The following is a 57,104-nucleotide window of genomic DNA, read 5'->3' as shown; positions in this document are numbered from 1 at the left end:
TCAGGCGCAGGAACACGTCGTCCAGGCTCGGCCGGCGCAGCCCGATGTCCTCCACCGCGATCCCTGCGTCCTGGAGGCTCCGGGCCACCTCGGTGAGTGCGGCCACCCGATCGGCGACCTGGGCGTGCACCCGGCGTGCGGTGGCGTCGGTGACGACGAGCCCGCCGCCGGCCACCCGGTCGACGGTCCGCGCCACCGCGTCCAGATCTCCCGCGTCGGCGGCCACCACCTCGATCCGGTCGCCGCCGACCCGGTTCTTCAGCGCGTCCGGGGTGTCGTCGGCGATGGCCCGCCCCCGGTCGATGACGGTGATGTGCGAGGCGAGCCGGTCCGCCTCGTCCAGGTACTGCGTGGTCAGCAGCACGGTCGTACCGCCGGCCACCAGCGCCCGGACCGCGTCCCAGACCTCACCCCGGCCTCGCGGGTCCAGCCCGGTCGTCGGCTCGTCCAGGAAGAGCACGTCGGGCTGGAGGATCATCGAGGAGGCCAGATCGAGACGTCGGCGCATGCCGCCGCTGTACTCCTTGGCGCCCTTGTCGGCGGCCTCGGTCAGGTCGAACCGGTCCAGCAGTTCTCCGGCGCGCCGCCGGGCCCGGCGGTTGCCGAGGTGGAAGAGCCGCCCGAACATCTCCAGGTTCTGGCGGCCGGTGAGGCCTTCGTCGACGGCCGCGTACTGGCCGGTGAGCCCGATCCGGCTCCGTACGCGGCGGGGTTCGCGCGCCACGTCGAGCCCGGCGACCTCCGCCCGGCCCGCGTCGTACCGCAGGAGCGTGGCGAGGATCCGCACGGCGGTGGTCTTGCCCGCCCCGTTCGGGCCGAGCAGGCCGTGGACGGTGCCGGGGCGTACGGCGAGGTCGAACCCGTCGAGCGCCCGCTTCTCCGTCCCGCCCTTCCCCCGCCCCGGGTACCGCTTCACGACGCCTTCGGCGAGCACCGCGTACCCGGACGCGGACCCCGACCCGGTTTTAGGCATGAGCATGCTGCAACCTCCTGTTCCTCGGACCGACCGGAAGCTAACTGAGTACACCGTACCCTTGTTTGGGTACAGCGTACTCCGATACGGGTACGGCGTACCCAAATCTGCGCCGGAGCACTACGCTGGCCTCATGGCGAAAGACGGATCGACAGCGGCGACGGACGGCACGGCCACCGGGAGCGGCGACCTCGCGCGCAGCCTGGAACTTCTGTGGGGCACCGGGGACCGCCCCAGCCGCGGCCCCAAACCGGGGCTCTCGCTGGACCGGATCGTCACCGCCGCCATCGCCGTCGCGGACGCGGAAGGGCTGGCCGCCGTCTCCATGCGCCGGCTCTCCACCGAGCTCGGCACGGGCACGATGTCGCTCTACCGGTACGTTCCCGGCAAGGCCGAACTGCTGGACCTGATGCTCGACCGGGTGCTGGGCGAGCCCCTGCCCGCGGACACGGAGCATCCTGTCGACGCGCCACCCACCGACACGCAGCATCCTCTCGACGCGCCCCCCGCCGACACAGAGCTTCCCGTCGACGCGCCCCCCGCCGACTGGCGGGCGTCCATCGACGCCATGGCCCGCACCTACCTGGACAACCTGCGCGCCCACCCCTGGCTGCTGAAGATCAACCAGGCGCGAACCGTGCTCGGCCCCAGCGCCCTGCGCGGCCTCGAACTCTCCCTCACCGCCCTGCGGTCCATGGGCCTGCGCGACCCCGAGCTGATCGGCGTGATCATCACGGTCAACAGCTTCGTGGAGGGTCTCGCCCGCACCCAGGCCGACGCGGCGGAGGCGGTACGGCAGACCGGACTGAGCGACGAGGAGTTCTGGGACAACCAGCGTCCCTACCTGGAGCGGGCCATGCTCAGCGGCGCGTACCCGATGATGGCGAACATGGCGGAGGACACGTTCAGCGCCGAGTTCGACCACTTCGAATTCGGGCTGCGACGGCTGATCGCCGGCTTCGAGGCCCTGGTCGCGGAACGGACGCCGGACGGGCCCACGGACCAGGCCACGGACCAGGCCACGGATCAGGTCACGCACCAGGCCACGGACCAGGCCACGGACCAGGTCACGGGGCGGACAGCGGCCCGGAAGTGACAGCGCTCCCGGCCCGTGCCCCAATGGATATATGGACGCCAGCCGGGAGCTCGCTCCTTTCGTCAAGCAGTACGCCGTCCTGCTGAGCACCCACCGGCAGGACGGGACCTCCGTCGGCACACCGGTCAACATCGCCGTCGAGGGCGACCACGCGTTCATCCGCACGTTCTCGTCCGCCTGGAAGGTGGAGCGGATGCGCAACCATCCCCAAGTGGAGATCGCCCCCTGCACGGTCCGGGGCAGACCCACCGGACCGCAGATCAGGGCACACGCACGGCTGCTGCGGCCGGGCACGAAGGAGAACACGCACGCGGCGCGGATGCTGTCGCGGAAGTACCCGGTCGTGCAGGGCGTGCTCGTCCCGCTCGCGCACCGGCTGAAGCGGGACCGGACCCTGCACTACGAGGTGTGGCCGGTGACGGACGACGACATCTGAGCCCGAGCGAGCGCGAGCCCTCCCGACGGCGGTCGAGGCGGGCGAACCCTCCGACGGCGGCTGCGGCAGGCGAGCCCTCCAACGGCGGCTGCGGCGCGCGAACCCTCCGACGGCGGCTGCGGCGCGCGAGCCCTCCGGTGGCGGACGGGCCCTGTCCTGCCCCCCGTGCGCCTATCCGCGCCGCCGCCGCTTCAGCGCCAACCAGAGGGCCGCGGCCCCGACGAGGACGGCGGCCCCGAGCGCAGCGTTGCCGCCGCCCTCATCCGCGTCGCCGGCGCTCCCCGGGTCGCCGCCCTTCGAGGGGGCCCCTGAACCCTCGCCGGACCCGGCCCCTTCGCCGGACCCGCTCCCCGGCCCGCCCTCCGTCTCCACGCGGACGACCTCGCTCCGGGCCCCCTCCGAGCCGAACATCAGGGCCGAGCCGTCCGCCGTGTACGTCACCGACTCGGCCTGCCGCTGGAAGGGGGCGGCGACCGACCGGTCCTCACCGAGGCGGCCGTTCTCGAAGGCGTACACGCGGGCGCTGAAGTAGGAGCGCAGCACCAGCCGGGTCCCGTCCGGCGAGAAGGCCCCGTCCGTGACCCACGGCACCTCGCCGACCCGCCGGAACACGTTCGGAGAGTCGGCGGTGAGCTTCGCGGGGCCCTCGTAGAGGCCGCCGCCGTCCTCGTTCTTGGAGGCGATGTAGACGCGGCCGGTCTTCGGGTGGACCATCAGCGCCTCGGCGTTGCGGGCCCCGTCGGCGTACGTCACGTCGTACTGCACGGCCGTGACCGTGGCGTCGCGCAGGGTCTTCGGCTCGGGGAAGCGGTAGACCCAGACGTGGTCCCAGGTGCCGTCGAGGTTGTCGCCGATGTCACCGACGTAGAGGTCGCCGTCCGGCCCGATCGAGATGCCCTCGACGTCCCTCGGCTCCCCCACGCCCCGCATCGTGATGGTCGCGAGGGTCTTCCCGGTGCGGGAGTCGACGGCGTAGACGTAGGGGCCGTCGTCGCTGTCGTTGTGCGTCCAGTAGACGCCGGGGTGCGCGCGGCTGGCGGCGAGGCCGCTGGACTCGGTGATACGGGGGTCCTCGATCGTGAAGTCACGGTCGGGCCGTCCGTCGTCGGCCACGGCCGGACCGGCCCCGGCGAACAGGGGGAGGGCGACGGCGAGAGCGGCGGCGAGGGTGGCGGCGGCGCGGCCCGCCGGGCCGGTCGGATACGAGCGCATGGCTCAAGTGTCCATCGTCACGTCGCAGGCCGGAGCCGTGATCGGCCATGATGACGCCATGCGTTTTCTCCCGGTCGGCGATTCCATGACCATCGGCGCCACCGGCGACTTCACCTGGCGCTACCGCCTGTGGCAGCACTTCGAGGCGTTCCCCGGCCTCCGGTACGAGATCGTCGGCCCGCGCACGACGCTGTTCGACATCGAGGCGAACGCCCCCGTCTCCCACGCGTACGCCGACCCGTCCTTCCCGCCCCCCGCCCGCCGGCACCTGTCCGGCTGGGGCGAGGGCTGGCTGCACATGGCCCCGGTGATCGCGGACGCGGTACGGGCGGCGGACGCGGATGTCCTGCTGGTCTCGCTCGGCCTGATAGACCTCGGGTTCTACACGGACGCCGAGCAGACGGCGGCCAACGCCCGCGCGTTCATCGCGGCGGCCCGCACGGCCAACCCACGCCTGCGCATGGTGCTGCTCCCGGTGATACCGAACATCCGGGCCGTGACGGACGCCCCCTTCGCCGCCTCCTGCGCCCGCTTCAACGAGCTCCTCGCCAAGGCCGTGGCCGACCTCGACGAACCGTCCTCACCACTCCTGCTGGCCTCGCGCCCCACGGCGTACGACATCCGCGCGGACACCTACGACGGCACCCACCCCGGCCCGACGGGCGAGCACAAACTCGCCGCCGCCTTCGCCGACGCGATGCACCAGGCATGGGAACTGGGCGGCCCGTACGCGGGCCGGCCGGTTCCGGCGCTGCCCTTGCCGGCCTGATCAGCCCTCGCCCGACGCGCCGCTGACGTTCCCGTCGGCCGAGGGAGCCTCGGCCACCACCCGGGCTCGCGCACCCCGGTGCGTACCGCCGGGGCCCCGGGCTCCGACCGCCCCCCGGCTCACCCCGCCGGCTCACCCGCCGACCGCGATCCCAGCATCGACAGCGCCAGCTGGGTCAGCTCCCCCGAGACCTCCCCGGGGCGGGCCCGGCGGCTGCGGCGGGTGTGGTGGGCCATCAGCTCGTGGACCGTGCCGACCATCACCATCACGTCGACCCGGTGGTCCCGGTCCTCCGCCTCGCCGCGCTCCACCGCCCGTTCGGCCTCCCCGGTCAGGAACTCCGTCCACAGGGCCCGCCAGAGCTTGCAGTGCTCGTCCACCACGGCGCTCACACCCAGCACCTCGACGAACGTCACCCGGGCCTCGCGCGGGTCCCTGGTGACGGCCTCCACGTACGCGTCGAAGAGCAGTTGGACCCGCTCCGCGATCGAGCGATTCTCGATGCCATCGATCTGGAGAGCCTTCTCCGCCGCCCGCAGCCCGGTCGTCGTGACCCGGTTGTGGAGGGCGATGAGCAGTCCCTCCCGCGAGCCGTACTCCTGACGCAGCACCTCGACCGGCACACCGGCCGCCGCGCACACATCGTGCTCGGCGGTGGCCCGGTATCCGTTGACGCCGTACAACTCCCTGGCTGCTTCCAGAAGTTGTTCGCGCGCCTGCGTGCGCGCGGCATCCCCGGGCCCGGTCCGTTGAACCGTCCAGCTCTCCGCCACCGGTCCTCCTTGAGCGCAAGGTGCGGGAGAGGGGCCTGCGCGCCTCTGCACGAACCGCCGCCCCATTGTGCTCGCCCCACCGCCGCCGGACGGCCACGCCACACCCATACGGGGGAATACCCGCACGCGGAAACGCTTCTTCTTTACGCGCCCCGCGTGCGCCCCGGCTGCACCCCGAACTCATCCGGCACTCACCCGCCTTCGTCCGGCACTCACCCCGCGACAGCCCGGCAGAGCCCGCCAGAGGGTCGACGGGGCGCCGCGAGCCCCGCCTTGAACGCGTTCAAACAGCTCTGACACCATGGTCGTAGCTGCTGCCCCGCTGGGGGCGTGCCGCGTGCATCGCTGTGCGCAAGGGGGGACTGGACAGTGGAGAAGAAGCGTCCGTACGGCCTGTCGCTGCTGCTCTCGACGGTGATCCTGCTGCTGGAGGCGGTGCTCGCGCTCGTCGTGTCCGTCCTCCACGGCCTGACGCGGCAGTCGTGGGCCATGACCCCGACCGGCGGCTCGCCGCTGTCCGTGGTGCTGCTGCCCTTCCTCGCGCTGTTCGCGGCCACGGCCGCCGCCGCGCTGTCGGTGGCCTTCGTCCTCCCCACCGCATCGCTGAGCGACGTGCTGGGGCGCCGGTTCGGCGGGCGGGAGACGTGGTGGGTTCCGGCGGTGGCGGCCGCAGTCTCCCTCGTCCTCCTGGGCGTGACCACCGCCGTGACCGGCTCCATGGAGCCCGCCGGCTTCGCCGGGGGGTGGCTGCTGACCACGGTCGCGCTCACCGTTCCGGCGCTGGTCTGCCGCTCGCGCCGGAAGCGGGTCTTCGGCCCGGTGTTCCTGTGGGGGCTGACCAGTGTGGTCCTCACCGGTGTGCTCGGCGGCGTCGCGTTCGGCACGGGCGTCCTGACGATGTACCGCCCGCCGTCCGTCGCCCGCGCCGAACTGGTGGGGACCTGGTCCGACGGAAGGGGCGGGCGACTGACCCTCACAGCCGACGGCCGGGCCACGGTCTCCGGCCTCGACGGCGCCTCCGGCGCCTCCGGTGAACGCGGCGACACCTGCGTGGGGGACGGCACCTGGGGATACGGCACGGGAACGAGCCGCCACTCCCGGGGAGTCGGCGTGGACGTGGCCACCTGCGGCCGGACTCTCTGGGACGTCGGCGGCACAGGGGGCCGGCCCACCCTCCACCGGGTCGTCGTGCGGTCGGCCGATCCGGACGTAGTGGACCGTTACGAGCTGAGCAGGACGACGTCGCCGTGAAGGACAAGCGTCTCTTCGGGCCCGCCGGGCCCCCCGGCTCGTGACGGCTCGTGACGGATGAGGACGAAAGCCGACGGAGCCGGAAGCGGCCCCGCCGGCCACGGCCCCCGGCTCAGCCCTTGACCGTGAACTCTCCCCGCAGCAGGTCCTCGTCGCGGGACGACGGGCCCACCAACAGCTCGAAGCGGCCCGGCTCCACGACGCGGAGGCCCTCCGCGTCCACCAGGGTGCAGTCGGCCGCCGGGAGTTCGAAGAGGACCTCCCGCGATTCCCCGGGGGCCAGCGCCACCTGACGGTAGGTTTTCAGCTCCTTCTCCGCCCAGGTCACCGAGGTCACCGTGTCGCTCACGTACACCTGCACGGTCTCCAGCGCGGGCCGCGTCCCCGTGTTGGTCACCGTGATCCGGGCCCGTACGGTCTCCGACACGTCGACCACCGACGTCAGCACCTCCAGCTCCGCGTACTCGACCGTCGTGTAGCTCAGCCCCTCGCCGAACGCGAACGCCGGGCGCTGGGTGAGGTCCGCGTAGCGCGAGCCGTGCTGGCCGCGCACCTGGTTGTAGTACGTCGGCTGCTGGCCCGCGTGCCGGGCAAAGGACAGCGGCAGCCGGCCGGTCGGCTCGATCAGGCCGAGCAGCAGCTCCGCGACCGCCCGGCCGCCGAGCATCCCCGGATTGGCCGCGTACACGATCGCCGCCGCGCCGAGCGCGGACGGCGGCAGCACCAGCGGCTTCGAGCTGATCACCACGACCACCAGCGGCTTGCCCGTCGCCGCCAGGGCGTCGAGCAACGCCACCTGGTCGCCGACGAGTTCGAGCGTGGCGGTGGACTTGCCCTCGCCGATCAGCTCGATCCGGTCGCCCACGACGGCCACCACATGGTCGGCGGCCTCGGCGGCGGCGACGGCCTCCGCGATCAGCCGGGCGTCGGGGGCCGCCGGGACGACCACCTCCGGGCGGGGCTGGCCGTCCGGGAAGAACGCGCCCTCCGGGTCGGGGCCCACGTCGAGGATCCGGGCCCCGGGTGCGTACGCGACCGTCCAGTCGGCGGGCACGTGGTCGCGGAAGCCGTCGAGGACGGTACGGATCATGGCGCGCGGCTGGCCGTCCGGCAGCCAGTCGGCCTGTCCCGAGGAGCCCGCCCAGTCGCCCAACTGGGTCTGCGCGTCGTCGGCGTTGGGGCCGATGACCGCCACCGTACGGGGACGGGGGCTGCCGGAGGCGAGGGGCCTGCCCCGGCCCGACTCGTCCGCCGTCAGACCGCCTGCGAACGGCAGCGTGCCGTCATTGGTCAGCAGCACCAGCGAGCGGCGGGCCGCCTCCAGGTTCAGCTCGGCGTGCGCCCCGCTGCCGATGACCTCGGCCTGCCGGGCCGCGTCGGGGTGGCGCGGGTCCTCGAAGAGGCCCAGCTCGAACTTGAGCGTCAGGATGCGCCGTACGGCGGCGTCGATGTCCGCCTCCGCCAACTCGCCCTGCGCTACGGCCTCCTGGGCCCCGGCGAAGAAGTTCGACGTCGTCATCACCATGTCGTTGCCGGCGCGGACCGCCGCCGCCGACGCCTGCGCGTAGTCGGCGTAGATCTTCTGCTCCCACACCATGCGGCCGACGTTGTCCCAGTCGGTGACCAGGGTCCCGGTGTAGCCCCACTCGCCGCGCAGCACCTCGTTGAGCAGCCAGTTGTTCACGGTGATCGGCACGCCGTCCATCGACTGGTAGCCGAGCATGAACGTGCGGCAGCCCTCCTTGGCGACCCGCTCGAACGGCGGCAGGAACCAGGAGCGCAGCTTGCGCCGCGAGATGTCGGCCTCGCTGGCGTCCCGGCCGCCCTGGGTCTCCGAGTACCCGGCGAAGTGTTTGGCGCAGGCCAGGATCGCGGTCGGGTCGGCCAGGCCGTCGCCCTGGTAGCCGCGCACCATCGCGGAGGCCAGCTCGCCGATCAGGAACGGGTCCTCGCCGAACGTCTCGCTCACCCGGCCCCACCGCAGGTCCCGGGTGATGCAGAGCACCGGCGAGAACGTCCAGTGCACCCCGGTCGCCGCGACCTCGATCGCCGTCGCCCGGGCGATCCGCTCCACCAGCTCCGGGTCCCAGGTGGCGGCCATGCCGAGCTGCGTCGGGTAGATCGTGGCCCCCTCCCAGAAGGAGTGCCCGTGGATGCAGTCCTCGGCGACGAGCAGCGGGATGCGCAGCCGGGTCTTCCCGGTGAGCACGGCGGCCTCGCTCACCCGCTCCGGCGAGGCGTGCAGGATCGAACCCGCGTGCAGGTCCTCGACGAGGTGCCGCACGCCCTCCTTGGCGTTGAGCTGGAGCATCTGGCCGACCTTCTCGGGCAGCGTCATGCGCCCCAGGAGGTCGGCGACCCGCTCCGCGACGGGGAGCGCGGGGTCGAGGTACGGCGGCTTGAGGCCCACAGGAGTTCCTTTCACGAAAGCACTCCGCCGTACCGTACGCTCAATCCCGACCGCTTGGTAAGTATTGAGGGAACCGGGATTCGCTCCTGTGAGAATCTGGGCCGGAGCGAAGCGAAGCCGAGCGGAGCGGCAGTGCGAGAGAAGCCGAGCGGCAGTGCGAGAGAGGTGTCCGATTCCGATGACGGTAGGTACGGGTTCAGGGAGTTCCACAGGCCCAGCGGGCCTGGCCGGTTCGGCGGGTGATCGCGCGTGACCTCCGGGACGCCGCGCGGCTACGCCAAGGGCCGGGCCAAGCGGACCGAGATCCTCGACCAGGCGATGGCCCTGTTCGGCGAGGCCGGCTACCGGGGCGCGTCGCTCCGGGTGATCGCCACCCGCTGCGGCATCTCCCACCCGGGTCTCCTCCACCACTTCCCGACGAAGGAGGCCCTGCTCCTCGCCGTGCTCCAGCATCGCGACGACGTCGACGACGCGTGGCTGGCGCTGGGTGTGACCCGGGGCGTCGACCATCTGCGCCGGCTGACCGACCTCGCGGAGCTGAACGCGAAGCGGCGCGGGATCGTCGAGCTGTTCTCGGTGGTCGCGGCGGAGGCCACCTCCCCCGACCACCCGGCGCACGCGTACTTCGAGGCCCGCTACCGCACCTCGCTCGCCAATACCGAACTGGCCTACCGCCAGGCCCGGGAGGCGGGCGAACTCCGGGAGGACGTCGACCCGTCGGCCGCCGCGCAGCAGCTCATCGCGCTGATGGACGGCCTCCAGATCCAGTGGCTGATCAGCGACTGCGCGACGGACATGGCGGGCGTGCTGCGGGCCCACGTCCAGACGCAGGTGACCGTACGGCTCTGACGGACCTGGACCTGCCGATCCTCCCGGCCGGGCAGCAGGCCCCGCCGAAGCCCCGCCCCACGGCCGGGCAGCAGGCCCCGCCCGACGGCCGGACACCCCGCCCCGATCTTCGAGCGCTCCACGGACGCCTCGGTCGAGGACGTACGGGCGGTGCTGGCCCGCACGGTCGGCCCCGGCAACGAGGCCGGCGTCCGGGTCTCGCGCCCCTCGGACGCGCCGGCCGCCCGCGCCGCCGCCGACAAGGGGCTGACGGCCCTGATGCTCGGGCTCGGCGCGGTGGCCGGCGATCCGCGCCTCGCGCCTGCACCCGACGGTGGCGCTGAACGCGACGTGAGGCGGCCGCCCTGGCGGGGCGCCGAGCGCGACCTGAGGCGGCCCACCCGGGCGGGAGCGCTGAACGCGACGTGAGGCGGCCCGCCCCGGGCGGCGGAGGCGGTCAGGGGCTGACCCGCTCGATGCCCCGGCGCTCGGCGATCTTCGCCATGGTCAGGCAGTACAGCGGGGCGAAGACGAGTTCGAGGACCAGGGCCTGCCAGGGTGCGTCGGCGGCGGTGCTGGTGTCGTCGAGCTCCCCGAAGCCCGCCGCCAGGCCGAAGGCCAGCACGTTGTTCGCGACGTGCAGGACGATCACCGCTTCGAGTCCGCCGGTGCGGATCACCAGCCAGCCCCACCACAGTGCCGAGTAGAGCAGCAGGAGGAAGCCGGAGAGCTCGCCGAACCCGTGGGCCAGGGCGAACAGGAGGGACGCCAGCACGATCGCGGGCCAGGGTGAACGCACGACCCGGCCCATCGCCTGGACCAGCCAGCCCCGGAATACGTACTCCTCGGCGGCGGCCTGGAACGGGACGAGCGCCAGCACCACGGCCAGGCTCAGCAGAAAGTAGGGCCAGCCCGGGAAGCCCGTACCGGACTCCGTGAGCGGTTCCGCGTCCCAGGTCCAGGCGATCAGCAGCCCGATCTGCACGGCCATCAGCGGGAAGCCCACGGCCGCGCAGCGTCCGAGCCAGCCCCAGCGCAGGCGCCCGACGACGGAGGACACGGTCCCGGCCGGCCGCCGGCCGAGACCGCGGGCCACCCACAGGACGATGGGTATGCCGACCGCGATGCCGACGAGCGAGACGGCCAGTTCGGCGACCGGGTCCTCGAAGAAGAGTTCGCTGTCCGCCGAGGCGGGCCCCGCGTCCAGCATGTCCGCGATGATCGCGCCGACCACACCGACCGCCACCGTGCCCAGCACGACCAGCAGGAGGGCGACCAGCAGCTCGCCCAGCCAGCCGAACCGTCCGCCGTGCCCGTTGCGCCCCTGCTCGTCATAGCGGGAACCCGAGGGCGCACGCACCGGCCCGGTCGGCGGGCGGCTCCACTCCGGGGGCCGGTCCCAGCCCTGCCACGCGGGGCCGGTCGGGCGGGGCGGCTCGGCGGAGGACGGCGGCGGGGCCCAGGGAGACGGAGGATGCGGGGGCGGTGGCGTGTCAGAAGGGGGGTTCACACGAGCGATCTTCGGTCGCCGCACCGGGACGGGTCAACGCGGTACGTGGACGCAACACGCTGGCCGCGGCCTGTGCAGGCTTACTGACTGGTTGCAGTGACAGCAAGGCATCAGGACAAGGCGAGAGGAACGACGTCGCCAACCGGCGAGTGTCTCCAGAGGTCCGCGCTCGCCAGGTAGCTGACGCCTGGGAGGGTTCCGAAGCGGCAAAGGCCTGGGGCGAGGGCTACTACCCCATGGGCGGCACAGTCGAAGCACCTGAGGAAGGGTTTCACAGCGAAGCCGACGCGCGATCCTTCGAGAATGCCAGCTTCCACACTCCGCGATGATCTCTCCGGCACGTCACAGAAATACGGAAAGGTGACATGGCAGAACGGAGACCATCTCGACCTGTCGCTGATCGGGGCCGATGAGGCGTACAGGGATCTGAGCCACGGCGGGTCCAGGGATTCGGGTTCAAGCCTCGTCATCACCGGCGCGCGTCTGGGCGAGATGGTGCACGCGGCAAGCCGGGGCCCGGCGACCGCCCCGGCCTGGCAGTTCACCGTGGAGGGCTACGAGACCCCGCTCAAGCAAGTGGTCGTCACGGCCCCCGAGTTGCCTGCATCCCCGATCAAGCCTGCCGGCCAGATGTCGGTGAGTGTGTTGGCTCCTCTGAGAGGGATCGCGGAAGTCGGCCGATCCGGGGCTTCGTTGACCGTACTCGCCAACCACGGGTCATGTGATGACGGACCTGTCGTGCGGGCTCTTGAGACGGAGAAGAGCGTGGTCCTGTCCGCTTCCGTGACCGGGGTCGAGGACGGTCCCTGTTCGAGCGAGATGAATGTGGCGTCCGTGAGCGTGAACCTCGACCGACCGGTCGACGGGCGCATCGTCCTCGACGCCTTCACGGGTCGGCCAGTGCGATACGAGACCCTCAACGGCCCCTCGGGATCTCCGTAGTTGCTGTGGCAGACTGCGTCAACTGAATGGTCCACACCGCGTGTATCAGGAGTCCGGCATGACGGCAGCGACGCCCCACCCCCCGATCGACACCAGCAAGCCCCACTCTGCCCGGGTCTACGACGCGCTGCTCGGCGGAAAGGACAACTACCCGGTGGACCAGCAGGTGGCCGAACTCCTGCCCGTCGAGGCGAAGGTCGGCGCCCGACAGCAGCGCTCCTTCATGAACCGCGCGACGGCCTGGCTGGCGGGCGAGGGCGTGACGCAGTTCCTGGACATCGGGACGGGCATCCCCACCGCGCCGAACCTGCACCAGACGGCCCAGGAGATCCGCCCCTCCGCCCGGGTCGTCTACTGCGACAACGACCCCATCGTCCTGCGCCACGCGGAAGCGCTGCTGGTCAGCCGCCCGGAGGGCATGACGGACTACGTCCACGCCGACGTCCGCGAGCCTGCGATCATCCTCGACGCCGCACGCGCGACCCTGGACTTCGACCGCCCGATAGCCCTGTCCCTGCTCGGCCTGCTCCACTTCCTCCCGGACGCCGAGGACCCGATCGGCATCGTCCGTACGTTCACGAACGCCATGGCACCCGGCAGTTACGTCGTGCTGTCCCACGGGGCGTCCGACGTGAACGAGGAGGTCGGACAGCAGAGCGAGGACGAGTACAAGAAGGGCGGCATCCAACTGGCCCTGCGGAGCCGCGAGGAGTTCTCGCGGTTCTTCGAGGGTCTGGAGATCGTCGCCCCCGGCCTGGTGCAGGCCCCGGAGTGGTTCAACGGCACGCCCGCGCCCACCCAGGAGTTCAGCGGCATCTACGTGGCCGTGGCCAGGGTCCCGTAACCGGGAGGCCTGTCAACGCCCCTCACCCGCCCGGGCCTCGGCGGCGACGAGCTCCCGCCAGGGCGGCCGGGGAGGCTCGGGGTCTGCCTCGGCACGGGCCAACGCCGCCGCCCAGTAGGCGCGTTGCTGCTCGCGGTAGCAGGGCCCGCACGTGGTGACCCACGACGCGTGCGGCCGGAACATGTGCTCCTCGCCGGGCCCGTCGCAGGCGAGCAGGGGCGGTGGCAGGGGCAGTGGTGACGCCGGGGGCGAGGGCTCCGCCGTCGCCCCCGGGTGCGGGGGCAGCTTCTCCGCGAGCCGGTGCGCCAGGAACCCGAAGGCCGAACGCACCCCGCCCTCCGGCAGCGCACTGCTCAGCGCCAGCCGCAGGTCCCCGGCGCTGACGCCCCGCCGCAGCCACTCGGCGGCGAGCGGGCCGAGCTTGCGGGCCTCGCGCACGCCGAGCGAGAGCTCACGCGTCTGGTGCCGCAGCGAGAGCAACACGCGCTCAGCGAGGAGAACTTCAGCCGGGTCCGGGGCTGGGGCTGGGCCCGGGGCTGGGTCCGGGTCCTGGCTCTGGTCCGGGCCCTGGCCCTGGTCCGGGCCCTGGTCCGGGTCGGGGCCCTGGTCCGGGTCGGGGCCTTGCCCTTGCCCCCGCTCCTGCTCCTGCTCCTGCTCCTGCTCCTGCGACTCACCTTCGGCCGCAACGACCGCTTCGGTGGGTGGGCGGGAAGAGTTTTCGCCCTGTTCTTCGTCTGCGGGTAATTGACCACCGGCCGTCCGACCGGTCGGCTCACCGACCGTCGGAGAGTGCGTACTCGGAGCGGGCCACACGTCCGGGGCGGCGGAAGCGCCCACGTTCTCGTACCCGTCGGCGGGAACACCGGCGCGGAGACGGGCGGCCTGATCAACCGTCAGCGGCTGGTTGCTGAACACCTGTACGGTGCGCCAGCGCCCACCGGCGAGGCTCTCCCGCTTCTCATGCACGTACCCGTGCGTCACGAGGTCGGACTTGGCCTTCTGGTAGGCACGACCGGTCATACGGAGAGCGCGGGCGTGCTCGCCCAGAGCCTTGTCGCGGTCCTCTTCGGGCAGCCCCTGGACGTAGAGGACCAGGACCTTCGCGTCGCTGCCGATACGCGGATGACGCACCAGACAGTTGGGGGCCTTCGTATAGCCCCGAGGGGGCGGGATAACATGCGAAAGCATCGCGGGTGGACTCCTGATCCACTAGTGGTGAAGGCCCTCGGGTAAGTGCTGATACACCCCCGGGGGCCGCCCTATGCGCCGCGAAAACCGAGCGCACAGAGCGTGATGACACGATTACGGTACCGCAGAGAGTGACCCACTCCGCACCCTCCGCCTTCATCACGTGCCAGAGATGTACATCTGCTACTTTTCTCGCATGAGCGAGCCCGTGACCGAGTCCATGGCAGAGGTACGCAAGCATCTCGCGGACGTCATCGACCGCGCCCGCCGTGATGAGACGCCAACGATCATCACCCGCCGAGGCAAGAGTGAAGCGGTCATCGTGGACATCGACGAATACCGACGCCTGCGCGAGACCGCCGAGCGGTACGAGGACGAATGGCTCAACCGACTCGCGGACGAGGCCGAGACCGAGACCGAGGGAACCGACGAATCGGTATCCCTGGAAGAGATGGCCGCACTCCTACGGTCGGCCAACTGACCCATGGGCCACGTCACACGATTCACAGCCCACGCACAACGTGACCTCCTCAAGATTCCCCTGCCGGAAGCCCGACGTATCCTCGCCCGCCTGGCCGACCTCCAGAAGGCCCTGGATACGGGAGACCTCGCCGCGTTCGACGTCAAGCCGCTCCAGGGCCACGAGGCACGATGGCGTCTCCGCGTAGGTGACTACCGGGCCGTCTACACCGTGGAGGACGGTCGGCTCATCGTCTGGGTGCTCGCCGTCGCCCATCGGCGCGAGATCTCCCGATCCCTCTGAGCCAGCCGTTCGGCCCCACGCCCCCTCGCCCGGCACCGAGCCGGAGCAGGGCCGGGCCGGGGTGATCAAATCGTTGCCGCCCCGCGCACAACCGCGCACCCCCCTCCCTGGTCTCCTGGTCAGCCGCGAGGAAAACCTCGGGCAGGCGCGTCTGCGCGCGCGGCCCCGGGCGGCTGGGGAGAGGACGGGTTCGACGTGAAGATCATGAAGCGAGCGACGCGGAGAGCGGTGGTGGCCGGTGCGGCCGCAGCCGTGTTCACCGGAGTGGCGGCCGTGCCGGCCGGGGCGGCGGAGGGCGGAGTCGCCTTCAGCCGGGTCACGGTGAACGGCGGGAAGCCGATCGTGATCGGGGTCAAGAAGGAGGTCGAGCTGTATGTGACCTTCCGGATGACGACCAAGCTCAAGCACAAGTCCCACCCGTCGGTGTTCCCCTACCGGGGCAAGCTCGGCTCCAGCGAGACGCTGTGGAATTCCATCCTCGTCAACGACTGCGTGGCCGTGAACAAGGCGAAAGGGATCTGCGACTTCGAGGAGTGGCTGACCATCGACCCGCGCCACTACGACTTCGGGAACGAGGACGCCGGCACCTGGAAGACCGCCGCGCAGCTGTACCTCCCCAAGGGTGCCGAGGACATCGACGACGAGAAGCTCCCGTTGCAGGTGAAGCGGGCCACCCGTGTCACGGTCAACGCCTCGCCGGAGCCGGTCGTGAAGGGGAAGACGATCACCGTGACCGGAAAGGTCAGCCGGGCGAACTGGGACACGCACACGTACCAGGGGTACGGGGGCCGCTCGGTGAGCCTTCAGTTCAAGGCGGCCGGCTCCTCCTCGTACAAGACGGTGAAGAAGGCGACGTCGAGCAAGACGGGGTCGCTGAAGACCACGGTGAAGGCCACCGGGGCGGGGACGTGGCGGTGGACGTACTACGGCAACACGACGGCCGGCGCGAGTTCGTCTTCCGGGGACCGGGTCGCCATCCGGTAGGCGCGGTCGGTCTGCTGGCGGTGACCGAGGAGAACCGCACCGGCTACACCACTTCGTCCTTCCGCCACTGGAACGCGGGCGAGGACACCACGGACGGGTGCGACACCCGGGCCGAGGTCCTCCTCGCCGAAGCGGTCGTCGCACCGACCGTGGGGTCCGGCTGCAAGCTGACCGGCGGCAGGTGGACGTCCTACTTCGACGGCCAGGAGGTCACCGACGCCGGGTCCCTGGACGTCGCCCACCTCGTCGCGCTCGCCGAGGCCTGGGATTCCGGCGCCTCCGCCTGGACGGCGGAGCAGCGGGAGGCCTACGCGAACGACCAGGGGGCGGACGTCTCCCTGGCCGCGGTGACGGCGCGCACCAACCGCCAGAAGGCGGACAAGGACCCGGCGGACTGGATGCCGCCGTCCCCGGAGGTCCAGTGCCGGTATGCGGGGGAATGGGTGGCGACCAAGCTCCGCTGGCAACTCACCGCGGACGACCGTGAGCTGGAGGCGCTGAAGGTGTACGCGGAGGGGCCCTGCGAGGACGCCATCGTCCGCTACACACCGGCCGTCTGACCGACCCGAGAACGACAAGCCGGCCCAGCCTCACTCCCTCACGGCGCACCCCGCCCGCAGCCAGGCCATCTCATGCAGCAACCCACCGTCCACGAAGGGGTCCTGGGCGGTGGGCCGCGACCGCCAGTCCAGCGGCCAGGTACCCCCGTCCAGCGCCGGAACCCCGACGAACGCGGCCCCGCGCGCGTTCCGGCTCATCGCCTCCACCCCGGGAGGCCACCGGTGCCCGGCGGCGGTGCCGGGCGCGAGCAGGAAGTACATGCTGCGCTCGCCGATACCGGAGCGGACGATGGGCCCGGCGTGGAAGTCGGTGAACTGCATGACCTCGTACGCGATTTCCTCACCGAGCAGCCCGATGGCGCGGACGGCGTCGAAGTGAATGCCGACGTGCCGGAGGGCGTGGCCGGCGGCGGGGATCCAGGAGGGCACCGGATCCGGTGAATTCTTCAGTTCCATGCGCTCAGCTTTGCCCCGAACACGTACCGTGACCAGAGTCACAGGCAAGCTGTGAACAGTGGTGTACATCCGAGGTGAGCCCGTGCACTCCAGTGATCAGCCTGAAAGCGCCGCCGAGATGTTCGGCCTGCTGCTCAGGCACTTTCGCGTGCTGGCCGGACTGTCCCAGGAGCAGTTGGGCAAACGGATCGGCTACTCCAAGTCGCAAGTGGCGATGGTGGAACGCGGAGCGCGACCGCCGAAGGGCGTGTTCGTACAGCGGGCGGACGAGGTGCTGGGTGCACAGGGTGCACTGATCGTCGCCGCGCCGAAGCCGCCGAAGAAGCGCAGCCCGCTGCCGGGCTGGTTCACGCCCTTCGCGGAAGAGGAGGAGAAGGCGTGGGCCAGGCACTCGTACGAGAACCAGGTCATCCCCGGCCTGCTCCAGACCGAGGCGTACGCGCGGGCGGTCTTCACGATCCACTACCCGACCTATGACGACGACGAGATCGAGCAGAAGGTCGCCGCACGGCTCGCACGGCAGAAGCTGCTGTCCCGCAGGCCGCTGCCCGACATCAGCTTCGTCCTGGAGATGATCGTGCTGACCCGGCCGATCGGCGGCCGCCGGGTGATGAAGGCCCAGCTCCACCACCTGGCCGACGTGGCGCGGCTCCGGCATGTGCGGATCCAGCTGATGGACCCGTACCGCGAGGATCACGCGGCGCTGGACGGCCCCTTCGTCCTGCTGGAGACCGACAAGCGCCAGCAGCTCGCTTATATCGAGGGGCAGGGCGGCAGCTTCTTCGTCACCGAACAACCGGAGCTGGGCAACCTGTTCGGCCAGTATGGCGTCACGCGGGCCCAGGCATACACTCCGGAGAGGACCCTGGAAACGATCGAGAAGATGGCAGAGGAACTATGAGCACCGATCTCCACTGGTTCAAGTCCAGCTACAGCGGCAGCGAGGGCGGCAACTGTGTCGAGGTCTCGCTCACCTGGTCCAAGTCCACCTACAGCGGCCCCCAGGGCGGCGACTGCGTCGAGGTCGCCACCTGCCCCCACACCGTCCACGTCCGCGACTCCAAGGACCTCACCGTCCCCGCGCTCGCCATCTCCCCCGCCTCCTGGGCGCCCTTCGTGGAGTTCGCCGCCTCCTGAGCGACGCCGGGGCGGTGGTCACCGGGACCCGCTCACCCGCGCGGTGTTGCGGGCAGGACGGCGGTGTGACGCCGGCCGTCGTCACGGCACGGCCCCGCCGACCGTGAAGGCGTCCAAGACGGGTACGTGGCGCTGGGTGTGGTGCGGCAACACCACCACCGGGGCGCCAACTTCGTCCGAGGACAACGTCGTGGTGAAGTGATGCCCGCGCTGCGGGCGGGTGGGGGCCGGGCCGGCGGTAATGGATGGCTGCGACCGCCAAGGTGTCGGGTCCACCATCATCGTGGCGGACCCGAGGCCTTGCGTCCTGGCCGACCGCGAGCGGTGACTGGTGTCGCATCAGGCAACGTTTCCCTGTTGCGACGTGGCGTGCCGTTCGGATGCCGACTCGGACGGCGAGGTGTCGCAGGTGATGTGGTTGGTAGAACGAGTACGCGCCACGCGAAATCGATAACGCTGAAGCGTGACGCCTGCTGGTTCCGTTATCGACGGGCGGTCTCCTGCACGCTGAGCAACAACCCGCCCTCCATCACGGCAGTCACCACCCGCACGTCCACGATGGAACCGTCCACGATGTGGCGCTCCAGGAACCGGCACACCTCGGGGGTGATGCGGGTTACTTCCTCGACTTGGATCGACAAACCAGGCTGGCCGCCGCCCGCACCGCGCAGGGATTCTCTCAGCGTCTCAAGGTCGAGGATCGCTCCATCTGTCGTCACGAGCATGAAGGACTCGTGGTGTGCGCCCAGGAATGCGTCGAGGCTTTCGGCCTCTTCGTCCCTCAGCCACGCAGTCAGCTGGTCGTGGTGACGGGCCAAGAAGTTTCCGTTCATTCCCAAACTGTGGCAGCTAAACCTACCGACCGGCGGGCAGAGGCAGGCAGGCAGGCAGGCAGGCAGGCAGGCAGGCAGGCAGGCAGGCAGCGATATCACGCCAGGGCGGACCTCGCCTGATGCGGCACTAGGCGATGTCCAGCTTGCGTCGTTCCCGCTTGTTGGGATGGCGGATGACCACTCCGCCCATGGTGCCGGACCCGGTGAGCCGGATCAGCGGAGTTCCCGGGAGCCGGTCGGAGGTGGTCTTGTCCGTCAGGCCGCCGACGCCGGGGTCGATGCCGCTGGTGTCCGCGACCCAGCCGTCGGGGATGACGACCGTGACACCGGATGCCTCCGCGTACGCCTCCACGACGACCTCCGCGAGACGGCACTCGACCCGGGTGAAGTCCAGGGTCACACCCCCCACGCCTCCGTGAGCGATCACGTGTCCCGGAACGTCCCAGCGCCCGGGGCCCAGGGACGCACCAAACATGCCACCCCTCAGCACCAGTGGCGACCGGCTCCCTGCTGCGGAGGACGAGGAGGTGGCCGAGGCGGCGGCGGACGCGGAGTGCGGCACCGGCAAGTCGGCTGTGAGGAAGTCCAGTTCGCCGTGGGTCTTGGCCGTCAGCGCCAGCTCCAGGCGTGAATCCAGCTCATCGAAATCGATGCGCCCCTCGGCCGCCGCATCACGCAGCCGCTCCACCACGGCTTCCCGGTCGTCGTGAGAGGCACGAATTCCACCTGGAGGAACGGGGCGCGGAGAGGGCTCCGGAAACTGGGCTGTCATAGCCGCAAGGATAGGCAGTCGGTGCGGCGTCTGCGTATGGACAGTCCTCAATGTCCACGCGCTCGCCGGGGCCCCCGAGACGGCAGACAGCCTCGGGGGATTCGCCGATTCCTGAGCAACGCTGGGAGTGGGTGACTGCCGATCCCCTGCAACCATCGAGCTGTCCGCCCACGCGCGGTCAGGACGAGGGGGCGGGGTCGGGCACCGGGGTCTCGGCGGACCAGAAGTCGGAACGGACGTTGGGGGTAGGAATCTCGCCCTCGTACGTACGACCGTTCGCCACCCGCTTGGGCACGGCCACCTTCGACTCGCCCACGCAGGGGCTCGTAACCTGGAAGAACGCCTGCCCTTTGTAACCGAAACTGGCCCTGATGCCGAAGCCGTCCGGGGACCTGACGATGATCGAAGGCATCTCCCTGCTCGGACTCACCGTCTTGATCCGATAGCCGTTCGCCTTCCAGAAACGCTCCACCACGCCCAAGAAGTTGCCCCGGCGCTGCTCGGAGATGACCGTCATCACCGTCCAGTACCGCGTCACATCACAGCTGCCGGTCGTCGTCGCACGGTGAACCCATTCGATCTCCGGTGTGATCTCCCCGACCGTCGCGTAAAGGATCGCGTCGGCGCGCTCCGCAGCCCCCTGCATGTCCATGCCTGCCACTGCCTCTCCATCGCTCTTGGCATCGCCCAAGAGTCCGCATCCGGCGAGCAGCGCGCCGGTCACCACCGCACAGGCCAGGCGAATGGTAGGTGTGATGTGCCTCATCGGTACTCCTCCCTCACGATGTCCTCCGGGCGTCCGCCGACGATTTTTGCAATGTTCAACGCCGACACATCGCCCAGCTCCGGATTGAAGTACTGGGAGTGAGCATCGAACTTTCCGGCTTCGAGAACCATCCTGGGCCCGTCGTCGACCTCGAAGCGCTGCGCTCCGAAGGCCTCACTCGCCGGGTCCTTGCCGAAGTACAGGTCGTCGTTGCCGACGTCGAAGAGGTCACCCGTCCTCCGTACCGCCTCCGGGCCTCCCAGTGCCCAGGCGGGCCCCGCGCCGAGCGCCACTTCGCCCTTCGTGGGCAGGTGGGTGACCGGGTCGTTGTCGACGGCGCCGACGAACACATGGTCCTTTGCCACGCCGAGTTCCGTCGCCTTCTGTGCATCGACGCCAGGACTGCCTAGCAGAATCACATCATCGACGCCCGGAATCCCGCCGGATTCCTTGGCGGCCGTGCCCACGGTGAGGGAGCGTCGTAGCCCAGCCAGATGATCGAGGCAGTGGACGGGTCCACCTCCTTGGCCCCAATGGTCGTGTCTTGGGCCCGCTTCATCGTCCCCTCGACGAAGTCGCCGTCGAGCTTGGTGCCGAGACCGGGGACGTACGCCGCGACATGCCCACTTCGCCCGTGTCTACGTAGTCCCTATCAACTGACCGGCCCCGCGTTAGGGTGCTCGCTCGCGTCGGCCCCGGCGCCGCCCTTCCCCCGTGGGGCGGGGCCGGGGCCGATCCGTGTCTCGGACCTCGGGCTCACTCGTCGTTGCCGTCGTCATCGTCGTCGAGATTGACGGCTTCCGGGTCGCGCAGCGGGCGCAGGCCGTCGATCGGCTGGGAGGCGGTGAAGCTGTAGCGGCCCAGGACGTTCAGTTTCTTGTGCTTGAGCGGGGACAGCCGGGCCACGTCCTCGTCGCGGATCTCGTGACCTCGGCGCGGAGCTGGGCGACGGCGGCGTCGATGTACCTCGTCGTCCACAGAACGACCGCATTCAAGACGAGACCCAGCGAGCCCCACTGATCTTCCCTCCCGTCCCGGTATGCCTGGTGGATGGTGCCCTTCTTGCCGTGACACATGTCGCGGGCCAGTTTGTGGCGGGACTCCTGGACGGTGAGCTGCTTGTGTATCTGGCGCCGGTAGGTGTCGTCCTTCACCCCGCCGTCCAGGTTCAGCAGCACGTCCAGGATGAACAGGGAGTCGCGCGGGGTGCCGGGCGCCACCACCTGCGCGATGCCGATCACCTGGTCATTGATCGCGTTGAGCCAGGACGGACCACCGGCGCGCCCGGACGGCCGGACAGGTGATCGTCTGTCCGGATCGCCGCAATTGGCGTCACGGCCGTCTGGGAAGGGGCGCATGAACGATCAACGGAATGTCGCGGAAGCCTGGCGCGGCCTCACCGGCCCCTGGCGGCCGACGCAGATCAGCGCACCGGGTCACCGTGCGCTCAAGGCCTCATGCCGAACTCAGGGCGGGCCGGCCGCCCCACCGGCGGGGGAAGGGGGTGTTCGCCCCGAACTGGTTGCCCTCCCGCCCTCACGCCCTTCGCCCTGTCGTGGGCATGGAGCAAGGCTGGCTACTGGTCTTCCCGGTCCGGAGCGGTGGACCGTACCAGCGAGACGGGCTCCGTCTGCTGGTTGGAGGCGGAGACGCGCGTGGTGTGGCGGGTGAGGCGCATGCCCATGGCCGTGAGGACATCCGTGTCGTAGAGCGCGCACAGGAGCGCCGCCGCGGCGGGCAGCGACAGCGGGATGGCCGGATCGTGCCCGAGCAGGGCGGCCGTGTCCGGGTCGTCGAGGGCGGCCTGGTCCGCGTGGGCGAGTACCTGGCGGGGGTCGTCGACGACGAGCTCGTCGATCTGGATCCGCTGGGCGCGAACGCGCAGGTCGAGGGGGCGGGCCGGGGCGGGCCTCGGGATCCCGACCACGGACCGAAGCTTCGGGTGGGACGGGCGGTTCAGGTGGGTCACGTCGGTCAGGTGGGTCACGTCGGTCAGGTCGGTCAGGTCGGTCAGGTTGTTCATGCGGTGGGCTCCAGAGAACGGGCCGCCGGAACGACGGTGCGCGGAACGGCAGTGCACGGAACGGCTGGGGCGGGGGCTGGGCCGGGGCGGGGCTGGGGTGAGCGCTGCTCGGCTGAGTGCTGCTGGGGCGGGGGCTGAGGTGGGCACTGCTGCTGGGGCCGAGAGTGGGGGCTGGCTGCGCACGGCGTTGGGGTTGGGGACAAGATCGGTCCGGTCTCGCCGAGTTGGCTTGTGGTCGGGTCGGACATGCTTACCTTGAGAGCGCCGTGCGACCGTCGCAAGGTGCGCTGTGTGCACTGTGCGCAGACTGCGCGGAATGTCGGATAGATCGAGCCGAAAACGGGACCGGAGCGGACCGGAGCGGGACCGGAGAGGGAGGGGAAGCCGTGGCGCGCGAGAGGTCGGGGCGGACGGCGCGGCATCTGGTCCTCGTGGCCCGCCTGCGGCGACTGCGGGAGGGCGCCGGCCTTTCCGTCCCCCAGGCCGCCGCGCAGCTGGGGTGGCATCCCACGACGCTGCGGCGGCTGGAACAGGCGCAGACCTCCCTCGACGTGGGACAGGTGTCCGCCCTGCTCGCCACCTACGGGGCGGGCCCGGCGGAGGCCGACGACATCATGGGGCGTCTCAACTCGGCCAACATGCCCGGCTGGTGGCATCCGTGGCGCGATGCGATGGCACCGTGGCTGATGGACCTGATGAGCGTGGAGTCGGCGGCCGGCGTCGTACGCACCTGGGACCCGGCGCTGGTTCCGCTGCTGCTGCGGACCCCGGCCTACGCGATGGCCGTGGACGAGATCAGGTGCCCCGACCGGGACGCGGCCGGGCGGCAGCGTCGGGCGGACTTCCTGGTCGAGCGTCAGAAGCGGCTCCAGGAACAGCAGACACGGCTCTGGGCCGTGCTCCCCGTCACCGCGCTGCGCGTCCGGGTGGGCGGCGACGACGTGATGCGTGAGCAGCTCAGGAGCGTCCAACAGCTGGCGCAACGGGGCGATGTGACGGTGCAACTGCACCCCGAGTACGCTCCGCCGCACCCGCTGACCGGTGTTCCGGCGCTGACCCTCTACCGGGTGGAGACCCGGGAGATCGCGGACCATGTGGTGCGGGAGGGCGGGCTCCCCGGCACGGCGGAGGTGTGGGACAGCCCCCACCCCGTGCAGACGTATCAGGGAATGCTGGACGTGTCGTGCGTGATGGCGATGCGGCCGGCCCGAACAGGAGAGGTGTTACAGGATGAGTACGACCGGAAATGGGCCTGAACTGCCCGCGCAGATCGATACGAGCGTCGCGCACTCCGCACGCGTCTGGAACTACTGGCTCGGCGGCAAGGACAACTTCCCGGCGGACCGGTCGGCGGGCGACGCCTACCGTGAGAAGTACCCGCTGATCGAGACGTTCGCGAAGGAGTCGCGGGACTTCCTCCGCCGTACGGTCACCCACCTCGCCCGGGACGCCGGAATCCGCCAGTTCCTCGACGTGGGCGCCGGGTTGCCCACCGCGAACAACACCCACGAGGTGGCCCAGCGGATAGCCCCGGACTCCCGGATCGTCTACGTCGACCACGACCCCCTGGTGCTCCTGCACGTACACGCGCTGCTGACCAGCACCCCCGAGGGGGCCACCGCCTACGTCGAGGCGGACATGCGCGACACCGAGACCGTGCTCACCGGGGCGGCCAAGACCCTGGACCTGACGCGGCCCGTCGCCCTCGTGATCAGTGACGTCCTCGGGCACATCGTGGACTGGGACGACGCCCTGTCCCTGGTGCGGCGGCTGGTGGACCGCCTGCCCTCCGGCAGCTACCTCTCGCTCAGCCACTCCACCGCGTCCGACGACGCCCACCGCGCCGTTCAGGACGAGTACAACGCGAGCGGGGCGATCCCGTACATCTTCCGGGAGCCGGAGACCACGATCGCGTTCTTCGAGGGACTGGAGATGGTGGAGCCGGGCATGGTGTCCTGGCCGAACTGGCGGCCCGACGCGAACACCGGTACCACCACGGCCCGGGCCGGGTGGGGCGCGGTCGCCCGCATTCCCTGACCCACGTCCGCAACTGGCGTGCCGCGCACGGGACTTCCCCGCGCGCGGTGCGCACGGCCCGCAGAGGCTCGCCCATGAGCAGCACAGGCACGACCGGCCACGGGGCCACCGGCCCGCGGGGCGCCCGCAACGAGCGGGAGGCGGCGGACCGGCTGCTGGGGGCGGCGACCCGGTCCGGTGAGCACCTGATCGCCGAGGCCGCGTCCCTGGTCCAGGGGTGGGCGGTGCTGGCCGACCCCATCGCCGGGGCCGTCTACAGCACCCCCGCGTCCGCGGCAGCCGACGGCGTACACGCGGCCGCCGCGCCGCTGGAACACCCGCACTGCACGCAGTACCCGGCGGCCGGAGCCGTCCTCGTCCTGGCCCCGGGACCCGCCGTGCCCCCGGAGCACGCCTGCCACGTCGCCACGACCACCGCGGCCCTCCTGGAGGTGCGCGGCCGGCGGGCGGCGGAGCTGCGGGGCGAACAGATGCGGCTGCACACCACGCTCATCCAGCTGCTGCTGGCGGGCCACACCGCCGCCGTCACCGAGGCCCTCGGCGGGAACAGGCTCACGCATGTCGAGGCCCTCGGCGGGAACAGGCTCACGCATGTCACGGTCTACCGGCTCTCCGGCCCCGACCTGCCCACCGCCCACGAGGTGCTCTGGCGGGCCGCCCGCCCCTCCCTCGCCCCGCACGCCGACGCCTGCACCCTGATCGGCCGGCCGGAGGGCGAGCTGGTCGTCGCCGAGCTCCACCACGGCGGCGACGACGGGCGGATCCTGCGCCTGGTCTCCCGGCTGAGCGAGCGGCACCACCTGCTCGCGGGCATGGCCGGGCCCCTGCCCCTGGCCGAGATGTGCACCGCCCACAGCGACGCCGCCGCCGCCCGGCACAGTGCCACCGCTGACCGCCGTATCGTCCCCGCCGACGCCGTGGGCACCTCCCGGCTCGCCCCTCTCCTGCCCGCCGCCCCGTACGCCCGGTGGGCGGCAGCCGTGCTGCGCCCGCTGTCCCCGGACCACCAGCACCTGCTCCTGGTCTGGCTCCGCACCGGCAGTAAGCCCCGTGCCGCCGCCGCGCTCGGCCTGTCCGCCGGTACGGTCCGGGCCCGGATACGCGACCTGTCCCGGCTGCTCGGCGCGGACCTGGAGGACGCCACCGTGCGGGCGCATCTGCTGCTCGCCCTCCGGGCCCCGGCCCCCGACCCCGACCCCGACGACAGTGGTAGCGGTAGCGGAAGCGGTCCTGCCCGGCTGGAGACGCTGCCGCCCGGTCTCCTGGACACCGAGGCAGTCCGGAGCTGGGCCGTCCGCCTGGTCGGCGGTCTGGAGCCGCATCTGCGGATCGCCCTGGCCTGCTGGCTGCGGCACCACGCCCGAACCGCCCCCGCCGCGGCCGAACTGCACGTCCACCGCACCACCCTGGCCGGCTGGCTCACCCAGTGCGCCGAACACCTCGCGCGCAACCTCGCCGACGCCACCGTGCGCGCCGAGGTCCACCTCGCGCTGAAGGCCACCCGGAACGGCCCCGACGACCCGGCGGCCCTCCCTCGGCGCGGTGGCCGCACCTACCGCCCCCTGTGACCGGAATCGGGCGGGCAGCCCCGAGAGGGTGAAGCCGGTGAAGCCGTTACGCGCCGAGGCGGCGCACGCCACGCGGTAGCGGTAGCGGGCGGCGGCCCTGCGCACCGCCAGTTCTCAGCAGCCGACGGCCAGGGCATCGATCAGGCGGCCCAGCTGCGCCGGCGCCTGGAGGTGGGCCATGTGCCCCTGGCCGGGCAGCTCATGGACCTTGGCACGGGGGACGCGCCGCGCGACGTCGTCGAACGACGTTCCATAGGGGGCCGTTCCGCGACTGGCCCCGCCGACGATCAGGTCGACGCGGTCCGCCCGCAGGGCGAGGGCGTCCGGCGCGGGCTCCTCGTACAGCGCGGCCAGCTCGGCGTACAGCGGCCCGGCCAGGCGGCGCAGCGTCGCCCACACCTCGGGGTCGGCCCGCAGCGTGTCGACGACCGCCCCGTCGAGGCCCGCGATCCGCCGGTGCACGATCTCCACCGCCGCGTCCCGGTCCCCCGCCTCCTGCGCCGCCTTCAGATCCGGTAGCACGTCGAGGCCGAACGGGCGCATCACCGGCTCGTAGGCGATCACCTGGCGCAGGGGCCGTTCGTCGGCGGTCCGCAGGGCGATCAGGCCACCGTAGCTCCAGCCGAAGAGCGCCTGGGCTCCGCCCAGTTCGTCCAGTACCGCACCAAGGTCGGCCACCTCGGTCCGCAGTGAGTACGCGCTGGTCAGCGGCCCCGAGGGCGCGCGGCCCCGGCGGTTGACGACCGCCACCGACGGCCAGGCGTCGACGGCGGTCGCGACGGCGCGCCACTCGAGGGCATCGCTCATCGCCCCCGGGACGACGACGAGGCCCGGAGCGTCCGGCTCCCCGTACACGTCGACCGTGATCCAGCTGCCGTCGCCCGCCTCGCCCACCGAAAGTCTTTTCCGAATCGATTGCTCCATAAAGCCATTATGGTGCGATCGCTCTACAATGCAAGGGTGCCCCAGCCGAAACGTGGACGCCCACGAGCGTTCGACCGCGACCGCGCCCTCCTCGACGCCGCCCGCCTCTTCTGGCGACGCGGGTACTCGGGGACCTCGACCCGCGACCTGACCGCACTGCTCGGGCTCTCCACCTCCAGCCTCTACGGCGCCTTCGGCAGCAAGGCCGGCCTGTTCGAGGAGGCGGTACGGACCTACGCGGAGCGCTACCGCGAGATCTACCACCAGGCGCTCGCGGCAACGGACTTCCGCACCGCCGTCGAACGCGTCCTCGTCGACTCCGTCCACGAGTTCACCCGGCCCGACGACGAGCACCCCGGCTGCCTGCTCAGCAGCGCCGCCATGGCCGACAGCACCAGCACCCTCGACACCAGCGCCTACTTCGCCGAACTCCAGGACTCCAACGAACGGGCTCTCCGTGCCCGCGTCGAACGAGCTGTCCAGGAAGGGGAACTGCCCGCCGACACGGACGCGGAGGCCCTGACGGGGCTCGTCCAGTCCGTCTGGCACGGGCTGTCGGCACGGGCCAATCTCGGTACGGGCCGCGAGGATCTGCTCGCGACGGCACGGCTCGCCCACGAGCTGATCTGCGGACGCCGGGCGTCGTCCGCGTGACCCGCGCGGCGGCCGGCCCGGACGGGGGAGGTCGCACCCCACCGCGCCGCACCCCGGGTCAACGGTCCGCCCGCAGCTCAGCGCAGGCGCAACGGTGTCGCCCGCGTGTCCGGAAAGGCCATTGACGTACGCGTACGAGTCACGAAGGATCACCGCGTGACGACCTCCGTACAGCCATCACCCGCCCCCGGACCGACCCGCCCCGTCGCCCTGATCACCGGCGTCGGCCGCAGCATCGGCATCGGCGCGGGCATCGCGCGCCGGCTGGCGGCCACCGGCTGGGACGTCGCCTTCACCTACTGGACGCCCTACGACCGCCGCATGGACTGGGGCGCCGAGCCGGGGGCCGCCGCGTCCATCGAGAAGGAACTGGCGGAGGCAGGGGCCCGTACGGCGGCGATCGAGGCGGACCTGACCGACCCCGACGCGCCGACGCGCATCTTCGACGAGGCTGAACAGCGCCTCGGCGGACCGGTGACCGCACTCGTCCTCTCGCACGCGGAGTCGGTGGACTCGGGGCTGCTGGACACCACCGTGGAGGCGTTCGACCGGCACTTCGCGGTGAACGCGCGGGCCAGTTGGCTCCTGATTCGCGAGTACGGGCTGCGCTTCCGCGGCGTGCCCGGCACCGAGCCCGGCACCCCGACAGGCAGGATCGTCGCGCTCACCAGCGACCACACCGTGGGCAACCTTCCCTACGGGGCGAGCAAGGGGGCCCTGGACCGCATCACGCTGGCCGCCGCGCACGAGCTGGCCCACCTCGGGGTGACCGCGAACGTCGTCAACCCCGGCCCGGTGGACACCGGCTGGATGAACGACGAGCTGCGCGAGGCCCTGGTGCGGGACACCCCGCTCGGCCGTCTCGGCACCCCGCAGGACACCGCCCACCTGGTGGGTTTCCTGTGCTCCCCCGAAGGCCAGTGGGTCAATGGCCAGTCGCTGAAGAGCAACGGCGGCGCGGCCTCCTAGGCTCGATCCGTACGCCGATCGCCGAGGCGCGAACCGGCACCTCAAGCCAGTGCGTCCGAGCAGGACGTAACGTCTAATCTGGCGTGGTCCATGTAGTGCACAGGGGGTCGGGGGTCGTATGCACAACGAAGACAGGGCCGACAGAGCGGGCGACGGGGCCAGGGGCCCCGAGGACCGCCGGTCGGACGACGACCCCCGGCGGCCGGACGCCGGGGCGCCGCAGGGGTGGCCGAGCACGCCGTCACCGCCGCACGGCGCTCCACCCTCCCCCCGGACCGTGATCGACGGCCGCTACGAACTGCTGGAGCCGATCGGCAGCGGCGGGATGGGCGAGGTCTGGAAGGCCCACGACCGGCGGCTGCGCCGGTTCGTCGCCGTGAAGGGCCTGCTCGACCGGAACTCGATGACCGCCGCCACGCAGACGGCGGCGCTGCACCGGGCACGGCGCGAGGCGGAGGCCATCGCCAAGATCGAGCACCAGAACGTGGTGACGGTCCACGACCAGGTCGAGACCGACAACCAGGTCTGGATCGTGATGAAGCTGCTCGAAGCGAGGTCCCTGGGCGACCTGTTGAGCGGCGACGGGGTCCTCGCCGTGCCGAGGGCCGCGAACATCGGCCTCCAGATCGTGCAGGGTCTGCGAGCGGTCCACGCGGCATCGGTCGTCCACCGCGACGTGAAACCGGGCAACGTCCTCGTACGCGACGACGGCCTCGCGATCCTGGTGGACTTCGGCATCGCCACCTTCGAGGGCGCGGACCGGGTGACCCGGTCCGGAAGCGTCATCGGCACCTCCTCCTACCTGGCACCCGAACTCTTCGCCCCCGCCTCCCCGGGCCCCACCCCCGCCTCCGACCTGTGGGCGCTGGGGATCACCCTGTACGAGATGGTCGAAGGCCGCGTGCCCTTCGCCGGCCACGAGGTCTGGGAGGTCCAGGAGAACATCCGGCAGACCCCCGACCCGGCTCTCCGCTACGCGGGGCCTCTCGCCCCGGTCATCCAGGGGCTGTTGACCACGAACCCGCGGGAGCGCCTGGACGCGGCCACGGCCGAGGCGATGCTCCGCGAGGTGCTCGGGGATCCCGCCGCGCCGAACGCGGCCCGGTCCGCCGCCGAGGCGACGCACCCGCCGACGGCCGTCTCCCCACCGAACCCCTCGACTCCCGCGCCCGCCCCCGGTCCTGCCGCCCCTCCGCCCACGCCGGCACCGGTGGTGCCCACACCCCCGCCCGCTCCCGCGGCGGCGGGCGGGCCGGCCGGCCGGTACCGGGGCGGGAAGGTGGCCGCGGCGGTGGTGTGCCTGGCGCTGCTGGTCGGCGCGGGCTGGATGGCCTCCCAGGGCACCGGCGAGAAGGGCGGGGGCGGCGACGACCGGGCGGGCTCGGTGCGGGGCCAGGGCGACGCCGAGGGTGCCGCCGGGAGCGGCAGCAAGGAGCGGTGGAAGGACACCCACCCCACCCTGAAGATCGGCGTCAAGGACGACCAGCCCGGTCTGAGCAGGTTCGACAAGAAGACGCGTACGTACCGGGGATACGACGTCGACCTGGCGTACGCGATCGCCGAGAGCATGGGTTACGCCAAGGGCGAGGTCGCCTTCACCACGGTCGCCACGGACTACCGGAGCACCGCGCTGAAGACCAAGCAGGTGGACCTGGTCATCGCGTCGTACAGCATCACCGACGACCGGAAGACCGCCTCGCCCGGCGGCTACAGCGTCGACTTCGCGGGCCCGTACTACGACGCGAGCCGGAGCTTCCTGGTCCGCGAGAAGTCGAGCAAGTACACGATCAACGATTCGAGCGACCTGGTGGACCTGCGCGTCGAGGTGTGCACGGCGCGGGAGTCGACGTACGAGAAGGCGCTGCCGGAGCAGGGCTTCACCATGGCGAAGTCGCAGCCCAACACCTACCAGGACTGCCTGGACAAGCTGCTGGACCCGAAGTCCGATGTCTACGCGGTGGCCTCGGACGACATCATCCTCGCCGGATACGTGAAGGCCAACCCGGGCAAGGTGCGGCAGCTGGAGCCCATCAAGGGCGCGGAGGGCTACGGGGTGGCGATGCGGCCGAAGAGCCCGCTCCTGAAGGGCGAGGTGTGCTCGGCGCTCCGGACGATCCTGGCCGGCCGGATCTGGGAGGACATGTACAAGGAGAACCTGGCCGGCCTGGTGGGCAAGGAGAACCCGCCGGGCCGCCCGGACCTGACGGAGTGCGAGGGATTCTGAGGGGGCCGCGGCGCCGACGGTCCGCCAGGGGCTCCCGGCCCGCCGCCGCTCCCCGGGCTCAGCGCTCGGGGAACCGCTCCCCGCACCGGCTGCAGAAGACCGGTGCGGGGTCCTGGGACAGCCGCCCGCACTCCGGGCAGACCCGGTCCAGCATGCAGGGCCCCTCGCCGCCCTCGTACGGCCCGGGCGGCGGCTTGATCGCGAGGCCGGGGCGCCGGCGGTGGACGGTGAGATACACCAGCCCGTCGGGCCCGGCGGCCAGCGCCCGCCGTGACGTGCGGGGCAGCCAGAGGACCGTGCTGGGCCCCAGCTCCAGGGGCTGACCGCCCTCCGCCGTCCTGACGCTCCCTCGGCCCTCCAGCACGACGAGGAGCACATCGAGCACGTCCTCCTGATGCTCACCGACCTCGGCGCCCGCCGGCAGCCGCACCAGGTTCGCGTCCAACTCCCGCCCCGGCTCGGCGAGATGCCACAGCGCACCGCGCTCGTCGGGGGCGGCGGAGGCGAGCAGTTCGTCGAGGACGGCGAGAATGCGGGGAGCGGCGTTCACGGCGTCCAGGCTACGCGGCGTCCGGGGTGGGCGGGCCGGCCGCCGCCACGCAGAACTCGTTGCCCTCCGGGTCGGCCATCACCACATGGTGCTCGTCGACCTCCGCCAGCACGGACCCGCCGGCCGCGACCAGCCGCGCGGCCTCCGCCCGGACGCGGTCCCACCGCTCGGCGGGGGTGCCGTGACCGGGGATGCGCACGTCGATGTGCAGCCGGTTCTTCGCGGTCTTCGGCTCGGGGACCTTGAGGATGGAGATCCGGGGGCCGACACCCTCGGGGTCGCAGAGCCACGCCCCGTCGTCCACCGTCTCGCCCTCCGGCAGCTCGAACTGGGCGAGCCACTCCTCGCGGGTCTCGAACGGCGGCGGCGGGGGCAGGTCCACGTATCCCAGCGCCGACTTCCAGAAGGCCCGCAGGAGTTGGGCGTCACCGGCGTCGAGTGTCAGATCAATGCGTGCTGCGTTCATAGGCAGGACCGTACGGGAGGGCCCGGGCGATCGCATCCACGTAAAGTGACCCCCTGCCCACCCCCAGTCCGTCCGCCCGTCCGCCCGCCCGCCCGCCGCACCGAGGGGAACAACGCCGTGCACCGCGAACCGAACGACCCCTACCCCCCGATCGAACCGTACGGAAGCGGCATGCTGGACGTCGGCGACGGCAACCACGTGTACTGGGAGGTGTGCGGCAACCCGGACGGCAAGCCGGCCCTCGTGGTGCACGGCGGCCCCGGCTCCGGCTGCACGCCCCGCGCCCGCCAGTACTTCGACCCGGACCGCTACCGGGTGGTCCTCTTCGACCAGCGGGGCTGTGGCCGCTCCACACCGCACGCGAGCGACCCGGCGACGGACATGTCGCACAACACGACGGCCCACCTGGTCGCCGACATGGAGCGCCTGCGGGAACACCTGGGCATCGACAAGTGGCTGCTGTACGGCGGCTCCTGGGGATCGACCCTGATCCTGGCGTACGCCGAGGAGCACCCGGGGCGGGTCACGGAGGCGGTGATCCCCGCGGTGACGACGACCCGCCGCAGCGAGATCGACTGGCTCTACCGGGGCGTCGGCCAACTCTTCCCCGAGGCCTGGGACGCCTTCCGCGCGGGCGTCCCCGAGACGAGCGACCCGAGCGGCCTGGTCGCGGCGTACGCCCGCCGCATGGAGAGCGAGGACACCGCCGTACGGGAGAGGGCCACGGCCGACTGGTGCGCCTGGGAGGACGCGGTCGTCTCGATGGAGGCGGCCCAGGGCCCGCCCCCGTACAGCAGCCGCCCGGACCGCGCCCAGCAGGCGTTCGTCCGGATCTGCGCCCACTACTTCGCCCACGGAGCCTGGCTGGAGGAGGGCCGCCTCCTCGCCCGCGCCCACCGGCTGACCGGTATCCCGGCCGCCCTGATCCACGGCCGCTTCGACCTGGCGAGCCCTCTGATCACCGCCTGGGAACTCGCCCGCGCCTGGCCGGACGCCGAGCTGACGGTCATCGACAACGCGGGGCACACGGGCGGCACGGAGACCCGGCGGGCGGTGCTGGAGGCGCTGGACGGGTTCGCGGGGCGCGGGACACGGACGGGCCCCGCCGAACCACCTCACCGTCCCAGGACGAGGACGACCACGAGCGGCACGTAGACGACGGCGAGGGCACCCAGGAGCCGCCGCCAGGCGAAGGACAACTTCCGCTGGACCGGCCCCCGTCGGCCGCCCCCGCACTCCGACGCGAGTGCCTTGCCGTGGATCTGCCGAAGCTGCCGGAAGGCCGGCCGGTGAGTCCGGTAGCCGGTGAGGTCCCCCAGCAGCGAACCGCCGAATGCTATCGACAACAGCTCGCTCCCGTCTCTCAAGGTGACGGCCAGCCCACCTTGGATGTCCACCCGCCTGACGTCGGTCCAGGCGACCGTCGTGGTCAGCAGGATGTTCGTGAAGGACACATGGCGGTCGGTGCAGCGGATGGCGGAGTCCCACCCGATCGCCCAGAAGAAGACCGCGAATCCGGCGACCGCGAACGTCGGCACCGGCTCCCCGCCCAATGGCCCAGCGACCAGAACCGCACAGACCCAGACCACGACGCCCACGACCGCGGGAACCACATGTACACGGGACGACGGAACACCCGGGTCTCCTTGGTCCGCATCTCCGCGTCCCCCTCCTGCTGGCTTTCCTGAAGGCTGTCCCGCCGGATCAGGCGGCGACCGTGACTGCGAAGGCGTTCCCCCGCCTCTCCCCCACAGTCCGAAGAAGAGCCCGGCTCAAGCGACGTGGAAGAGATATTTCAGCGCGAAATAGCATGCGCCATGCAGCCCGGCCACGATAGCGGGGACCTTCAGCGAGAGCGAGACCTTCTCCCGTACCGCCCCACTCGGAACCAGCTCGGCCTCGGCCAGGAAGGGCAGAATCGACCGCTTGATCTTCTTGGCCGAAGGGTATCCGCTCATTTCCCCGAGAGGGGACTTTCCGACCACGCAGACCCTGACCTCGTATCCGTCCTTCAACTCAAGAGTCAACCCGCCACTCGTCCGCACCCTAGCGATGCGACCATAAGGGATCACGGTTTCCGTGAACCAATTCCGCACCGTGATCGATTCACTGAGCAGGAACACGCGAGGGCGATAAGTGAGCACCCAGGAAAGCCACGCGACAGCAACACTGACCAAACCACCGACCATGGACCTGTTGATCAGCGGCTCACCTCCGCCACCCGGGCTCGCCGCCAGGAATACCCCGCCTGCGAACATGGCAGCGGATGCCGCCCATCCGAAGTAGCGGACCTTGCTGTAGAATTCGTTGCCTTTTTGCGTTACGGCTGTGACATCCCTCGACATCAGCACTCACCTCACCGGGCCCGGGTGGGACTGGCACGCAGCCCCACCCGGGCCATCTCGTCAGACGATCAGCCACACCACGAGGGTGCGTTCATCGTCGTACCACAGCCCGCCTGGCCGAGGGCAGTGTTGGCACCGACCACTCCGCCCCGGAACAGTCGGTCCGGTCGGGCCGCATGGGCACCCCGCTTCGGCGCCGCGTGCTTCCCGGAGCCTGTTGCGGCATGCCGGCCCATCGGCAGATTCCTTCCGATCCCCGCCCCCTTGGCGAAATGGTTGATCGCTACCCCGCCAGCTTTTGCCAGCCCCAATCCTATCAACGCCCCTGTCGCGTTCGCACGGAAGTTCGCACCTGCCACCGCAGCCCCCTGCTCGTGGTAGTCGGCCAGATATTTCGCACCGACCACGACAGCGCTGGCGACAACACATCCCACCAAGGAAGCGACGCAAACCACGAACGCCCCCACTTCCAGCCAACCTCTCCAATGATCCTGCGGGTTGGCAAAGGCGTCCACCGTGTTGTCCCAGGCAGCCCCCCAGTTGCCCTTCATGATGCTGCCGAAGATGCCGTCCTTCTTGCGCTGCTCCGCCGCCGCAGCCTTGATACGGGCCGCCTCGGCCTTCTTCGCCTGCGCATTGACGGTCGCCGTGTACTTCCGGGCATGCTTGTCGTCGATCATGTAGTGAGCGGGGTTGGCCCGGTAGTTGCTGTACTTCCTCTGAGAAGCGGCGTCCTTCTTCGGCGTCTGCTTCCACACCCACTTGCCGCTCTTCTTCGTGTAGCCGGCCGTCATGCCCCGGTCATTCGCCCACCGCTCGTCGTTGTACGAGTTGCCGCCCACCGGGCCGTCCGGGCGCAGGCCCGTCGGGTCGGACTTGGTGAGGGGGCTGTTGTGGGCGTAGCTGTAGGCGTTCATCTGGGCCGGGTCGCCGAAGTCGATGACCGGGTCGACGGAGAGGAAGCGTCCGAGGACCGGGTCGTATTCGCGGGCGCCCAGGTGGGTGAGGCCCGTGGGGTCGTTGGTGCCGCCGACGAAGCCGCGGGAGCCGAAGACCGTCGACTGCTCGGAGCGAAGGCCGCCGAACGGCAGTTGCTTCCTACGGGTGAGGGCGAGCGAGCCGACCGCGATGGCCGTCATCGCCGTGCCCTGGTGGTCGTTGATCAGGTAGGCGATGGACTTGCCGTTGCGCACCGCGACCGTTTCGCCGTTGTGCGTGTAGTACCGGGTCGCGGTCTTCGCCCCGTTCGCCGCGAGGTTCAGCTGGTCACCGTTCGGGAGCGTGAGGGTGCTGGACCCGTCGCCGTTCTTCGCGATGATGCGGTTGCCGTCGGCGTCGTACGTGTAGCTGGTCTGCTTGCCGGCCTCGGTGAGCGTCGCCAGGTGCCCGTCGGCGTCCCAGGTGAGGGACTGGACCGTCGAGCCGATGGTGCGCTTGGTCGTGTTGCCGGTCTTGTCGTACTCGAAGGTGCTCGTACGCCCGTTGTCCGGTCCGCCGGTGACGGAGGCCTGCCGCACCGCGTGCGGCCGGTCCGCGCCGGGGGCCGGCTGGGTGTAGTCGGTGACGGCGTCCGTCGTCCCGGCCGAGGTGGCGTGCTCGGTCTGCTTCGTGCGGTTGCCGAGCTTGTCGTAGCCGTAGCTGTGCCAGTACGCGTCCGGGCCGCCGACCGTGGCGGCCGAGGGGGCCGCCGCGCAGTCGGTCGTGGCCGTCCATGCCTCGGTCAGCCGTCCCAGCGGGTCGTTGCTGAAGCACTGGGTGTCGGTGGACTTCTGTGCGTCCTGGCCGCTGGTGCTGGTCACGCCCGTGACGTTGCCCGACGGGTCGTAGGTGTACGTGGTGTCGTCGACGCGCTGGGGGGCGATGTCCCGGTCCGTCGTCTGCCGGACGACCTGACCCGTGTGCTCGTCGTAGACCTGCGTCTTGTACGCCTTCTTGCCGAGGTCGGCGCTGAACTCGGTGCGCACGGGGCGGGAGAAGACGTCGTAGAGGGTGTTGGAGACCAGCGCGTCGAACTGACCGCTGGTGCGGAACGGCTGGTCGTTGCTGTTGTAGTTCGTGACGACCCGCTCGGCCGGAATGTCGCCCACGGCCGGATTGAGCGTCCAGAGCAGAGCCCCGGTCTCCGGCTTGTATCCGTACGTCCAGGTGAACGTGCCCGCCAGACCGCCGGCCGCGGCGGGAATCGTGGTGGTCGTGGACGTCGGCTGGTAGCGGTCGTTGAAACCGCCGGTCGCCGTGGTGTACGCGGCCCCTCCGGCGTAACGCGTGCTGCTGGTCAACTGCCCCTTCGCGAGCGTGTCGTAGCTCCACTTCGACAGGGTCGTGCTGCCCTGCCTGACCTCGGTCCTGCGGCCCAGCACGTCGTACTCCGTGGTGAGCGTGACACCGCGTTCGTCGGTCATGGTGACCGGCTGCCCGAGGTTGTCGTACGTCGTGTCCGTGACGCCCTTGTCCGGGTCGTCGCTCCTGGTCTTCTGGCCCCGGCTGTCGAACGTGTAGCTCCACACGTTGCCGTCGGGATCCGTGACCGTGCTCGGCTCGTCGTACTTCCCGTACGTGTACGTCGTCTTCTGGGACGCCGTGCGCTGGGCGTTCGAGTACTGGAGAAGCTCGGTCGTGCGCCCGCGCGCGTCGGTCACCGTGGTGGTGGCCGTACCGCCCTTCGGCGGGATGACGGTCGTACGGTCGCCCTCGTACACCGTCTTGCTGCGCCACTGCTCGTCGCCGAACTTCACCGAGAGCGCGTCCGTGACCCGGCCGAGCCCGTCGAAGTGGTTCTGCACTGCCGCCGGCACGGTGTTCACCGCGGCGGAGGACAGCTTCGCCGACGGCGCGCCCTCGGCGTAGTAGGGGGCGTACGTCTGCCAGGCCCAGCCACGGGTGTCGTAGTGGGTCTCGGTCATGATCCGGTCCTGCGTGCCGGTGGCCGGGGCCTGCGTCTGGCGCTCACGCAGCAGGCCGTCGTAGAGCGCGTAGGTGGTGTTGTAGGCGCCGTTCTGCTTCAGCGTCCTGGTGGCGACGGCGTTCGCCTCGGTCCTGGAGATGACGTAGCTGTACTCCGCCGAGGGCTTGTCCTCGTGGGCGGCCTTGGGCCAGCCCGGCTCCCACACCTTCAGGACACGGCCGAGACCGTCGTGGACGGCGTCGGTGCGCTTGCCGTTCGCGTCCACCGTCGCGGTGACCACTCCCCGTACCGGATCATGCGTGGTCGTGGCCACGTGGTCCTTGGCGTTGGTCACGGCGACCGTCGTCGGCGCCTTGAGGGTGGCCGGGGTGTAGCCGGTCCGCGTGGTGGCCTGAAGCGCGTTGGTCGAGCTCGTCTCGCGGCCGTGCTGGTCGTAGGTGTGGGTGGCGGTCGTGAGGTATCCCGTGCCCTTGGCGTCCTGCTCGTCCAGCCGTGTCACGTCACCCCTGGCCGGCGGGGTGGACAGGCTCGTCGCACCGTCGTAGAAGTGCCGAGCGGACGAGATCAGGTCCGCGGGGAGGGACGGCGTGGTGCCGCAGGCCTTGGCCACCGTCCTCGTCTCGGAGACCGTGGTGAGGATGTTGAGCGACGCGTTGCGGGCGTACGTGGTGGTGGTGCACTGCTCGTCGCCCGTCTTCGCCATGTCCCCGAGCGAGGACTCGGTCAGGGTCTGGCCCAGCGCGTCGAAGGTGCGCTCGGTGCGGGTACTGCGCCAGCCCGTGCCAACGGCGGTACGGGTCTGCTCGCTCTTGCCGGCCGTGGCGTACGCGTAGCGGGTGGGCAGTCCTTCGGCACGGGTCTCCGTGGCCGTCGCGGCCGACCGCCACGGCTCGTGGCTGGTGGCCGTCGCGAGCTTGCCGCCGTCCCAGTCGTACGTGGCCTCTTCACGGGTCATCCCGGAGAAGGCTTCCCTGTCGGTGACGGAGATGCCTTCGTGGTCCTTGACCGCGGCCCCGTCGATGCCCCGGAAGTAGCGGTACTCCTTGAGAGTGCGCTTGTCGGGTGCGACGCCGCTGCGGACCTGGACGCGGCCGTATCCCCGGCGGTCGCCGTAGGTGAGGTGCTTGGCGTCGGTGAACTCGTCGTCCTTGGACTTGGTCCAGCCCATGCCGTCCAGGTAGGTGTAGTCGGTCTGCTTGGCGGGTGCCCCGCCGGTCCTGTCGGTCTCCAGGACCTGGGTGACGACGTAGGTGTGGAACCAGTCGAGGTAGGGCTCGTAGTCGGCCGCCGGAGCGTCCGGGGGTGACCACTTCACGGGGTAGCAGCGCCGCGTGTTCGAGGCCGGGGTGGGAACGCTGCCCGCTTTGCAGTCGGCCCCGGAGTAGGTGATACCGATCGTTCCGCCGGTCTCGGTGTTGATGCCGTAGACGCGGTAGCGCCAGAGCGGCGGCACCGGGTCCGGCTTGCCGCCCGTGGTCGCTCCCTCCACCCGGTTCGGCATGGTCTTGCCCAGGAAGGTCACCGCCGGCAGGGTGACCGAGCCGGTTCCGCCGTGCCCGGTGCGCGTGATCGACGCCAGCCACAGTGCGGGGGAACTGCCGTCACCCGTCGAGGGGAACTGATGGGTGAAGGCCCAGGTGTCCACGGGCTTGAAGGCGGTGCCGACGAGGACCGACGTGTCGATCTTCGTCAGGCGCGTCCGGCTCCAGAAGGACGGCGAATAGCGGTCCTTGCACTCCGTGCCCGAGGCGCAGTACCGGTCGAAGGGGACGTCGGGCCAGTTCTTCGCGTGCGCCTTGTCGAAGGTGCCGCAGTCGCTCAGGCAGCGCTCGCTGTTCGTGAAGTCGATCTTGGCAGCGGGCTGGGCGTAGAAGTTGCCGCCCCGCAGGCCGTACTCGATGCGCTTCAGGGAGCCGCCGCGAACGTACGGGGTCGCGGTGGACGCACCCGTGCTGGGGTTGACGTTGCGGCCGTAGTAGTTGGTCTCCTTGTTCCAGTAGTACGTCATGGCGTCACCGTGCGGGTCGATGACCGCGTCCAGGTTCCAGCGCCAGGCCTGCTGGCACCAGGCGTCCTTGAACGCCGCCGCGTAGCAGGGCTCCCCCGGCTGGTTGCCGTGGACCGGCACCGTCCAGGTGGAGTTGGTCTCGTCCTTGCCGGCGGCCCAGCCCGACGGGCGGTTGTAGCCGAAGTAGTAGCGCGTACCGTCCGGGGTCGTCACCCGCCAGTGCTCACCGTCGTTGTCGCCGTTGGCCCGTGCGGTGCTGGCCAGCTTCTCGACCTTGGTGCCGTCGTCGTTCTCCAGGTGCCACTTGCCCGTGGTGGAGTCCTTGACCAGGGTGTTGGACCGGCCGCCGAGATTGATGACGGCGTTGTCCTTCTTCCAGCAGAGGTCGCCGACCTTGGCCGTGGTGGTGCTGTTCTTGGTGTCCTCGGTACAGGAGATGTACTGGCGCTCGATATAGCCCGGCTCCATGGACCAGCCGTCACCGACGCCGTTGGCCTGGTTGTTCGTCGAGGCGGTACGGCCGTCGACCGACTGCGAGGAGTAGCCCAGCTTCAGGTCGGGAACAGCACTGCCCGCGACGGCCGGTGCGGAGATCGGGTACGTCCAGGAGAACGCGCCGTTGGAGCCGCCCGCGGACCATGACGCGGAGGGGGCGAGGGAGGTGGCCGTGAAGTTTCCCGACGGGCCTCCCGCCGCGGCGGTCGCGGCCAGCAGCACGGTGCCGCCGGAGACGGCACGCGCTCCTGCCTTCGGCGCCACCGGGTCGGCGCCCGCGGCTCGGGAGGCCGTGGCGGCGGTGGCGGCGGGCAGGTCGACGGCGGCCTCGATCCAGCCGGCCTTCACATCGTTGCTGGTGGGAAGGGGCGTGCCGGTGGCGCAGCCCTTCTTGCCCGGGGTGTTCAGCGCACAGGCCGGAAGCGTCTTCAGGGTGAGCCGGGAGGCCCAGTCGCCGCCGTAGGCGTTCCGGAAGTCCGTGTAGTCGACCTTGACGTCCACGGTGCCTTCCGCGCCTTCCGCCGGACGGAGGGCCAGCACGACGCCTTCGACGCCCAACGTCTCGGTGGTGGCACGGTCGAGAACCTGGACCTGGACCTTCCGCGGACCCGGCTCCGGGGTCTTTCCGGGAGCGGACCTCAGCGCCGAGGCCTTCGCCGGCTCCGCGGCCGCGGCTACGGGGCGGCTCACGCTGACAGGCAGGGAACCGAGCTTCGCCGCCGCGCCGTTCTCGCGCAGGGCGGCCGTCGCGGTACCGGCCTCGGGCCAGGTGACCTCGGGCTTCTTCCATGGGTTCCGGGCCGTCTGATCCGGCTTCGCCGTATCCCGCCTCTCGACCTCGTCGGTCTTGACAGCGTCCGGCTTCCGCAGCCTCAGCAGGTCGAGTTCGGCGGCTGCCGCGATCGGCGCTCCCAGCAGTCCGGCGAACAGGATCGCGGCCAGAGTGGCCGCCACTGGCTGCGCCCGTCTCCTCGAACGTCCCCTACTGACGACCCCACCCGAAAACATACGCAGAACTCCCCACCCATTGCCCAAAAGTCACAGCTGACCACGGAAGCTAGCAAGACTTTCACAGCATCAGCACGGGCACGGGGTAACGATTTGACGAACCACCACCCTTTGCCGAAAGAAAGAGTGTTGCATTCATTGTTATATGCACCGAAAAATCCGGAATAAAGGTCGCCGAATTCAGGGATTGAGGCGCCGTCACACCGAGTCCACTTTCAACACGCTTCCCTCACGTTCTAGGGTGCGACTCAAACTGACCCGGGAGGGACTTCTTTAATGGAACTTTTGCGAAGCAAGACCAGATGGCGAGCAAAGGGGGGCGTCACCGGCGCGGCGGCGCTCGCCGCCCTCATGACGCTCGGTGTTCCCCAGCAGCTTCCGGACGCCTCCGCCGCGGAACCCGTGGCGGCCACCGTCTCCACCGACCCGGAAGCGGACCCGAAGGGCGTACCCGAGGCGGATCCCGAGGCCACCGCGCAGGCGAAGGCCGCAGAGTCCGGCCGCCCGGCGGAAGTGCTCGCCCAGCGCACCGAGACGACCCGGGTGTTCGCCAACCCCGACGGGACGTTCACCCAGGACACCTACGCACTGCCGCAGTTCGTGCGTCAGGGCAGCAAGCTGGTATCGCTGGACACCACACTGAAGCCCCGTTCGGACGGCTCTCTTTCGCCGAAAGCCGCCGAAGTGGACGTGCGTCTGTCCGGCGGCGGCGACGGCCCGCTGGCAACGGTGGTGCGCGACGGTCGCAGCATGTCCTGGACGTGGCCGGATTCGCTTCCCGAGCCGGAGGTCGACGGCGACACCGTGACGTACGGGAACGTCCTTGCCGACATCGATCTCAAGGTCAAGGCGAACCCGGCGGGATTCACCAGTCTTCTGGTCGTCAAAACCCCTGCGGCCGCCGCCGATCCCGCCCTGAGGCAGGTCCGATTCGGTCTGGAGACAGATGGTCTGGAGGCGAAGACCGACGCCCATGGAAACTTCTCGGCGGTCAACCCGGCGGGCGAGACCGTCTTCACCGCACCGGCCCCCATGATGTGGGACAGCAGCACGGCCGCGCCGCCCGCCGCCGCCCGCTCGGCCCAGAGCGCTCCCAGCGGCCCGCCGCCGCCGGCCGACGAGTTCGAGCCCGGATACGGTGCGCGGCAGGCGACCATGGGGCTCGCCGTCACGGACGGAACGCTGAGTCTGACGCCGGACCAGGACCTTCTGACGGGGAAGGACACGCGGTTCCCGGTTCTCCTGGACCCGGCCGTCTCCGGCTCCCGCCACTCCTGGACCATCGCGTACAAGCGCTACCCGAACAGCTCGTACTTCAACGGGGCCAACTGGGACGGCGCTAAGGGCACCACGACCGCCCGCGTGGGGTATGAGAACGAGACCAACGGCCTGGCCCGTTCCTACTTCCGCATGAAGTCCTCCAACCTGTGGTCCACCAAGAAGGTGGTGTCCTCCTCCACCTTCCGGATCAAGAACACCTGGTCGTGGTCGTGCACGAACAAACCCGTCGAGCTCTGGGCGACCAGCGCGATCTCCGCGTCCACCACCTGGAACAACCGGCCCGAACGGCGTAAGAAGCTGGACTCGGTCAACGACTCCCGCGGCTGGGGGCCGGACTGTCCCGCCGGGAACCTCGCCTTCGACGTGACAGCGGCGGCGAAGGACGGCATCGCCAACAAGTGGAACACGCTCACCTTCGGGTTGCAGGCACCCGACAGCATGGAGAGCGACGTCTTCGGGTGGAAGAAGTTCGACGCCACGACGGCGGTCCTGTCGACCACGTACAACACCGTTCCCAACGTGCCCAACAGCCTGGACACGATCCCCAGTTCCGGTGGGTGCGACATGGTCCCCCCGTACACGACCATCGGGAACACCGACGTCACGCTCACCGCGAAGGTCTCCGACCCTGACGGCGGGACGGTACGCGCACAGTTCCGCCTGTGGGGCACCAACAACCTCTCCGGCGGCGCCGAGATCTTCAACCAGATCGTCTCCGTCACCTCCGGCACCGTCGCCAGGGTCAAGGTGCCCAAGGCCACGTTGCAGAAGTACCTGACGGCGGCCAAGGGCAACTTCGGCTGGAAGGTGCAGGCGCTCGACTCCACCGCCAAGTCCGCGTGGAATCCCAACCCCGGCACCTGCCGCTTCGACTTCGACCCCACCCGGCCCAGCACCCCGCCCACCGTCAGCTCCCAGCAGTTCCCCGACGGCTCCGACGGCTGGCCCGCCATCACCGGCAAGGCCCGGACCGCAGGAACGTTCATCCTCGGCAACGGGGGCGTCAACGACGTGAAGTCCTACGAGTACTGGAGCGACTGGGACCCCGCCGTCCGGAACGTCAGCCCCGGCACCGATCTCGACGGAGACGGCAAGCCCGACGCCAAACTCGTCCTGACCCCGCCCTCGGCCGGAGCACAGCGGATCTACGTCCGCAGCCTCGACGCCGCCCAGAACCGCTCCGACCGGGCCTCCTACCTCTTCTACGCCGACGGTCTCACCATCCCGGACGAGGCCGGCGACCTCAACGGCGACGACAACGCCGACCTCTACGGGGTACGCGGCAGCGGCGAGCTGTGGCTGTACCCCGGCCAGGGCAACGGCTACGTGGGCGCCGGCACCACCGCGAGCAACGGCGACTTCACCGGGGCTTCCATCACCCACCGCGGGGACTGGACGGGCGACGGCTTCGAGGATCTCGTCGCGGCGATCCCGGGCGACGAGGGCAAGACCCTCCAGCTCTACCCGAACAACGGGGTCGGCTGGGCCTGCACCGCCCAGGAAGAACAAGCCGACGGGCACTCCCGCTCCTGCCTGTACGAACGCCAGGCGCTCGACGTCTTCGACCCGGCCAACAACCACTGGAACAACGCGGACCAGATCCTCGCCATCGGTGACGTCGACGGCCCCCTGGACACCGACAACGACGGCACCGTCGATGTCGCCGGATACCCCGACCTCCTCGTCAAGGAAGGCGACTTCCTCTGGCTGTACTACGGTTCCAAGTCCTTCTACCTGGACGCGTCCCAAGCGCCCGTCCTCGTCGGCAACGGATCGTGGTCGAACTACGACCTGGTCGCACCGGGCGACCGCACCGGCAACGGCCGCGTCGACCTCATCGCCCGGCACGGGACGAACGGAGAGCTCCGCCTCTACCAGGGAACCGGCCCCGCCGGCGAGGGCCTCGGCGACGGGGCCGCCTCCACCGTCATCGGAAGCGGCTGGACCCGGGCCCACCGACCGCTGCTGACCGCCTTCCCCGACGCTGGTTCGGACGGAAAGGCGGACATATTCGCCACCGGCGGTGACGACAAGCTCTACGTGTACCCCAACCTCTCCGGGAGCGGTGTCGCCGTCGGAACCTCCGGCTGGCTCGACTTCCAAGCACTCGGCTGACGGACGGAGCAGCAGCGCGAAGGGGCCTCCCGTCACGACGACGGGAGGCCCCCTTCGCGCTCGCGCGAACGGGAGACCCCTTCGCGCTCCGCGTCCCTACCAGGCGAAGGCCTCCGGCGACGGCCCCGGACCCGGGAAGATCTCGTCCAGGCCCGTGAGCACGGCCTCCGGGAGATCCAGCTCCAGGGCGCGCAGGGCGCTGTCCAGCTGGTCGGCGGTACGGGGGCCGACGATCGGGCCCGTGATGCCCGGGCGGGTCAGCAGCCAGGCCAGGGCCGCTTCGCCGGGTTCCAGGCCGTGCTTGTCGAGCAGGTCCTCGTACGCCTGGAGCTGGGAACGGGTGGCGGGGTCGGCCAGGGCGTCGGCGGCGCGGCCCGAGGCGCGGCGGCCTCCCTCGGTCGTCTTCCTGATGACGCCGCCCAGCAGGCCGCCGTGCAGCGGCGACCACGGGATGACACCGAGGCCGTAGTCCTGCGCGGCCGGGATGACCTCCATCTCGGCGCGGCGCTCGGCGAGGTTGTAGATGCACTGCTCGCTGACCAGACCGAGCGAGCCCCGCCGGGCGGCCTGCTCGTTGGCCTGGGCGATCTTGTAGCCGGGGAAGTTCGAGGAACCGGCGTACAGGATCTTGCCCTGCTGGACCAGGACGTCGATCGCCTGCCAGATCTCGTCGAAGGGCGTGTCCCGGTCGACGTGGTGGAACTGGTACAGGTCGATGTGGTCGGTCTGGAGGCGCTTGAGCGAGGCGTCGACCGCGCGCCGGATGTTCACGGCGGAGAGCTTGTCGTGGTTCGGCCAGGCGTCGCCGTCGGCGGCCATGTTCCCGTACATCTTGGTGGCCAGGACCACCTTGTCGCGCCGGCCGCCGCCCTGCGCGAACCAGGTTCCGATGATCTCCTCGGTGCGGCCCTTGTTCTCACCCCAGCCGTAGACGTTGGCCGTGTCGAAGAAGTTCAGGCCCGCGCCGAGCGCGGAGTCCATGATGGCGTGGCTGTCCGACTCGTTGGTCTGCGGGCCGAAGTTCATCGTCCCGAGGACGAGCCTGCTGACCTTGAGTCCCGTGCGTCCGAGCTGTGTGTACTCCATGACGCCCCAGCCAACTCCTTCGAGTCCACTCCAGGCAAGCACGTGCCCCGGACGCGCCGGAGCGGGCACGGCTTTCCGGCGGCCCGCCGGTTGTCAGCCGCCCAGGGCGGCCCCCACGGCGACGACGACGAACATCAGCACGAGCACGGCCGCCATGATGCGGTTTCTGGTCTTCGGGTCCACCCTTCGAGCGTAACGGCACCGCTCACCCGCCGAGCGCCCAGGCCCGCACCGTCTCGTAGCGCGGCTGCTCCCCCGGCGCCCCTGGACACCGACGGGTCGCTCCGGGGCCCGGGCCGTACGGAGTCCGGCGACCGCCCCGGCGGGCGGCAGGACGGCGGCGAAGAGGCGCCGGGTGGGCGGACGGCCGGAGCTGTGGCTGCTCACGCGCGCGAGTCCGGCAGGTCCGGGCGTGTCCGGGGAGCCGGGCCTATCGTTGTCCTACGCGGCTGCCCGCACGCCCGTGCGGCAGCGGGGAGGAGCGGCACGATGACCGTCGTAGACACCGACAGGATCGACATGGCCGACACCAGCGACGAGCGCACCCTGGACATGATGTTCGAGTGGCTTGAGCCCGTCCCCGAGGGATTCAAGGTCGAGATCGTCGAGGGGAACGTCTACATGTCGCCGCAGCGGGACACGCACTGGCGGATCATCCTGAGCATCATCCGGCAGCTGCTGCCGCGCTATCAGGAGGATCGGCTGCTGTCCGACGTACGTATCGACTTCCCCGGCCTTCTCAACGGTTTCGCCTCCGATGTCGCAGCCCTTGCCACGGGCGCCGCCAAGACCGCCGACGGCCGCTGGCGCCACCAGGACATCGAATTCGTCGCCGAGGTGATCTCCAGGAGCACGGCCGCCAACGACTACGGCTCCAAGAAGGCCACCTACGCCCTCGCCGGTGTCCCCGTCTACCTCATCGTCGATCCGTACACCGGCACATGGCACCTGCATACCCTCCCGAAGGAAGACGAGTACCGCAGTGTCCTGAGTCTCGACTTCGGCACCCCGGTCGACCTCACCTCGACCGTCGTCGGCCTCGTCCTCGCGACCGACGCCTTCCCCCGCGACTGACCCCGCGCCCCCGCACGCGAAAGGCGCCCTCCCCGGGGGCGGGGAGGGCGCCTTTCGCGTCGCTCACGCCGCCGTCGCCAACTGCTCGCGCGGGACGAAGCGGACGTGCGGGCGGCCCGGGCGGAGGTCGACCTTCAGGCGGAGGCCGCCGACGCGGGCGAGGGCGAAGCCGACGCCCAGGGCGGCGATCACCGAGATCGCGCCGCCTGCCGCGAAGCCGGTGCGGGCGCCGTACGTGTCGCTGATCCAGCCGACGATCGGGGCGCCCACCGGCGTACCCCCGGCGAAGACCATCATGTACAGGCTCATCACCCGGCCCCGCATCTCCGGGTCGGCGGCCATCTGGACGCTCGTGTTCGCGGTGATGTTCGTGGTCAGGCCGAGCATGCCGATCGGGACCAGCAGGATCGAGAACAGCCAGACCGAGGGGGACAGCGAGGCGGCGATCTCCAGCAGCCCGAACGCCGTGCCCGCGATCACCAGCATCCGCAGCCGCGTGGAGCGGCGGCGGGCCGAGAGCAGGGCTCCGGCCAGCGAACCGGCCGCCATCAGGATGTTGAAGAACGAGTACATGCCCGCGCCGCCGTCGAAGATCTCGTCGGCGTAGGCGGTCAGCCAGATCGGGAAGTTGAAGCCGAACGTGCCGACGAATCCGACCAGGACGATCGGCCAGATCAGCTCGGGACGGCCCTTCACGTAGCGCAGGCCTTCGCGGAGCTGGCCCTTTGCGCGGGGGACGGTCACCGAGGCGTGCATCTCGTTGGTGCGCATCATCAGCAGGCCGACGAGCGGGGCCAGGAAGGAGAGGCCGTTGAGCAGGAAGGCCCAGCCACTGCCCACCGTGGTGATCAGGACGCCCGCGACGGCGGGGCCGATGAGCCGGGCGGACTGGAAGTTCGCCGAGTTCAGGCTGACCGCGTTGCGCAGTTGCGCGGGGCCGACCATCTCGGAGACGAACGACTGACGGGCCGGGTTGTCGACGACGGTCACCATGCCGAGCAGGAAGGCGACCAGATAGACGTGCCAGACCTCCACGATCCCGGTCAGGGTCAGGACGGCCAGCGCGATGCCGCACAGGCCGAGCAGGGCCTGGCTGACGAGCAGTATCTGCCGCTTCGGCAGGCGGTCGGCTATGACGCCGCCGTACAGGCCGAAGAGGAGCATCGGGAGGAACTGGAGGGCCGTGGTGATGCCCACGGCGGTGGCGCTACCCGTCAGGCTCAGCACGAGCCAGTCCTGCGTGATGCGGGACATCCAGGTACCGGTGTTGGAGATCACGGCGCCCGTGGCGAACAGGCGGTAGTTACGGATCTTCAGCGACGAGAAGGTCCCGCCGGTCTTGCTCTCGTGGGTGGAAGTCGGTGCGGGGGCGGAGTCTGCTCCGGATCCCGTACTCAAAAGGGTTCGCCTCCTCAAGGCGTCTGCGGCGTTCGGTCCGACGAGGACGTGACGACGGGCGCTCCGACGGTGATCCGCCGCCGGACCGGTTCGTGCTTCCGGTCCGGCGGCGGATCACCGTCGGCGCGCCCGCGGGGTCACAGGTGGGCGAGCTTCTCCAACACGGGCGCGGCGGCCCGAAGCGTCTCCCACTCGTCCTCGTCCAGGCCCTCGGCGAGGTGGGACAGCCAGGCGTTCCGCTTGGTGCGGCTCTCCGCGAGCATGGCCTCGGCCTGCTCGGTCTGGCTGACCCTCTTCTGCCGACGGTCATCGGGGTGCGGTTCCAGCCTGACCAGCCCCTTCGCCTCCAGCAGCGCGACGATGCGGGTCATCGACGGGGGCTGCACGTGCTCCTTGCGGGCCAGCTCACCGGGGGTGGCCGAGCCGCAACGGGCAAGGGTGCCGAGCACCGACATCTCGGTGGGGCTCAGCGACTCGTCGACACGCTGGTGCTTCAGTCGGCGGCCCAGCAGCATCACGGCGGAGCGGAGGGAGCTCACGGCGGCGGCACTGTCGCCGTCGTGGATCAGGTCAGGCATGTTTGTTAGCGTAACTCATTACCCAATCTAAATACCACCTGGTGGTACACGCGCGAGAAACCGATCACCCGAACGAGTGAGTTAGAAGCGGAAAGTGACGCAAGGAGCGCTCCGGGGCGGCGACCCTGCTGGACATGGGATCGACAGTGCTCAGCCTGCGGATAGACGGTGAGCTGCTCGACCGGCTCCGGCAGCACGCCGCGAAACGCGGAATGAGCGTCCAGGACTACGTGGTCCGGACGCTCATTCGCGACGACTTCGACGAACGCTTCAAGGCGGCCGTCGAGGAGACGGAGAAGTTCTACGGCGACGCCGGGGGGAGCGTGACGCCACCGATCGACTCCAGGAGGAGCGTGACGCCACCGATCGACTCCAGGAGGAGCGTGACGCCACCCATCACGTGAGGCCGGCCGCCGGCATCACGGAGAAACCGGTCACGTGAGGCCGAGCGCCGGCATCGCGTAGTAGAAGACGAACACCGCCGAGACCACGTACATGGCCACCGGCACCTCACGGCCGCGCCCGGCCGCCAGGCGCAGCACGGAGAAGGCGACGAAGCCGATGCCGATGCCGTTGGTGATCGAGTACGTGAACGGCATCATCACCATCGCGAGGAACGCCGGGACCGCGAGCGTGAAGTCGCTCCAGTCGATGTCCCGCACCGAGCCCGCGATGATCAGGAAGCCGACCGCCAGCAGGGCGGGAGTGGCCGCCTGCGACGGGACCATGGTCGCCAGCGGTGTGAGGAACAGCGCCACCGAGAAGAGCAGACCGGTCACCACGCTCGCCAGTCCGGTGCGGGCGCCTTCGCCGACGCCCGCGGTGGACTCCACGAAGCACGTGGTGGCGGAGGAGGAGCTGCCGCCGCCCGCGGCGACCGCGATGCCGTCCACGAACAGCACCTTGTTGATGCCGGGGAAGTTGCCTTCCTGGTCCATCAGCTTCGCCTCGTCGCCGACGCCCAGAATGGTGCCCATCGCGTCGAAGAAGCAGGACAGCAGCACGGTGAAGACGAACAGGACGCCGGTCAGGACGCCGACCTTCTCGAAGCCGCCGAACAGGCTGACCTCGCCGAGCAGCCCGAAGTCCGGCGCCGAGACCGGGTTGCCCGGCCACGCGGGCGTCGTCAGGCCCCACGCCCCGTCGGGCATTCCGGCCACCGCGTCGATGACCACGGCGACGACCGTCATGGCGACGATCGAGATCAGGATCGCGCCGGGCACCTTGCGCACGATCAGCGCGAGCGTGAGCAGCGCGCCGAGGACGAAGACGAGAATCGGCCAGCCGTCGAGGTGACCGGTGCCGCCGAGCTGGAGCGGCACGGTGGTGTGCGCGGCGTCCGGCATGCGCGAGACGAAGCCCGAGTCGACGAGGCCGATCAGCAGGATGAAGAGGCCGATGCCGATCGCGATGCCCTTGCGGAGCGACCTCGGCACGGCGTTCATCACGCGTTCCCGCAGCCCCGTGGCGACCAGCAGCATCACCACGATGCCCGCGAGGACGACCATGCCCATCGCGTCCGGCCAGCTCATCCTGGGAGCGAGCTGGAGCGCGACGACCGTGTTGACGCCGAGACCGGCGGCGAGCGCGATCGGCACGTTGCCGATGACGCCCATCAGCAGCGTGGAGAACGCGGCGGACAGCACGGTGGCGGTGACCAGCTGCCCGTTGTCGAGCTGGTTGCCGTACATGTCCTTCGCGCTGCCCAGGATGATCGGGTTGAGCACGATGATGTACGCCATCGCGAAGAACGTGGCGAACCCGCCGCGGAACTCGCGGGCGACGGTCGACCCCCGCTCGGAGATCTTGAAGAACCGGTCCAGGCTGCCCTGGGACTGCGGAGTCGCGGGGGGCGGGGAGTCGACCGGAGCGGTGGCCGAGGGGGGCATGGGTGACCTCAGTCGTACGTAGAGGGGTGGATGCGATGGGACGGGCAAGGTGATCGAAATTGGATGTTCAGACGAACAAATCGAGCCAACCCAAAGCAGATTCAGTATGAATACATCAAGCGAAGATCGCTATCTCCGCGCGTAGACCCGCGTGCCCCTTGGGCCGATCGGGGCGCGCACCGGGTCGTACACCCCCGATCGGGCGGCCCCATACACTGAACTCATGGAGAAGTGGACACCGAAGCACGAGGCGCCCGAACCCCTGGAGGGCCCCGTCGTCGCCACCGTCGTCGGCGGCACGATCCTCTGGTCCGTCCTCTTCCTCGCCCAGCTCCCCTTCTACGGCTGGTTCGCCGACCGCGGCCACACCTGGTGGGTGTGGACCCCGCTGGCCGGAGCCGGACTCGGCCTGATCGGCATCTGGTACGTCCGGGGGCGCGACGCCGCCCTCAAGCGCCACGCGGCCAAGGTCGAGGCCAAGGACGCCGCGGGGGCCGCGGCGACGGACAGCGCGCTGGGCGGCGACCCGGCGAACCGCACTGACCGGACCGACCGCACCGCCTGACCGCCTCGGGCCCGCCCCCGTACGACCACGGGACCGTCTTCGTCCTCCCCTGGTCGGATCTTCGCCCCTCCGTCGGGTGATTCGGCGCGCACGCCCGTACCGTCGAGACCATGACGCAGCGGGCACTCGATTCCTCCGGGGAGCAGACCCCCGGAACCTCCCGGCCGGCCATGATCGACGCGGGGGCGGAACTCGACCCCGTGCACCCCATGGAGCCACCGCCGGCCCGCAGGCCGGACGGGCTGAGCACCGCCGAGGTCGCCGAACGGGTCGCGCGCGGCGAGGTCAACGACGTACCCGTACGTTCTTCGCGCTCGGTCACCGAGATCGTCCGGGCCAACGTCCTCACCCGGTTCAACCTGATCATCGGCGTGCTCTGGGTGATCATGCTGTTCGTCGCGCCGATCCAGGACAGCCTCTTCGGCTTCGTGATCGTCGCCAACACCGGCATCGGCATCATCCAGGAGTGGCGGGCCAAGAAGACCCTGGACAGCCTCGCGGTGATCGGCGAGGCGAAGCCGACCGTGCGGCGCGACGGGGTCGCCGCCGAGATCTCCACCTCCGAGATCGTCCTCGGCGACCTGATCGAGCTCGGCCCCGGGGACAAGGTGGTCGTGGACGGCACGGTCGCCCAGGCGGACAGCCTGGAGGTGGACGAGTCGCTCCTCACCGGGGAGGCCGACCCGGTGCTCAAGCAGGCCGGCGACCCGGTGATGTCCGGCAGCTTCGTCGTCGCGGGCGGCGGCGCGTTCACCGCGACCAAGGTGGGCCGGGAGGCGTACGCCGCACAGCTCGCCGAGGAGGCGTCGCGCTTCACGCTCGTCCACTCGGAGCTGCGCAGTGGCATCAGCACGATCCTGAAGTACGTCACCTGGATGATGGTGCCGACGGCGATCGGGCTGATCATCAGCCAGCTGATCGTGAAGGACAACAATTTCAAGGACTCCGTCGCCCGGACCGTCGGCGGCATCGTCCCGATGATCCCCGAGGGCCTGGTCCTCCTCACCTCCGTCGCCTTCGCCATCGGCGTCGTACGGCTGGGCCGCAAGCAGTGCCTGGTGCAGGAGCTGCCCGCGATCGAGGGCCTCGCCCGGGTCGACGTGGTCTGCCTGGACAAGACGGGGACCCTCACCGAGGGCGGCATGGACGTCACGGAGGTCCGGCCGCTCAACGGGAGCGACGAGGCGTACGTGACGCGGGTGCTGCGGACCTTCGGCTCCTCGGACCCGCGGCCCAACGCCAGCCTCCAGGCCATCATCGACGCGTACCCGGCGGGCGGCGGAGACGACGAGGCGGAACCGGAGGCCGACGGCAACACGGAACCGGCGGCCGACGGCAACACGGGACCGGGGGCCGACGGCAACGCGCTCCCGGCCGGCGATGGCAAGCCGCTCCCGGCCGACGGCGGCGACGCCGACAGCTGGACGGTCACCGACGCGATGCCGTTCTCCTCCGCGCGCAAGTACAGCGGCGCGGCGTTCGCCGAGGCCGACGGAACGGCCTCCGCGTGGCTGCTCGGCGCCCCCGACGTCCTGCTGTCCGAGGGCGACGCGACCCTCACCGAGATCGAGCACCTCAACGAGCAGGGCCTGCGGGTGCTGCTGCTGGCCCGCGCCGAGGGCGAGCTGAGCGCGCCCGGCGCGGCGACCGGAGCCGTCCCCACCGCCCTGGTCGTCCTGGAGCAGCGGCTGCGGCCGGACGCGGGCGACACGCTCGCCTACTTCGCCGACCAGAACGTGGCCACCAAGGTCATCTCCGGCGACAACGCCGTCTCGGTCGGGGCGGTCGCCGGGAAGCTGGGCCTCGCGGGCGCGGAGAACACGCTGGACGCCCGCAGGCTGCCCACCGATCCGGACGAGATGGCCACGGCCATGGAACAGAACGCGGTCTTCGGCCGGGTCACCCCGCAGCAGAAGCGGGACATGGTGGCCGCCCTCCAGTCGCGCGGCCACACGGTCGCCATGACGGGTGACGGTGTGAACGACGTCCTCGCTCTCAAGGACGCCGACATCGGCGTCTCGATGGGCTCGGGCTCGGAGGCGACGCGGGCGGTGGCGCAGATCGTGCTGCTGAACAACAGCTTCGCGACGCTGCCCTCGGTGGTCGCCGAGGGCCGCCGGGTGATCGGCAACATCACCCGGGTCGCGACGCTCTTCCTCACCAAGACGGTCTACTCGGTACTGCTGGCGATCCTGGTGGTCTGCACCCAGGTGGAGTACCCGTTCCTGCCGAGGCACCTGACCCTTCTCTCCACGCTGACCATCGGCGTCCCGGCGTTCTTCCTGGCGCTCGCGCCGAACAAGGAACGGGCCCAGCCCCACTTCGTACGCCGTGTCATGCGGTACGCGATCCCCTCGGGTGTCATCGCGGCGGCGGCGACCTTCGCCACGTACCTGGTGGCGCGGCGCCACTACAGCGGCGAGGGCGCGCTGGCGGCCGAGACGAGCGCGGCGACGCTGACGCTGTTCCTGGTCTCGATGTGGGTCCTGGCGATCATCGCCCGCCCGTACACGTGGTGGCGCGTCGGTCTGGTGGCGGCGATGGGGCTCGGCTTCCTGATCGTGCTCGTGGTGCCGTGGCTCCAGGACTTCTTCGCGCTGAAGCTGGTGGGCGCGCCGATGCCGTGGACGGCGGTCGGCATCGCGGTGGCGGCGGCCGCCCTGCTGGAGTTCGTCTGGCGCTGGGTGGGGCGGCGCTTCGGGACGTAGGGCGCGGACAGCCAGAAGCCCCCGGGAGGATGACGGTGGTCCTCCCGGGGGCTTTCGCCTGTCGGTCCTACTTCACGTCGAGGAAGTCGCCCTTGGCCGAGACGGCCGGGGTGCTCGGCGTGCCGGCGAAGCTGTAGCGCCAGGTGCCGTCGGCGGAGGCCTTGACGGTGGTCTTCAGAGCGCCGGTGGAGCTGGTCTTGACCGTCTTGACGGTCGAGTAGCTCTTGGCGCCCTTCTTCTTGAACTGGAGCTTCACGGACTGCTTGCTGTAGCCCTTGTACGTGCCGGTGTCCCAGTTGGCACGGGTCAGCTTGCCGGTGACCGTGATGGTCTTGCCCTTCTTCACGGGCTCCGGGGAGGCGTTGACGGTCAGCTTGGAGAAGCGCTGGACGCGGACCTTGGAGACCGCGTCGCGCTCCAGCTCCTGGCCGTCGTTGGCGCCGGCCGCCGCCCCGACGCGCCACCAGGTCGCGTCCGAGTTCAGCATCAGACCCGGGGTGAGGGTGATGGTGCCCTTGCAGGTCGTGGTGGTCTTGTTGACCACCTTGCACGACACCGACTTCTCGTTCGGCCCGAAGCCGAAGCTGTCCTCGGCGTCGACGGACGAGCCGATCCAGATGAACGCGGCGGCACCGGCGATGCCGGAGTCGTCGGTGGCCGTCACGGTGTAGGGCACCGTCACCTTCGACTTGGTGCCGACGACGATCGGCTTGCCGCCGTTGACGACCGCCGAGGTGATCTTGGCGTTGTCGGTCGCCTGCGCGGCGGCGAACGCCCGCTTCGACTTCTTCTCCCCGGCCGAGGGCTGGGGGGCTGTGACGCCGTGGTCCACGGTCCACGAACGACCGTCATCGGCCTGCGCGGCCGGTACTGCGAGAGCGGAAAGGGCCAGGGCGCCGGAAACGGCGGCCACGGTGGCACGAATACGCATGTGTCCCCAAGTGGAGAAGGGGTCCCGGGGCGCGCTTGCGTCGTCAGCCCGGCGGGACCCATCTGATCCATGAGCCTGTTGGCTCACAGGAACAGACAGGCGAATCGGGTGCACGGTTGTGCGGACCTGTGACCTTTCTGTGAACCCGCAGCTCACTCCCGGGAAAACCCGGAAAACCCGGACAGCCCACTGCCGGGGGGCTCCGGCCCTCAGTCGAACCAGCGGTCCCGGGCCAGCTCCTCCGTCCGGGACGGGTCCTCCAGCAGGGCCGCTACCTCGAAGCGGCGGGGCCACTGACCGGCCGCCCAGGCCAGGCCGGCCGCCACGCCCTCCAGGGTCGCGGCGTGGACGATCCCGTCCGGGGTGTGGCGCCAGTCCAGTTCGACGCCGCCCGCGCGGAGTTCGGGGTGTTCGACGTACGTGTCCGGGGTGCCGGGTCCGAGCAGGACGCGGACCGACTCCGGTACGCGGTGCTCCTCGCCCTCGCTCGTCACACCCGCCTCGATCGTCTCGCCGAGCCGCCGCACCTGGAGCAGCTCGGCCAACTCGGCGGCCTGGGAGGGGGCCACGGGGAGCAGCGGCAGCCCCTCCGTCAGCGGCAGCACGTCGGGGGCGTCCGCGATCACGGCGTCAGCCGCGTCGACCACGGCCACGTCCCCGTCCACCACCGCGCGCAGCTCGTCCGGCAACGTCACCTGGTCCGGGTCCAGTTCGGCGAGCGCCGTGTAGAGCGCGTGCAGTTGTACGGGGGTGACGGGGCGGTCCTCGTCGGCGAGCCGGCCCAGCAGCTCCGCCGCACCGCCCGGCTCGTCCAGCAGGGCCGCGACCGAGGTGCGCACCCCGAGGGCCCGCAGCACCTGGGCGTCGTCGAAGCCGGTCGCGTCCACCGCGTCGTAGAGCCCGGCCAGCCGGGGGTCGCCGCCCGCCGCGCGCAGCCCCGCCGGGCGGCGGCCGTCCAGTACGGGGTGGTCCCGCAGCCACCACGCGGTGTACGGGCGCACGGACTGCGTCGTGCCGTCCGGGAGCAGCACCCGCACCGGCTGCGTCAGCGCGTCGCGCAGCGGCGGCTTCGCCAGCATCGCGAGCGCCTGCGGCCAGGCGTCGTCGTCGACCAGGTCCAGATCCCGTACGGCGACGATCTCGGTGGCGACGGGCGGCACCGGGGTCTCGGGCAGCTGATCGAGGAGGTCCTCGCACCACACGTCGACGGCGTCCAGCAGCCCGGCGTCGTCGGGTTCGACGAAGTCGCTGTCGCGGGGCTCCAGTTCGTCCGGGTCCAGGACGACGTCGGTGGCCCGCACGAGGGTGAAGGTGGCGAGCACCCCGCAGGCGGTGAGCGGGCCCTCCCCCCAGCGATCGGCCAGCTCCTGGTCGGCGAGGGCGAGTTCACCCTCACGCATGACCTGCGCGAACGGGCTCCCGGGGAGGACGAGTTCACCCGCCGGGGACAGCTCGCCGTCCTCGTCGGGGAGGGCGAGCGCGCCGAGCCAGGGCTCGTCGCCGGGGGCCAGCTCGGCCTCCCGGACCAGGGTGAGCACGGTCTCGGCCAGCTCCTCGCCATCGAGCGCGTCCTCGTCCCAGATCTCCCCCGCGTCCAGCGAACCGGCGACGGCCGCCCGTACCTGAGGGGTCGTCAGCACGGCGCGCGGCGTGGCGGGCAGGGCACCGAGCTTCTCCAGCAGCGGGTGCGCGGCGTCCGGGTGGGCGACCTTCAGCCCGAGCCGGGAGAGCCGGGCGAGGACGGGGCCGGTGAGCGCATCCGGCAGCGGCAGCAGGATCTGCCGCGGTCCGATCGTGGTGCGCGGCGGACGGCCCGCCCGCTCGTCGTCCGGGTCGCCCGCGAGGGGGACGGGGAGGCCGGTGAGCCGGTCGGGGTCGGTGCCCGCGAGGCTGTCGTAGAGCCGGTGCCACCAGGCGGGGTCGCGCTCAAGACCGGCGAGGCGGTCGATGGCCTCGGTCAGGGGGACGCGGGCGACGCCCAGGGTGCGCAGCTCGGTGCGCCGCTCCAGGCCCGCGGGCAGCAGGCAGGGCAGCACCTCGGCGAGCACCCGTACGGTCTCGGCCCCGACGCCCTCGACGACCTCGGCCTCCACGGGCCGCAGGGCGCCGGTGCTCTCCGTACGATCCTGGTCCTGCTCCCGGTCCCAGTCGTCCGCCCAGCCAGGCTCGGCCTCGGGGTCCCGGGGCGCGGCGGGCTCCAGGAACGCGACCCGGGGCAGCCGGGCCAGGATCGCACCGCGCAGCGCCGCGTCCAGGCCGCCCTTGCCCAGCGGCCCCGGCACCAGGTCGATGGTCCCGGTCGACACGGGCCGCCAGGAGCCCAGCAGCTCCGCGTACGCGTCGGCCACCCGCTCCACCAGGAAGTCGGTCAGCGGCCCCGGCGCGGGGTGCCTGCGGGCGGTGTCCAGCGGGAGGGAGGCGATGAGCAGGGCGGGGATGCCGAGCGGCTCGTCGGTGGGTGTCGGGGCGTGCACGACGGGTGCGGTACGGGGATGGAGCGGGGCGCCCGCCTCGTCGACCGGCACCGCCCAGGTCACCGACCAGTGCGGGCGCAGCCGCTCCTCGACCGGGCGGTCGGCGAGCAGGGCGGGCTCGATGGGCCCGTGGTGGAGCACGGTGCGCCAGCGGCCCAGGCCGCGTGCGGAGTCGTCGATGTGCGTGTATGGGCCGTGGGCCGAACGGCTGAGGGTCCTCGTCCCGTCCGGGGTCTCGATGACGACCTCGTCCAGGCCGGGCAGGGTGAGCAGCAGCGCGTCGTCCACGGCGGCCAGCAGCCGGGCCACCAGGTCCTCGGCGGTGC

Annotated in this window: 47 protein-coding genes and 4 pseudogenes (2 of these 51 only partly in view); 26 read left to right on the top strand and 25 right to left on the bottom strand. The window is 70.8% G+C overall.

The genetic code is table 11. The annotated features are described in order from the left end of the window. On the bottom strand, positions 1 to 979 hold the 5' portion of the coding sequence (locus ACH4KB_RS09335; RefSeq protein ID WP_398065209.1) for an ATP-binding cassette domain-containing protein. The gene continues 92 nt to the left of window position 1, outside the view; only the first 979 of its 1,071 coding nucleotides appear in the window; the start codon lies at positions 977 to 979; its stop codon lies off the left edge, out of view. A gap of 127 nt (positions 980 to 1,106) precedes the next feature. Between ACH4KB_RS09335 and ACH4KB_RS09330 the strand changes: the two genes are divergently transcribed. Next, complete coding sequence (locus ACH4KB_RS09330) at positions 1,107 to 2,069, top strand: TetR/AcrR family transcriptional regulator (RefSeq protein ID WP_398065207.1); 963 nt, start codon at positions 1,107 to 1,109, stop codon at positions 2,067 to 2,069. Between the two features lie 31 nt (positions 2,070 to 2,100). Next, on the top strand, positions 2,101 to 2,505 hold the full coding sequence (locus ACH4KB_RS09325) for a PPOX class F420-dependent oxidoreductase (protein WP_398065206.1): 405 nt from the start codon (positions 2,101 to 2,103) through the stop codon (positions 2,503 to 2,505). Positions 2,506 to 2,676: 171 nt separating this feature from the next. On the opposite strand, the gene ACH4KB_RS09320 is transcribed toward ACH4KB_RS09325, so the two are convergent. After that, a complete protein-coding gene (locus ACH4KB_RS09320; RefSeq protein WP_398065204.1) occupies positions 2,677 to 3,717 on the bottom strand; it encodes a WD40 repeat domain-containing protein in 1,041 nt (346 codons plus the stop codon). Between ACH4KB_RS09320 and ACH4KB_RS09315 the strand changes: the two genes are divergently transcribed. Continuing rightward, the gene (locus ACH4KB_RS09315; RefSeq protein ID WP_398065202.1) at positions 3,716 to 4,486 is read left to right on the top strand and encodes a GDSL-type esterase/lipase family protein; all 771 of its coding nucleotides are present in this window, start codon (positions 3,716 to 3,718) and stop codon (positions 4,484 to 4,486) included. The two genes, ACH4KB_RS09320 and ACH4KB_RS09315, sit on opposite strands and share 2 nt — an antisense overlap. A 119-nt stretch (positions 4,487 to 4,605) precedes the next feature. Here the strand turns inward: ACH4KB_RS09315 and ACH4KB_RS09310 are convergent, their stop codons facing one another. Next, positions 4,606 to 5,259, bottom strand: coding sequence for a TetR/AcrR family transcriptional regulator (locus ACH4KB_RS09310; RefSeq protein ID WP_398065200.1), 654 nt, complete (start codon positions 5,257 to 5,259; stop codon positions 4,606 to 4,608). A 369-nt stretch (positions 5,260 to 5,628) separates the two neighbouring features. On the opposite strand from ACH4KB_RS09310, the gene ACH4KB_RS09305 reads away from it, so the two are divergent. Then, positions 5,629 to 6,510 carry a hypothetical protein gene (locus ACH4KB_RS09305; RefSeq protein ID WP_398065199.1) on the top strand — a complete coding sequence of 294 codons (882 nt, stop codon included), beginning with the start codon at positions 5,629 to 5,631 and terminating at the stop codon, positions 6,508 to 6,510. Positions 6,511 to 6,622: 112 nt separating this feature from the next. Here ACH4KB_RS09305 and ACH4KB_RS09300 read toward each other — a convergent pair whose 3' ends face one another. Continuing rightward, positions 6,623 to 8,920, bottom strand: a complete 2,298-nt coding sequence (locus ACH4KB_RS09300) for a glycoside hydrolase family 3 N-terminal domain-containing protein (protein WP_398065621.1) — start codon at positions 8,918 to 8,920, stop codon at positions 6,623 to 6,625. A gap of 249 nt (positions 8,921 to 9,169) precedes the next feature. Between ACH4KB_RS09300 and ACH4KB_RS09295 the strand changes: the two genes are divergently transcribed. After that, positions 9,170 to 9,769 (top strand): TetR/AcrR family transcriptional regulator, encoded by a 600-nt coding sequence (locus ACH4KB_RS09295; protein WP_398065197.1) that lies wholly within the window; start codon positions 9,170 to 9,172, stop codon positions 9,767 to 9,769. A 90-nt stretch (positions 9,770 to 9,859) separates the two neighbouring features. Then, positions 9,860 to 10,051: pseudogene (locus ACH4KB_RS09290) on the top strand (ABC transporter permease); the annotation flags it as partial. Between the two features lie 154 nt (positions 10,052 to 10,205). Here the strand turns inward: ACH4KB_RS09290 and ACH4KB_RS09285 are convergent. Beyond that, entirely contained in the window at positions 10,206 to 11,108 is a 903-nt protein-coding gene (locus ACH4KB_RS09285) for a lysostaphin resistance A-like protein (RefSeq protein WP_398065620.1), read from the bottom strand. 453 nt (positions 11,109 to 11,561) lie between these two features. Between ACH4KB_RS09285 and ACH4KB_RS09280 the strand changes: the two genes are divergently transcribed. Both ACH4KB_RS09280 and ACH4KB_RS09275 read left to right on the top strand, forming a co-directional pair. Continuing rightward, on the top strand, positions 11,562 to 12,200 hold the full coding sequence (locus ACH4KB_RS09280) for a hypothetical protein (RefSeq protein ID WP_398065195.1): 639 nt from the start codon (positions 11,562 to 11,564) through the stop codon (positions 12,198 to 12,200). A 58-nt stretch (positions 12,201 to 12,258) separates the two neighbouring features. Next, positions 12,259 to 13,044, top strand: coding sequence for an SAM-dependent methyltransferase (locus ACH4KB_RS09275; protein ID WP_398065193.1), 786 nt, complete (start codon positions 12,259 to 12,261; stop codon positions 13,042 to 13,044). A 12-nt stretch (positions 13,045 to 13,056) separates the two neighbouring features. On the opposite strand, the gene ACH4KB_RS09270 is transcribed toward ACH4KB_RS09275, so the two are convergent. Further along, positions 13,057 to 14,232, bottom strand: coding sequence for a hypothetical protein (locus tag ACH4KB_RS09270; protein WP_398065191.1), 1,176 nt, complete (start codon positions 14,230 to 14,232; stop codon positions 13,057 to 13,059). 196 nt (positions 14,233 to 14,428) lie between these two features. On the opposite strand from ACH4KB_RS09270, the gene ACH4KB_RS09265 reads away from it, so the two are divergent. From ACH4KB_RS09265 to ACH4KB_RS09250, 4 genes and pseudogenes are all read left to right on the top strand, one after another. Beyond that, on the top strand, positions 14,429 to 14,713 hold the full coding sequence (locus tag ACH4KB_RS09265; RefSeq protein WP_398065189.1) for a type II toxin-antitoxin system Phd/YefM family antitoxin: 285 nt from the start codon (positions 14,429 to 14,431) through the stop codon (positions 14,711 to 14,713). Between the two features lie 3 nt (positions 14,714 to 14,716). Then, positions 14,717 to 14,995, top strand: a complete 279-nt coding sequence (locus ACH4KB_RS09260) for a type II toxin-antitoxin system RelE/ParE family toxin (RefSeq protein ID WP_398065188.1) — start codon at positions 14,717 to 14,719, stop codon at positions 14,993 to 14,995. A 204-nt stretch (positions 14,996 to 15,199) separates the two neighbouring features. Continuing rightward, positions 15,200 to 15,979 carry a hypothetical protein gene (locus ACH4KB_RS09255; protein WP_398065619.1) on the top strand — a complete coding sequence of 260 codons (780 nt, stop codon included), beginning with the start codon at positions 15,200 to 15,202 and terminating at the stop codon, positions 15,977 to 15,979. Between the two features lie 2 nt (positions 15,980 to 15,981). Beyond that, positions 15,982 to 16,539: pseudogene (locus ACH4KB_RS09250) on the top strand (HNH endonuclease family protein); the annotation flags it as partial. Positions 16,540 to 16,569: 30 nt separating this feature from the next. Here ACH4KB_RS09250 and ACH4KB_RS09245 read toward each other — a convergent pair. Next, positions 16,570 to 16,995: a hypothetical protein gene (locus tag ACH4KB_RS09245; protein WP_398065186.1), complete on the bottom strand. Its 426-nt coding sequence runs from the start codon at positions 16,993 to 16,995 to the stop codon at positions 16,570 to 16,572. A gap of 82 nt (positions 16,996 to 17,077) precedes the next feature. Between ACH4KB_RS09245 and ACH4KB_RS09240 the strand changes: the two genes are divergently transcribed. Beyond that, the gene (locus tag ACH4KB_RS09240; RefSeq protein WP_398065184.1) at positions 17,078 to 17,896 is read left to right on the top strand and encodes a helix-turn-helix domain-containing protein; all 819 of its coding nucleotides are present in this window, start codon (positions 17,078 to 17,080) and stop codon (positions 17,894 to 17,896) included. Continuing rightward, positions 17,893 to 18,132, top strand: a complete 240-nt coding sequence (locus ACH4KB_RS09235) for a DUF397 domain-containing protein (protein ID WP_398065182.1) — start codon at positions 17,893 to 17,895, stop codon at positions 18,130 to 18,132. The genes ACH4KB_RS09240 and ACH4KB_RS09235 overlap by 4 nt, the downstream gene beginning before the upstream one ends. A 482-nt stretch (positions 18,133 to 18,614) precedes the next feature. On the opposite strand, the gene ACH4KB_RS09230 is transcribed toward ACH4KB_RS09235, so the two are convergent. The 6 genes and pseudogenes from ACH4KB_RS09230 to ACH4KB_RS09205 form a co-directional block, all read right to left on the bottom strand. Then, positions 18,615 to 18,965 (bottom strand): hypothetical protein, encoded by a 351-nt coding sequence (locus tag ACH4KB_RS09230; protein ID WP_398065181.1) that lies wholly within the window; start codon positions 18,963 to 18,965, stop codon positions 18,615 to 18,617. Between the two features lie 127 nt (positions 18,966 to 19,092). Beyond that, a complete protein-coding gene (locus ACH4KB_RS09225; protein ID WP_398065179.1) occupies positions 19,093 to 19,737 on the bottom strand; it encodes a DUF1707 domain-containing protein in 645 nt (214 codons plus the stop codon). Between the two features lie 178 nt (positions 19,738 to 19,915). Further along, positions 19,916 to 20,503, bottom strand: coding sequence for a hypothetical protein (locus ACH4KB_RS09220; protein WP_398065177.1), 588 nt, complete (start codon positions 20,501 to 20,503; stop codon positions 19,916 to 19,918). Further along, positions 20,500 to 21,131, bottom strand: a pseudogene (locus ACH4KB_RS09215) (alpha/beta hydrolase); the annotation flags it as partial. The gene ACH4KB_RS09220 and the pseudogene ACH4KB_RS09215, both read right to left, overlap by 4 nt. A 128-nt stretch (positions 21,132 to 21,259) precedes the next feature. Beyond that, positions 21,260 to 21,789: pseudogene (locus ACH4KB_RS09210) on the bottom strand (Tn3 family transposase); the annotation flags it as partial. A gap of 290 nt (positions 21,790 to 22,079) precedes the next feature. Next, on the bottom strand, positions 22,080 to 22,526 hold the full coding sequence (locus ACH4KB_RS09205) for a hypothetical protein (protein ID WP_398065175.1): 447 nt from the start codon (positions 22,524 to 22,526) through the stop codon (positions 22,080 to 22,082). 386 nt (positions 22,527 to 22,912) lie between these two features. On the opposite strand from ACH4KB_RS09205, the gene ACH4KB_RS09200 reads away from it, so the two are divergent. From ACH4KB_RS09200 to ACH4KB_RS09190, 3 genes are all read left to right on the top strand, one after another. Beyond that, the gene (locus tag ACH4KB_RS09200; RefSeq protein WP_398065173.1) at positions 22,913 to 23,782 is read left to right on the top strand and encodes a helix-turn-helix domain-containing protein; all 870 of its coding nucleotides are present in this window, start codon (positions 22,913 to 22,915) and stop codon (positions 23,780 to 23,782) included. Further along, positions 23,757 to 24,563 carry an SAM-dependent methyltransferase gene (locus tag ACH4KB_RS09195; protein ID WP_398065171.1) on the top strand — a complete coding sequence of 269 codons (807 nt, stop codon included), beginning with the start codon at positions 23,757 to 23,759 and terminating at the stop codon, positions 24,561 to 24,563. The genes ACH4KB_RS09200 and ACH4KB_RS09195 overlap by 26 nt, the downstream gene beginning before the upstream one ends. A gap of 74 nt (positions 24,564 to 24,637) precedes the next feature. After that, entirely contained in the window at positions 24,638 to 26,131 is a 1,494-nt protein-coding gene (locus tag ACH4KB_RS09190) for a helix-turn-helix domain-containing protein (protein WP_398065169.1), read from the top strand. 114 nt (positions 26,132 to 26,245) lie between these two features. Here ACH4KB_RS09190 and ACH4KB_RS09185 read toward each other — a convergent pair whose 3' ends face one another. Beyond that, a complete protein-coding gene (locus tag ACH4KB_RS09185; RefSeq protein WP_398065167.1) occupies positions 26,246 to 27,055 on the bottom strand; it encodes an alpha/beta fold hydrolase in 810 nt (269 codons plus the stop codon). Between the two features lie 36 nt (positions 27,056 to 27,091). Here ACH4KB_RS09185 and ACH4KB_RS09180 point away from each other — a divergent pair, with 36 nt between their 5' ends. The 3 genes from ACH4KB_RS09180 (at position 27,092) to ACH4KB_RS09170 (ending at position 30,902) form a co-directional block, all read left to right on the top strand. Continuing rightward, positions 27,092 to 27,709 (top strand): TetR/AcrR family transcriptional regulator, encoded by a 618-nt coding sequence (locus ACH4KB_RS09180; RefSeq protein ID WP_398065165.1) that lies wholly within the window; start codon positions 27,092 to 27,094, stop codon positions 27,707 to 27,709. A gap of 156 nt (positions 27,710 to 27,865) precedes the next feature. After that, positions 27,866 to 28,678 (top strand): SDR family oxidoreductase, encoded by an 813-nt coding sequence (locus tag ACH4KB_RS09175; protein ID WP_398065163.1) that lies wholly within the window; start codon positions 27,866 to 27,868, stop codon positions 28,676 to 28,678. Positions 28,679 to 28,796: 118 nt separating this feature from the next. Next, a complete protein-coding gene (locus ACH4KB_RS09170; protein WP_398065161.1) occupies positions 28,797 to 30,902 on the top strand; it encodes a serine/threonine-protein kinase in 2,106 nt (701 codons plus the stop codon). Between the two features lie 58 nt (positions 30,903 to 30,960). Here ACH4KB_RS09170 and ACH4KB_RS09165 read toward each other — a convergent pair whose 3' ends face one another. Together ACH4KB_RS09165 and ACH4KB_RS09160 are read right to left on the bottom strand one after the other, a co-directional pair. Further along, a complete protein-coding gene (locus tag ACH4KB_RS09165) occupies positions 30,961 to 31,452 on the bottom strand; it encodes a hypothetical protein (RefSeq protein ID WP_398065159.1) in 492 nt (163 codons plus the stop codon). A 10-nt stretch (positions 31,453 to 31,462) separates the two neighbouring features. Further along, a complete protein-coding gene (locus ACH4KB_RS09160) occupies positions 31,463 to 31,918 on the bottom strand; it encodes a VOC family protein (protein ID WP_398065157.1) in 456 nt (151 codons plus the stop codon). A 117-nt stretch (positions 31,919 to 32,035) separates the two neighbouring features. On the opposite strand from ACH4KB_RS09160, the gene pip reads away from it, so the two are divergent. Continuing rightward, positions 32,036 to 33,073: a prolyl aminopeptidase gene (gene pip, locus ACH4KB_RS09155; protein WP_398065155.1), complete on the top strand. Its 1,038-nt coding sequence runs from the start codon at positions 32,036 to 32,038 to the stop codon at positions 33,071 to 33,073. Here pip and ACH4KB_RS09150 read toward each other — a convergent pair. The 3 genes from ACH4KB_RS09150 to ACH4KB_RS09140 form a co-directional block, all read right to left on the bottom strand. Then, complete coding sequence (locus ACH4KB_RS09150; RefSeq protein ID WP_398065153.1) at positions 33,034 to 33,456, bottom strand: hypothetical protein; 423 nt, start codon at positions 33,454 to 33,456, stop codon at positions 33,034 to 33,036. The two genes, pip and ACH4KB_RS09150, sit on opposite strands and share 40 nt — an antisense overlap. Before the next feature lie 234 nt (positions 33,457 to 33,690). After that, entirely contained in the window at positions 33,691 to 34,263 is a 573-nt protein-coding gene (locus ACH4KB_RS09145) for a PH domain-containing protein (RefSeq protein WP_398065151.1), read from the bottom strand. Between the two features lie 68 nt (positions 34,264 to 34,331). Beyond that, positions 34,332 to 40,625: an RHS repeat domain-containing protein gene (locus tag ACH4KB_RS09140; RefSeq protein ID WP_398065149.1), complete on the bottom strand. Its 6,294-nt coding sequence runs from the start codon at positions 40,623 to 40,625 to the stop codon at positions 34,332 to 34,334. Between the two features lie 330 nt (positions 40,626 to 40,955). On the opposite strand from ACH4KB_RS09140, the gene ACH4KB_RS09135 reads away from it, so the two are divergent. Beyond that, positions 40,956 to 44,075, top strand: coding sequence for a VCBS repeat-containing protein (locus ACH4KB_RS09135; RefSeq protein ID WP_398065147.1), 3,120 nt, complete (start codon positions 40,956 to 40,958; stop codon positions 44,073 to 44,075). 96 nt (positions 44,076 to 44,171) lie between these two features. On the opposite strand, the gene ACH4KB_RS09130 is transcribed toward ACH4KB_RS09135, so the two are convergent. Next, positions 44,172 to 45,161, bottom strand: coding sequence for an aldo/keto reductase (locus ACH4KB_RS09130; protein ID WP_398065145.1), 990 nt, complete (start codon positions 45,159 to 45,161; stop codon positions 44,172 to 44,174). A gap of 489 nt (positions 45,162 to 45,650) precedes the next feature. Between ACH4KB_RS09130 and ACH4KB_RS09125 the strand changes: the two genes are divergently transcribed. Next, entirely contained in the window at positions 45,651 to 46,235 is a 585-nt protein-coding gene (locus tag ACH4KB_RS09125; RefSeq protein ID WP_398065143.1) for a Uma2 family endonuclease, read from the top strand. Positions 46,236 to 46,298: 63 nt separating this feature from the next. Here ACH4KB_RS09125 and ACH4KB_RS09120 read toward each other — a convergent pair whose 3' ends face one another. After that, entirely contained in the window at positions 46,299 to 47,633 is a 1,335-nt protein-coding gene (locus ACH4KB_RS09120; protein ID WP_398065141.1) for an MFS transporter, read from the bottom strand. A gap of 137 nt (positions 47,634 to 47,770) precedes the next feature. Continuing rightward, complete coding sequence (locus ACH4KB_RS09115) at positions 47,771 to 48,211, bottom strand: MarR family winged helix-turn-helix transcriptional regulator (RefSeq protein ID WP_007452526.1); 441 nt, start codon at positions 48,209 to 48,211, stop codon at positions 47,771 to 47,773. Positions 48,212 to 48,345: 134 nt separating this feature from the next. Here ACH4KB_RS09115 and ACH4KB_RS09110 point away from each other — a divergent pair, with 134 nt between their 5' ends. Then, the gene (locus ACH4KB_RS09110; protein ID WP_398065139.1) at positions 48,346 to 48,615 is read left to right on the top strand and encodes a hypothetical protein; all 270 of its coding nucleotides are present in this window, start codon (positions 48,346 to 48,348) and stop codon (positions 48,613 to 48,615) included. A 30-nt stretch (positions 48,616 to 48,645) separates the two neighbouring features. On the opposite strand, the gene ACH4KB_RS09105 is transcribed toward ACH4KB_RS09110, so the two are convergent. Beyond that, positions 48,646 to 50,100 carry an NCS2 family permease gene (locus ACH4KB_RS09105; protein WP_398065137.1) on the bottom strand — a complete coding sequence of 485 codons (1,455 nt, stop codon included), beginning with the start codon at positions 50,098 to 50,100 and terminating at the stop codon, positions 48,646 to 48,648. A 223-nt stretch (positions 50,101 to 50,323) separates the two neighbouring features. On the opposite strand from ACH4KB_RS09105, the gene ACH4KB_RS09100 reads away from it, so the two are divergent. Continuing rightward, positions 50,324 to 50,665: a DUF2530 domain-containing protein gene (locus ACH4KB_RS09100; protein ID WP_398065135.1), complete on the top strand. Its 342-nt coding sequence runs from the start codon at positions 50,324 to 50,326 to the stop codon at positions 50,663 to 50,665. Positions 50,666 to 50,775: 110 nt separating this feature from the next. Beyond that, complete coding sequence (locus ACH4KB_RS09095; protein WP_398065133.1) at positions 50,776 to 53,373, top strand: HAD-IC family P-type ATPase; 2,598 nt, start codon at positions 50,776 to 50,778, stop codon at positions 53,371 to 53,373. Between the two features lie 67 nt (positions 53,374 to 53,440). On the opposite strand, the gene ACH4KB_RS09090 is transcribed toward ACH4KB_RS09095, so the two are convergent. Then, positions 53,441 to 54,304: a calcium-binding protein gene (locus ACH4KB_RS09090; protein WP_398065131.1), complete on the bottom strand. Its 864-nt coding sequence runs from the start codon at positions 54,302 to 54,304 to the stop codon at positions 53,441 to 53,443. Between the two features lie 209 nt (positions 54,305 to 54,513). Next, positions 54,514 to 57,104: the 3' portion of a sacsin N-terminal ATP-binding-like domain-containing protein gene (locus ACH4KB_RS09085; RefSeq protein WP_398065618.1), read on the bottom strand. The gene runs 619 nt beyond the window's last position; 2,591 of the gene's 3,210 nt are visible here — the last part of the coding sequence; its start codon lies beyond the right edge, outside the window — the gene reads right to left on this strand; it ends in the stop codon at positions 54,514 to 54,516.

The sequence above is a fragment of the Streptomyces sp. NPDC017520 genome, assembly GCF_044329855.1.
Classification (GTDB): Bacteria; Actinomycetota; Actinomycetes; order Streptomycetales; family Streptomycetaceae; genus Streptomyces.
This window is presented reverse-complemented; position numbering and strand designations above follow the sequence as displayed.

Bases quoted from the DNA above. Each gene is read 5' to 3' on its own strand.
- ACH4KB_RS09195 (WP_398065171.1), top strand. From the start codon at position 23,757: ATGAGTACGACCGGAAATGGGCCTGAACTGCCCGCGCAGATCGATACG.
- ACH4KB_RS09145 (WP_398065151.1), bottom strand. From the start codon at position 34,263: ATGTCGAGGGATGTCACAGCCGTAACGCAAAAAGGCAACGAATTCTAC.
- ACH4KB_RS09125 (WP_398065143.1), top strand. From the start codon at position 45,651: ATGACCGTCGTAGACACCGACAGGATCGACATGGCCGACACCAGCGAC.
- ACH4KB_RS09220 (WP_398065177.1), bottom strand. From the start codon at position 20,503: ATGAGGCACATCACACCTACCATTCGCCTGGCCTGTGCGGTGGTGACC.
- ACH4KB_RS09100 (WP_398065135.1), top strand. From the start codon at position 50,324: ATGGAGAAGTGGACACCGAAGCACGAGGCGCCCGAACCCCTGGAGGGC.
- ACH4KB_RS09190 (WP_398065169.1), top strand. From the start codon at position 24,638: ATGAGCAGCACAGGCACGACCGGCCACGGGGCCACCGGCCCGCGGGGC.
- ACH4KB_RS09135 (WP_398065147.1), top strand. From the start codon at position 40,956: ATGGAACTTTTGCGAAGCAAGACCAGATGGCGAGCAAAGGGGGGCGTC.
- ACH4KB_RS09265 (WP_398065189.1), top strand. From the start codon at position 14,429: ATGAGCGAGCCCGTGACCGAGTCCATGGCAGAGGTACGCAAGCATCTC.
- ACH4KB_RS09205 (WP_398065175.1), bottom strand. From the start codon at position 22,526: ATGAACAACCTGACCGACCTGACCGACCTGACCGACGTGACCCACCTG.
- ACH4KB_RS09110 (WP_398065139.1), top strand. From the start codon at position 48,346: ATGGGATCGACAGTGCTCAGCCTGCGGATAGACGGTGAGCTGCTCGAC.
- ACH4KB_RS09280 (WP_398065195.1), top strand. From the start codon at position 11,562: ATGCCAGCTTCCACACTCCGCGATGATCTCTCCGGCACGTCACAGAAA.
- ACH4KB_RS09235 (WP_398065182.1), top strand. From the start codon at position 17,893: ATGAGCACCGATCTCCACTGGTTCAAGTCCAGCTACAGCGGCAGCGAG.
- ACH4KB_RS09230 (WP_398065181.1), bottom strand. From the start codon at position 18,965: ATGAACGGAAACTTCTTGGCCCGTCACCACGACCAGCTGACTGCGTGG.
- ACH4KB_RS09260 (WP_398065188.1), top strand. From the start codon at position 14,717: ATGGGCCACGTCACACGATTCACAGCCCACGCACAACGTGACCTCCTC.
- ACH4KB_RS09320 (WP_398065204.1), bottom strand. From the start codon at position 3,717: ATGCGCTCGTATCCGACCGGCCCGGCGGGCCGCGCCGCCGCCACCCTC.
- ACH4KB_RS09170 (WP_398065161.1), top strand. From the start codon at position 28,797: ATGCACAACGAAGACAGGGCCGACAGAGCGGGCGACGGGGCCAGGGGC.
- ACH4KB_RS09115 (WP_007452526.1), bottom strand. From the start codon at position 48,211: ATGCCTGACCTGATCCACGACGGCGACAGTGCCGCCGCCGTGAGCTCC.
- ACH4KB_RS09130 (WP_398065145.1), bottom strand. From the start codon at position 45,161: ATGGAGTACACACAGCTCGGACGCACGGGACTCAAGGTCAGCAGGCTC.
- ACH4KB_RS09325 (WP_398065206.1), top strand. From the start codon at position 2,101: ATGGACGCCAGCCGGGAGCTCGCTCCTTTCGTCAAGCAGTACGCCGTC.
- ACH4KB_RS09225 (WP_398065179.1), bottom strand. From the start codon at position 19,737: ATGACAGCCCAGTTTCCGGAGCCCTCTCCGCGCCCCGTTCCTCCAGGT.
- ACH4KB_RS09255 (WP_398065619.1), top strand. From the start codon at position 15,200: ATGAAGCGAGCGACGCGGAGAGCGGTGGTGGCCGGTGCGGCCGCAGCC.
- ACH4KB_RS09095 (WP_398065133.1), top strand. From the start codon at position 50,776: ATGACGCAGCGGGCACTCGATTCCTCCGGGGAGCAGACCCCCGGAACC.
- ACH4KB_RS09160 (WP_398065157.1), bottom strand. From the start codon at position 31,918: ATGAACGCAGCACGCATTGATCTGACACTCGACGCCGGTGACGCCCAA.
- ACH4KB_RS09245 (WP_398065186.1), bottom strand. From the start codon at position 16,995: ATGGAACTGAAGAATTCACCGGATCCGGTGCCCTCCTGGATCCCCGCC.
- ACH4KB_RS09330 (WP_398065207.1), top strand. From the start codon at position 1,107: ATGGCGAAAGACGGATCGACAGCGGCGACGGACGGCACGGCCACCGGG.
- ACH4KB_RS09270 (WP_398065191.1), bottom strand. From the start codon at position 14,232: ATGCTTTCGCATGTTATCCCGCCCCCTCGGGGCTATACGAAGGCCCCC.
- ACH4KB_RS09315 (WP_398065202.1), top strand. From the start codon at position 3,716: ATGGCTCAAGTGTCCATCGTCACGTCGCAGGCCGGAGCCGTGATCGGC.
- ACH4KB_RS09275 (WP_398065193.1), top strand. From the start codon at position 12,259: ATGACGGCAGCGACGCCCCACCCCCCGATCGACACCAGCAAGCCCCAC.
- ACH4KB_RS09105 (WP_398065137.1), bottom strand. From the start codon at position 50,100: ATGCCCCCCTCGGCCACCGCTCCGGTCGACTCCCCGCCCCCCGCGACT.
- ACH4KB_RS09185 (WP_398065167.1), bottom strand. From the start codon at position 27,055: ATGGAGCAATCGATTCGGAAAAGACTTTCGGTGGGCGAGGCGGGCGAC.
- ACH4KB_RS09090 (WP_398065131.1), bottom strand. From the start codon at position 54,304: ATGCGTATTCGTGCCACCGTGGCCGCCGTTTCCGGCGCCCTGGCCCTT.